Origin of the sequence: Aurantibrevibacter litoralis, assembly GCF_034651555.1 — a bacterium.
GTDB lineage: Bacteria > Bacteroidota > Bacteroidia > Flavobacteriales > Flavobacteriaceae > Aurantibrevibacter > Aurantibrevibacter litoralis.
Genome location: NZ_JAYEEQ010000009.1, coordinates 57,672 through 115,342 on the forward strand (window position 1 = coordinate 57,672; position 57,671 = coordinate 115,342).

Sequence of the window (57,671 nt, forward strand, 5' to 3'; positions counted from 1 at the left end):
CCCTTTGGCGGGTGCAAATATAATAACCCTTTTCATTCTTTAAAAGGTTTTAGACATTATTTATCTTCTGCCTGTCATTTATTTCCTTAATCCGCTATTTTTGTGCCATGGAAGCATGGTATTATTATGTGGCTTTGGCTGCTGTTGGTTTTTTAGTAGGTTTTCTAAATACCCTTGCCGGCGGTGGATCCTTGTTGAGTTTACCCATTTTAATTTTTCTTGGCTTACCTCCAAGTGTAGCTAATGGCACCAACCGAATCGCAGTTTTGGTACAGGGAATCGCCAATGTAGCCGGTTACAAAAGCAAAGGTATAGAGGTAAGTTCTAAATTTATTTGGTTTTTATCCCTTGCCGCTGCAGTCGGAACCGTCATAGGATCTAAACTGGCCTTAGAAATAGACGATAAACTTTTCAACCGAATATTGGCCGTGGTAATGTTGCTAATGGTACTTTTAATGATTTTTCAACCCAAAACACCCGTAGCGACATTTACGGAAAGGCTTACAGGAAAGTTTAATGTTTGGGGATTTGTAGCTTTCTTTTTTATAGGTATCTATGGGGGCTTCATACAGGCGGGCACAGGCATCTTCATGCTACTGGCACTCTCTTCTATAAACAGAATTAGTTTAATGAAATCAAACGTCATTAAGGCAGTTGTTATGCTCGCCTATACGGTGGTAGCTGTTATTTTTTTTGGTCTCAGTGGAAAACTAAATTGGGAAATAGGGTTAACTTTGGCCTCGGGTCAGGCTTTAGGCGGATGGATTACAAGTCGGTGGTCTGTAAATAAGGGAGATGGTATTGTCAAAATTTTAATGATTGTGGTCATTGCGGCCATGTCTGTAAAACTTTGGTTCTTCAATTAAAACGAAAACATGAGTAAAAGTATAAAAAATTTGGAATGGCGCTATGCCGTTAAAAAATTTGATGCGTTTAAGACGGTGTCTCCTAAAAAAATAGAAATTTTAAAACAAGCTTTTAATCTAACGGCTACTTCTTATGGTTTGCAACCAATTACGTTGGTAATTGTACAAAACAAAGAGTTTCAACAACGGCTACTTCCGTTTACGTATAATCAAGATCAAGTAGTGCAGGCCTCACATGTGTTGGTATTTTGCATTCAAAAAAACATAAGTACCGCCTACATCAATGCGTATTTTGATCGCGTTGCAAAAATTAGGAGTACCGAAGAACGTATTTTAGAGCCTTACCGAACGGCTTTAATTGCTGATTTTGCTAAGAAAACAAAAGACGATATAGCCCAATGGGCTACACAACAGGCCTATTTGGCTATGGGTAATTTGTTAACCATTTGTGCCCAAGAGAGAATAGATGCCTGCCCTATGGAAGGTTTTATACCGGAAAAATATGCCACAGTGCTGCATTTAGATACCAAAGAGCTACACCCCGTATTGGTGATGCCTATAGGGTATAGGGCAGAAGATGATCTCTTTTCAGATTTAAAAAAAGTACGGAAAAAAGTAACAGAAAGTGTTATTGAAATGTATTGATTCTATTTTTTAGTTTGATGTTGTATTGTTATTTTTTAAAAACTATACGTTTAAAATTGAGTTATGCCGGGATTTGAACTTTTTGGAGATAGGGAAAAAAACGAAGTACAAGAGGTATTAAATACCGGCGTACTTATGCGCTACGGGTTTGATGCCGCACGGAACGGACAATGGAAAGCCAAGCAGCTAGAGACTGAAATAGCACAACGTATGCAGGCAACCCATGCATTGGTGCTTAGCAGTGGTACAGCGGCCCTCACCGTAGCCTTAACAGTGGCAAACGTTGGAGCCGGAGACGAGGTTATCTTGCCTACTTTTACTTTTGTTGCCAGTTTTGAAGCTGTCTTGGCAGTTGGTGCTGTCCCTGTTTTGGTAGATGTAGATGATACCCTTACCCTAGACCCTGTGGCGGTAGAAAGGGCTATCACCCCAAAAACAAAAGTAATCATGCCGGTACACATGTGTGGTTCTATGGCAGATCTTAGACCTTTAAATCGTTTGTGTAAAAAGCATGGTATTTTTTTAGTGGAGGATGCCTGTCAGGCCATCGGTGGAAGTTATGAAAGCAAGCCTTTGGGTAGTTATGGCGATTTGGGGTGCTTTTCTTTCGATTATGTAAAAACAATTACCTGTGGTGAAGGCGGTGCACTCATCACCCATAATACCGAATTTTACAAAAATGCGGATCAATTTTCAGATCATGGTCATGATCATGTTGGAACTAATAGGGGAGCAGAAGAGCACCCTTTTTTGGGTTTCAATTTCCGACTATCCGAATTACATGCCGCTGTAGGATTGGCTCAAATTCGTAGATTAGATTCATTTTTAGAAATACAAAAACAAAACTATACCATCCTTAAAAATGCCTTACAAACCGTTTCTGGAATTACATTTAGAAGGGTGCCTCATGGCGGTGTAGAAAACTATTCCTTCCTTAGTTTTTATCTACCAACACGAGAATTGGCAAAAAAAGCGGAAATGCATCTTCAGAAAGGGGGAATCGATTCCTGTTTCTATTGGTATGACAATAATTGGCATTACCACAAACAATGGCAGCATTTAAAGGAACTGAAATCGATCGCCCCAGTATCCCAACAGATACAGCAAGGATTACCGAACTATGTCTTATCAGATTTTTCGCAGTCCGATTATTGGGTGGGTCGAAACCTCTCCTGTTTAATTAAGCTAGGGTGGTCCAAAGAGGAATTACAGGGGCGTGCCGATAAAATGGTAACCATTTTAAACAATTTATAGGCACTTTAAAAGGTAAGCTGAGCATCGCATAAATAGATATACAACCCTTATTTTAAGACATCATGGTTACTCTAAAGATCAAAATTATAAAAATAGGTATTCTCAGTTTTGTTATAGGTCTATGTTCTTTTTCCTGTGACCAAAGAAGTGAACTTAGTTCTGTGAATGCTGTAAATTGGAAACAACGAGCCAAAGCCCTTCCGCATTCCGATTCTTTAAGCCTAGGCACAACTTATTTGTCCGTGTATTCGCAAATTTATAGTGCTACAGAACATCGTACCCAAGATCTAACGGCAACCATTAGCATGCGCAATACAAGTTTAAAAGATTCGTTGTACGTGGTCAATGCCCGATATTACAATACCCAAGGCTTACTAATACGCATTTATTTTGATGAACCAATTTTTTTGGAACCTATGGAAACAGTGGCTATTGTAATTGATGAGTTAGATAAGCAAGGGGGTACAGGAGCTAATTTTGTTTTTGATTGGGGAATAAAAACAAATGCCCCCGAACCCCTATTTGAAGCCGTAATGATTTCCACATCGGGTCAACAAGGCTTGTCATTTACCACTCAGGGTCAGAGAATACAGTAAACGATGTCTAAGAACAGCCGCAAGGCAAAGGAGAAGTGGTTGCTAAAATCCCTAGGATTGCTCTGGGGAATTCTTTAGTTGATAAGAATCCTTTACATTACATTTCAACCCGAGTCTGTACTACCTCCCATACCGATGCTACCAACTAGAATGGTACGCATGTACGCGTAGTGGGATATTTAAATCAAGAAAATGGAATAACAAAGAGACCTCCGCTTAGGTAGATTGCTTTGCCATCAATACGTTACGTAATCTACAATTTCTAGACCATAGCCTACAAGACCCACTCTTTTTGCCTGTGAGGAATTGGTTAGTAATCGAATCTTAGAAATATTTATATCGTGCAATATTTGGGCTCCCACCCCAAAATCCTTGGCATCCATATCTATTTTAGGTGCTTTTAAAATTCCTTGTTGCTGCAGATTTTTTAACTCCTCTAAGCGTCTCAACAAATTTATAGATTCTGTTTGTTGATTGATAAAAACAAAAGCGCCTTTCCCTTCCTTGTTAATGGCACGAAACATATCCTCTAATTTCTTGTCCGGATTATTGGTTAGGGTGCCTAAAATATCGTTATTTACTAAGGTAGAATTTATCCGTGTCAAAACTGGTTCATCCAATATCCAGCTGCCTTTGGTCAAGGAAATATGCACCTGATTATTAGTGGTTTGCTTGTAGGCACGCAATCGAAATTTCCCAAATCGGGTTTCTATATCAAAATCTTCTTTCTTTTCTATAAGACTTTCATGATGCATACGGTACGCAACTAAATCTTCAATAGAAACGATTTTAAGATTAAATTTTCGGCTAACCTCAATGAGTTCCGGGAGTCGTGCCATTGTACCGTCTTCATTAAGGATTTCAACCAATATTCCGGCGGGTTCTAATCCTGCTAAGCGGGCAAAATCTATAGCAGCCTCCGTATGTCCGGTACGTCTTAGCACCCCACCCGTTTTTGCCTTTAGGGGGAATATATGCCCCGGTCTCCCTAAGTCATGCGGTTTGGTATCGTCAGAAACCAAAGCCTTAATCGTTTTGGCTCTGTCCTGCACTGAAATTCCGGTGGTACATCCGTGACCTATGAGATCTACAGAAACCGTGAATTGGGTCTGATGCAAAACCGTATTGTTTTGAACCATCATGGTAAGTCCAAGTGCCTCGCATCGTTCTTCGGTTAAAGGGGCACAAATTAAACCACGACCGTGTTGTGCCATAAAATTGATCATTTCCGGACTCACCTTTTCTGCGGCAGCAATAAAATCGCCTTCGTTCTCCCGGTTTTCGTCATCAACCACAATAATTACTTTTCCATTGCGAATATCTTCAATAGCCTCTTCAATGGTATGTAAGGCTATATTATTTTCGTTACTTTTAGTCACTACGTTAGTTTTTTATTTATAAATAGTGCGTTCCACATTCCAATAGATGCTTTCTGGAAAGCAGCCCAACGCATAGGGGTAGGGGCTTTTATCTTTTTTTAAGGTTTATATACTTGGCCACAAATTCCTTTATAAAGTCTATTGCACTGCCAATGTTCATAAGACCTTTGTCTGCTGTGGCGCGTTGGGTTAATATAATGCCTAAAGGAAGCATAATCATGGTTGCGAGCCAAGCGCCAAAGATAGGGTGTATATTACCTTCTTTTGCGTAATTACCAGCGAAAACTCCAATAAAATAATAGATTAAAAATAGGATAATAGCAATAACCATTGGGAGTCCTAAGCCTCCTTTTCGAATGATAGCCCCCAATGGGGCGCCCACAAAAAATAAAATTATACAAGAAAAGGCGAGTGCAAATTTTTTGTGAAGCGATAAAATGTGCATGTTGTATACTTTGAATCTTTTTTGAAATTCTAATTTTTTTCCTTCAATAGTGGTTACAATACTGGCCGATGCATTTTTTGCATTATTGTAAATCTGTATTTTTTGATATTCTGGATACAGTTCGGGAATGTCCTTTATATCAAGAATAGCAAGCTCATTTTCGAATCCTTCTAGAGCCGTTAATGTATCTTTCTTGCGTGTTTTAGCTGATGTAGCCAAACTTGTATCTCTTTGTTTTTGTGGCAAAAAGGCACCCATGCGGTTCGAAATATTTTTGGAAAAGGCTGTTACCGCATCAATATTATCGTTTTTTAAGGAATCGATGTCTTTTCGTAGCCGGGACACGTTTTTCATTTTATCGGTATTCACTTCCCTTTCTGCTTCCAAATCTACATTGTTCAATTCTGAAAAATCCATATTCATCACATAGGTTTCAAAATCGGATTTTGCAAAAGGGTTTTTAGGATCATCTTTAGTATCTTTAGGTTTTAGATCTTCATAATAATGTCCGTCTCTTAAAACCAAGGAAAGAATATCTGAATCTTCACTACTGACCAACTCACCTGTTTTGGCTTTAATTACCGTATTATTGATATAGGTTTTTGTTTTTTTATGAATAATGACATTTTGTAAAAATCGGTCGTTATCACCGTATTTTTTATCTACTTTAATGTTCATTCCGGTGCCTTCAAAATCGCTAAAAACTCCTTCTGCTATGGCCACGGCGGGTTTCACTTGAGCTATGTTTCGTCGTAGATTATAAATTTTTTGCTCTGCAGCAGGGATAACATTATCGGCAAAATAAAACGTAACACCGCCCAAAAATGTAACAAAAACAATGAGGCTAAGCATAGCGCGTTGCAAGGATATTCCGGAGGCTTTCATAGCCGCAAACTCATAGTTTTCTGCAAAGGTGCCAAAAGTGAGGATTGAAGACAAGAGTACTGTAAGAGGAAGTACTTTTTCAGTAAGATTAGGCATGATGTAAAAGAGAAACTTACCAATAATCATCACATCCAGACCTTTACCGGCCAAATCATCGATAAACAACCAAATCGTTTGAAATATGAAGATGAGCATCAAAATCACAAACGAACTAAAAAAATTAAATAAAAATCGAGATAAAATGTAGCGGTCTAATATTTTCAATGCCTTAGTTTCTTACGATGTAGTACCCTTCTTTTTTATATTTGTTTTCATCAAAAGTAAATAAGGTTTTTGACAGGGGTTGGTTTGTTTTAAAAGAATTAACAGTGATGGTGGTATTGGTGCCATTTTTTCCTGTTTCAATAAGTTTATGTATATGCTTGGTCTCATTATCTATACCCAATAATATGGATTTGATTTCGGACTTACTGTCTATGGGAGTCAATTTTACATACTGTATTTTACGTCCTTGCACATTTTGAAGAATATCCCACTCATAGGTATGCCCTTGGCGATAGAAGGTAAGCATTTTTGATGGGGTTATGGTCTGCGCGTCATCGGACTTGTTTTCTATAGTAACCTCCTCATTTTCGGGAACTATGGTATATACTTTTTTACCGTCAAAAATTTGTTGAGCTCCTAAATAATTAAATAGATACTTGTCGCCCTCCAACGTAACATCGCCACGAGTTTCCTGATTTATGTTGGCCTCGGTGTTTTGTAAGGAATATTTAAAATCAACATAGACATTGTTATAACTTTTTACTTTCTGGTAAACTTCATCCAATAAGGCTTTTGCTTTGTCGGCGTTTTGCGCACCAACCATATTGGCCACTAAAAAGAGTACAATTAAAGCTATTTTTTTCATGGTTATGTTATGTTATTTTGTTTCGTTGTTTAAAAAAGAATGCAATTCACTTATGTCAGAAAACAAAACCTGTCGGGCTTTACTTCCCTCAAAAGGACCTACGATACCGGCAGCTTCCAACTGATCAATAATTCGCCCCGCCCTGTTGTAGCCTAATTTTAATTTTCGCTGAATTAAAGAGGCCGAACCTTGTTGGGCTATAACAATCACTTCTGCGGCTTCCCGGAACATGGCATCTCTATCTGCTATATCATAATCAATACTTGTGCCAGAATCTTCCCCTACATATTCCGGCAGCATATGGGCTTCTGGATAGGCCCGCTGCGCCCCAATATATTCTGTAATCCGTGCTATTTCCGGTGTATCTACAAAGGCGCACTGCAGGCGCGTTACGTCATTTCCTTGTGTAAATAACATATCACCCCTACCAATAAGCTGATCTGCACCTTGCGTATCCAAAATGGTTCTGGAATCTATTTTAGAAGTAACTCTAAAGGCTATCCGCGCCGGGAAATTAGCCTTAATAATACCCGTTATAACATTTACCGAAGGGCGTTGTGTAGCGATAACCAAGTGAATGCCAATAGCTCGTGCCAACTGCGCCAAACGGGCAATAGGCGTTTCTACTTCTTTACCGGCGGTCATTATTAAGTCGGCAAACTCATCTATAACTACCACGATATAAGGTAAAAAAAGATGTCCGTCGTTCGGGTTTAGCTTCCGTGCTTTAAATTTTTCGTTGTATTCTTTAATGTTGCGCACCATAGCAAGTTTTAACAACTCATAGCGGTTGTCCATTTCAATACAAAGTGAATTGAGGGTGTGGATTACTTTGGTGTTGTCCGTAATAATGGCTTCATCGGTATCGGGTAATTTTGCTAAAAAATGTCTTTCTATTTTATTGAAAAGGGTTAGTTCCACTTTTTTAGGATCTATCAAAACAAACTTCACCTCTGCAGGATGCTTTTTGTACAATAAAGAAGTTAGCACCGCATTTAGTCCTACAGATTTTCCCTGTCCGGTAGCACCGGCCATTAATAAATGGGGCATTTTGGCTAAATCGACCACAAAGGTTTCATTGCTAATGGTTTTCCCGAAGGCTATGGGGAGTTGCATTTCGGCCTTCTGAAACTTACTGGAAGCAATAACGCTCCGCATAGCCACAATAGTAGGGTTCTTATTCGGCACTTCGATGCCTATGGTACCTTTTCCCGGAATAGGTGCAATTATACGAATGCCAAGAGCGGCCAAAGACAGGGCTATGTCGTCTTCCAGGTTTTTTATTTTTGAAATTCGAATTCCCGCATCGGGCACTATTTCGTACAAGGTTACTGTTGGCCCTATGGTCGCTTTAATTTGAGCGATGCCAATTTTGTAGTTTTTTAACGTATCTACAATACGGTTTTTATTTTCCTCTAATTCTTCCTGATTTATGGTGATGCCTCCACCGGAACCATGTGCATCGAGCAACTCAATAACGGGAAATTTATAGCTTGCCAGCTCCAAGGTAGGATCGAACTCGCCAAAATCTTCAACCAATTTTGCCGATAAATTGTCCTTTTCTTCGGTTTCTGTGGCAATCTCTTTCACTTCCATCGAAATACTCTCCTCTTCTTCAATGGTATTGGTGATTTGAAAATCTTCTGTTGATTTATCTCTCAGCGGGGGAATGTCCTTTTTATGCGTATACGTGTCTACTACGATTGGTGTTTCGTCTTCTTTAGATAAAACCTCCGATACGGAATCAGTATTCTGTTCTTGCCCCGGATTTTTAAATTCAGAAACCAACGACTTTCGTTTTTGTCCCAAAAAAGACACTATTTGTTCCGGGTTTACCTTAAAAAAACGGACTAAAATAATAATTAACACAAAAAGTAAGATCAGAAATACACCAATCTTTCCTGTGTAATCCTGTAAAAAATCATTCATCTCATAGCCTACCAATCCACCCAATAAAGGTCTATCAGCAGCAAAAAAACCAAGCGCTATAGAGATCCAAACTACAAATAAAAGCCCCCAAATCCATTTTTTAACAAGTCCCTTTTTTTCTAAACTCATAAAAAGAGATAATCCCGTACTAAAAAGTAGAAAGCTGAAAATAAAGGAAGCCAAACCAAATCCCCTGTACATAAAAAAGTGACTTACTCCGGCTCCAAATTTATTCAGTAAATTTTGCGCTTCCTGATTGCGATCACTGAAGGCAGAGAGCAGACTTTGATCCTCTTTCCAGGTGAAATAAAAAGAAATAAAAGAGAAAAAAAGTGCTACGCTTAACAGCATAAGCAGACTTCCCAAAATAATTTTATTTTGTTTGGATAACCGTAAAGAAAAACGCTTTTTTGTCGTGGTCGACTTTGATTTTTTATCTTTCTTTATCATTAAGGCCTTATTGATGGGGCAAAATTACAAATTTACGAAGGATGATAGGAAAAGAATAAGATCAAAAAAGTTTTGGCAGGTAAATGATCAGTCCAACAATTACCGCGGCTATAGAAACCAGCATCACAGCACCGGCCGAAACATCTTTTATAAATCCAATTTTAGGATCGTGTTCGGGTTGAATGTAATCCGCCATTTTTTCAATAGCCGTGTTTACGCCTTCCGTACCAAGAACTAAGGCAATTGCCAGAATTTGCAATATCCATTCCGTCTCCGAAATTTCAAAATAAAATCCAATACCGGTCATTACAAGGGTTATAAAAACTTGTGTTTTTATACTCGCCTCAGTACGGAGTAACAACAAAGCACCTTTCAGCGCAAAACCCACGCTCCTAATTCTATTCAAAAAAAAATGTTCCTTAGGCATTCATTAGCGCCTCTAAGGCAGCTTTGTAATTGGGTTCATCTACTATTTCAGGAACTTGTTCGGAATAGACAACCGTTCCGTTAGCATCCAATACCACCACAGCTCTAGAATGAAGTCCCTCTAATGGGCCATCGGTAAATGCCACCTGATAGGCTGTTCCAAAATTACCATCCCTGAAATCGGATAATAATTCTACTTGGTCAATGCCTTCGGCACCACAAAAACGGCCTTGTGCAAAAGGTAAATCCTTAGAAATACATAGTACTTTGGTGTTTTCGAGTTCCGCTGCTTCTTCATTAAATTGCCGAACCGACTGTGCACAGGTTCCTGTATCTATGCTTGGGAAAATATTTAAAACCACCTTATGACCACGGTAGTCGGCCAAAGTTGCTAATGATAAATCTCCTTTAACAAGGTTAAAATCGGGTGCCTTTGATCCGGTTTTTGGAAGGTCGCCTACGGTATGAATGGTGTTGCCTTTGAGTGTAACTGTTGCCATGATTTATGTGTTTAAATTTTGTGTGAAATTAAAAAATATACGGAGGAAATGGAACTATTTTGATTAAATAAACGTTAAACCTCAGATTTATGACGGATTCTATGATGCAATGATCCTAATTTAGGCGGAAGCAGTTTTAGGGACTAATGCTTTAAGTTTTATCTTAAAAAAGGCAAAAGTTAAGGTCATAAACGGACTTAACCAATTAAAAATAGCGAACAAAAAATACTCCCCCGTTCCTACGCCCAACACCCCAGACTGATAGGCCCCGCATGTGTTCCAAGGAATAAGTACAGAAGTCACAGTTCCCGAATCTTCTAGAGTTCGACTCAAATTTTGAGGGGCAAGACCCCGGTCTGCATAGGCCTTTTTAAACATTTTACCGGGAATGACAATGGCGAGGTACTGATCACTGGCAATGGCATTTAGCCCCAGACAGCTAAGTACCGTACTGGCAAACAAACCAAATATGGTTGTAGCAAAAGATAACAGCACAGCCGTTATTTTAGAAAGGGCACCAATGGCGTCCATAATGCCTCCAAAGACCATTGCGCAACATATAAGCGCAATAGTCCATAACATGCCTTGCATTCCTCCGGCACTAAACAATTCATTTAATTTATCGTTGTCCGTTACAATGGAGGTTTCAACAAAAATAGCTCTTAACACGGCTGTTACAGGCGAATCTTTATTTAAAATTTCGAGCGTACACCCTTGGAAAATCATCGCAAAAATTCCGGCTAAACCTACGCCAACACCTAAAGCAATAAGGGGTTTTGTTTTTAGGACGATTAACAGAATAACTACTAAGGGAACGATAAACAAGTATGGGGTAATCGTAAAATAATTGGTAATGGTTTCCATAAGACCACTAATATCTGCATTCCCCGTAGTTTGCGTAGTGAAACTCAGGATGGAGAAGATCGCTAGGGTAATGAGAATGGTAGGTACCGTTGTAAAGGTCATATATCTAATATGCGTAAATAAGTCCGTACCGGCCATAGCGGGTGCTAAATTTGTAGTGTCACTTAAGGGAGACATCTTGTCACCAAAATAAGCTCCTGAAATAACAGCACCCGCTACCATGCCTCCCGATATGCCCAATGCCGTACCGATGCCCACCAAGGCAATACCTACAGTGGCCGAGGTAGTCCATGAACTTCCGGTAGCCAACGAAATTAGGGCAGCTATTATCACGGATGCGGGTAAAAAAATAGATGGATTAAGCACCTGTAGCCCGTAATATACCATGGCTGGTATAATACCGCTAACCAACCAAGTCCCCGCCAAAGCCCCCACAAGAAACAATATCATGATGGGTACAAATACACTTTTAAGGTTTTCCCAAGTTTCCGCAATCATGGATTTCAAGGTGACCTTATTAAAAAAGCCAACGACAGCAGCAAAACCACCGCCAATGAGCAAAATGAACTGGTTAGAATATTCCCCAAAAACTTCACCATCTTTAAAAAAAATATTGTACGCCAATAGCAGCATCAGCAGTACAACAGGGATAAGGGCTTCCCAAATATTTAATTTTTTATTCTCTACAATATGCGGCAGTTGGGGTTCAGAAGATTGGTTAGGATGGCTTGGCATGTATCTCTAAATAAGTTATTCGTAATATTACGATTTTCGTTTTTGTTCTGCAACCCTTTCCGCTAGGGTAATTCAAAAACACAAGGTTCTAGGGTGTAATCCCTAATTTATCCATACATTCTCTCATGAGGAGGTAGGTTCTTTGTATGTCATTATCCAAGCCTATAGAAAATCGAATAAGACCTTCGGAGAGTCCCATTTTAGCACGTTCATCTAGCGGGATTTCGGATGACGTTGAGGCACTAGGTGCCGAAAATAAAGTTTTGTAAAATCCAAGGCTTACTGCCAAATAGCCTAGTTTTTTTTGTTGCATTAGTTCCATTAGTTCATTTGCCTTTGTGGCCGATCCTACATCTACGGTCAAAAGGCCACCATAGCCATACTCCACATTCATAAGGGTATTTAATGTGTGGTGCCCCGGGTGAGAAGAGAGGCCGGGATAGACTACTCTAAATCCGTCATTTTCCAATTTACGAGCCAAAAAAAGGGTATTTTCACTATGTTTTTTTACTCGGATATGTAGCGTCCTTAAATTCTTCAGAATAGAAGCAGCGCGCGCACTATCTAAAGTGCTACCAAGTAACATCCCCGCGCCGTGTTGCACATCTTTTAAACCGAGACAAAAGTTAGATGTACCACAAACTACACCCGCTACACAATCTCCGGTGCCATTAATAAACTTCGTTAAACTGTGTATCACAATAGCGGCACCCCATTTGGCGGGAGTCATAGTTAATGGAGAAAATGTATTGTCTACCACTAACGGTATATTATGGCTTTTACCTACCGCCGAAAGCTTCTGAATATCCGCAACTTCCAAAAGAGGGTTGCTAAGCGATTCACAATAAATCACTTTGGTTTTCGGTTTTATCGCTTGCGCCACTAAGGCTGTATCTGTAAAATCTACAAAAGTGGTAGTAATATTAAATTTCGGTAAAAAATGTTTCAGAAAAGCGTACGTACCACCGTAAATGGTTCGACTGCACACAATATGGTCTCCGGCACTGCATAATTGCAGTATCACCGCAGTAATGGCCCCCATACCACTAGCCGTTACGTTAGCACTCTCAGTGCCTTCTAAGGTTGCCAAAGTCTGACCAAGGTACAGATTAGAAGGGGAGGAGTGCCTGCTGTATAAATAGCAACCTTCGGTATTGCCCTCAAAGGTATCGAACATGGTTTTGGCGGAAAGAAATGTATAGGTCGATGAGTCTGAAATTGAGGGATTTACCCCGCCAAACTCCCCAAAATACTGTAAGTCCTGTATCTGATCAATTGCGTTATGTGTCATTCTAAAATAATTTTTAATTGATTAAATTAATGTATCCTAGATAAATAATCAATACTATTATTATTAATTAGTTTTAAAAACTATACATTAGTATATATTTAGATTTTAAACTTGATATGCGTCCAAATTTATCTTAAAATCAGAATGAGTTACAAAAGCGGTGAGGTACAATTTAGAACATGGAAAATACCAGTGGATTCTTAATTTTTGTGTTAATGAATGCGTCATAAAGTAATTTTGAAAGGCGAGAAAAATGCCTTAACAAGCTTAATTTTTGCTGTTAATCTAAAGATTCCCCGACCCAAGGGTCGGAGTTTGCCATTTATCGCTCCTTTGGAGAGGTCGGAACTGCCTTTTTGCAGTTCCGGGTGAGGTAAAATACAAAATTTCGGTTTTTGGCTCAAAGGCCAAAATGAAACTGGCGAAACCCGTACTGAGCGCAGCAGAACTATACCTCTATGGCTTGACTCGGGAATAGTCAGTTTCAAGAAATTTTTTATTGGGCTGTTATCGCTCCTAATGAAACGATTTAATTTAAAAAATTGAAATGAAAAAATTGGATGAAGTAGATGCACAATTGCTTCAATTACTACAGGAAGACAGTAAGAAAACGAACAAAGAATATGCCCATCGGTTGCATTTGTCAACCACGGCTGTTTACGAACGCATTAAGCGTCTGGAGCGTACAGGCGTTATTGAAAAATATGTGGCTCTGGTGAACCGAAAAAAAGTTGATAAACAATTATTGGTTTTTTGCCATGTAAAATTGGTGCAGCACAACAGGGCATTTGTATTACAGTTTGAGCGCGAGATTTTGCAACTTAAAGAGGTCGTATCCTGCTACCATGTAAGTGGCGATTATGATTATATTTTAAAAGTGTATGTGCGCGATATGGAAGCTTATCGGGAATTTATGGTAACTAAGCTAACCGCATTGCAACATATCGGAAGCACACACAGCACTTTTGGCATTAGTGAGATTAAAAATACCACCGCCATAATGCTAACTTCATAAATAGTTTTGGAGGTTTTAATCATCAAAAAACAGGGCATTCCCCTTAAAATGGGTGTTGTTGAAACCTAAAACATTTGTACTTTTGTAAGGCTTAATTATAAATTTTTCACAAAGAGATTATGAAGGAATACGATGTAGCCATTATAGGATCCGGCCCGGGCGGATATGTTGCCGCCATACGTTGCGCACAATTGGGAATGAAAACTGCCCTGATAGAAAAATATGCTACTTTAGGTGGCACCTGTCTTAATGTGGGTTGTATTCCCTCTAAAGCGCTACTCGATTCATCGCACCATTACGAAGACGCATTAACTCATTTTGAAGAACACGGTATTACCATTTCCGGGGAAATAAAAATAAATTTAGAACAAATGATTGCGCGCAAGCAAGCGGTCGTGGATCAAACCTGTGCGGGTGTCAAATTTTTAATGGATAAAAATAAAGTCGACGTCTACGAAGGTTTAGGCAGTTTTAAAGATGCTACCCATATCGAAATCAAAAAAAATGATGGGTCGCAAGAAACTATTCAGGCAAAAAATAGTATTATAGCTACAGGTTCTAAACCGTCTAGTTTACCTTTTATAACAATAGACAAGGAACGCGTAATCACTTCTACAGAAGCTTTAAAATTAAAGGAAATTCCTAAACATTTACTAATTATAGGTGGCGGTGTTATTGGATTAGAATTAGGGCAAGTGTACAAGCGTTTAGGCAGCGATGTAACTGTAATAGAATATATGGATCGCATACTTCCCACTATGGATGCTTCCTTGTCTAAAGAGTTAACCAAAGTACTTAAAAAACAAAAAGTACAGTTTGCATTGTCGCACAAAGTAAGCTCTGTAGAACGCAAAGGAACAACGGTTACCGTAAAAGCAACGGATAAAAAAGGTGAAGAAATTACGTTTAATGGCGATTATTGCTTGGTGGCGGTAGGCAGAAGTGCCTACACCGAAGGGTTAAATTTAGATGCTGCCGGTGTACACATGGAAGAGCGAGGCCGCATTGCCGTGAATGACCAACTACAGACCAATATCGCTACTATTTATGCTATTGGTGATGTCATTAAAGGTGCCATGTTGGCGCATAAGGCAGAGGAAGAGGGTACCATGGTGGCCGAAATTTTAGCAGGTCAGAAACCCCATATAAATTACAACCTTATCCCGGGTGTTGTCTATACGTGGCCTGAAGTAGCTGCCGTGGGTAAAACCGAAGAAGAACTTAAAGAGGCCGGCATCTCATATAAAGTAGGGCAATTTCCGATGCGCGCTTTAGGTCGTGCCAGAGCCAGTATGGATTTGGACGGTTTTGTAAAAATTCTTGCCGATAAAAACACCGATGAAGTGTTGGGGGTGCATATGATCGGTGCACGATGTGCCGATTTAATTGCTGAGGCCGTAACCGCTATGGAATTCAGGGCATCAGCCGAAGACATCTCTAGAATGAGCCATGCGCATCCTACTTTTGCTGAAGCAATAAAAGAAGCGGCATTGGCAGCTACCGATAATAGAGCATTGCATATCTAGCAGTCTTGTTCCAAGTTTAACCCTGTGTTATTAACAACAAAAGCCATATCATCGTACGAATACATTGATATGGCTTTCTTGAAAAGGCAGCAAATTTTGATTTCCTACATTACTGTAAGAAGGCAACCATTGATTGCATTTGCCACACTATTTCAACGTTTGAAACATATAGATGGCTTAAAAACAATCTAGGGATGTTTCTATTTGTTGTCTTATGCGTGCTTATTTTAAAACAAATTTGCATTTATTTTACTTGTAAGGCTCATAATTTTGTTTTCGAAAGTTTTCAATTTTCACAAACAAAAGATATCTTATTTAGACCGTAACCAGAGGGTTTGGTTTTTTATAATCTACCCACAACAAAACAAAGAACGTAAACTTTGTAAGGATAGAGAGTCACTTGCGGGGCAAGTTTTTCGTTTTCCTTTGTTTAAATATACGACAAATAGTTATAAATTCCCAAACTTTTTCAGAAAAACAAATCAACACCTTATGCACTATAGTTATTAACAATAGTTCATAAAAAAAAGCAACCTGTACAGGTTGCTTTTTTAAATAAAAATTTTTAACGTTTATTAGCCACGAATTTCCTTAATTCGTGCCTTCTTACCAGTGAGACCCCTGAAGTAATAAATACGAGAGCGTCGTACTTTACCGCGTTTGTTCACTTCTATTTTTTGTAGTGCCGGCATATTCACAGGAAAAATTCTTTCTACTCCTACCGTACCCGACATTTTTCTTATGGTAAATGTTTCTGTAGCACCTGTTCCTTTTCGCTGTATTACAACACCTTTAAAAAACTGGGTACGCGTTTTTTCACCTTCCTTAATTTCATAATATACCGTTATGGTATCACCTGCTGAAAATTGAGGAAAATCCTTTTTAGTTACAAATTCGTTCTCAACAAATTTTATTAATTCTTCCATTGTTTCGATTTACAATTACACATCAAAGCAACATTCACGGATATCGTCAGAGGTTGGTTTTAGCGAGTGCAAAAATAGCGCATATATCTTAAATAACAAGGGAATATAACTCAAATTTTACAGAAAGTATCCTATTAGTCCATTATTCTAGAAGATCTGGTCTAAGTTTGGCGGTTCGTCGTAATGCTTCTTCTTCTCTCCAAGCTTCAATTTTAGAAAAATTGCCACTAAGTAATACCTCCGGAACCTTTATGCCTTTATACTCCGATGGCCGTGTATACACCGGAGGTGCCAACAAATTGTCTTGAAACGTATCGGTTAATGCCGAGGTTTCATTGCTAAGCACGCCAGGGATTAACCTAATGACCGCATCACACAATACGGCAGCCGCAAGTTCACCTCCCGAAAGCACATAATCACCAATAGATATTTCTTTAGTAATAAACATATCCCGAACACGCTGATCAACTCCTTTGTAATGGCCACAAAGAATGATGATGTTTTGGAGTAGCGACATCGAATTTGCTGTTTTCTGATTTAATGTAGCTCCATCGGGCGTCATATAAACCACTTCATCATACGCTCGTTCCGATTGTAAAGCACTAATGCATTTATCTATGGGTTCAATGGTCATGACCATTCCGGCACCACCACCAAATTGATAATCATCTACCTGTTTGTAATTGTTGGTGGTATAATCTCTAAGGTTGTGCAAATGAATTTCAACCAATCCTTTGTCTATAGCCCTTTTTAAAATAGAAGCTTCAAACGGACTTTTCAATAGTTCGGGAAGCACAGTTATAATATCAATGCGCATGCTGATAGTTTAATGGAAATTGATATGGATAGGGTTATAAACTTTTCGGGGTGCAGCCTATTATCTGCCTTTACAATAACGAAAACAATACAATTGCCTTGTTTACTTCATTACAAAAATGTTAGCATTACGATTACCAACAAAACAGTTCCTATATGCTATTTCGTTTTTTTGTGCTTATTGATCTCGTCCTGCAATTGCCGGCTTATTTTTTGTTCCCGTTCCAACGCCCTTCGTCGGTGATCTTCATATTCAATTTCAATTTCAGATAAGGCTGTTTTGGCTTCTTGGGTTAATACATTACTGTTCCTGAATTTATATACGAACAAGGCAAGCAACACTAAAAGTCCAATAATGATCGTCCACATGATGGCATTATACGAGCCTTTAGCAATAGGTATGCCTAGAAATGACATACTATCTTTTTCTTCGGACACTTGAGATAAACTTTGAGTCGTTTCTTCTAGTTTTTTATTTAATGCTTGTATGGTAATTTCATTTTCGGCAATAACACTTTGTAATTCTATGGAATTTTTAGAGGCTACTTTAAGCGAATCTAGAATATTTTGCCGCAACTTGTAAAGATTGGCTTCCCGGACAACCTCGTACCGCACCCCATCTGCACGATAATTTCCTGATTTCTGAAAGATAAATTCAAATTGATCACTAATTGGACCTCCATCGAGCGACAGTTTTGCGTCATCTTCATCTGTGTTTTGCGCAAATTGTAGCTGACAAAAAAGTAGGGCGACTACAAAATAAACAATTCTTACGGTTTTCATGTTGTACATTATTGTTAATGATTTAGAGCACACTAATGTAATTCAATAATCCTAATAATTAAAAAAAATGGCTAACAGAAATACAATTTCTATGTTGAAAGTCTTATTTTTAAAAGTATAGATATTTGACTATAACCTATTTAAAAACAAAAAGAGCACTGAAATCAGTGCTCTTTTTTAAATCGTTGTATCGCTTATTGAAATATGATTTTCTCCTTTTCGCCTTTTTCATTAAGCATGGTTATGATGGTTCTTCCGTAACGCGAAATTTTACCGAACAACACTTTCGCTTCCTGAATATCGTCTATTTCTTCATCGCCTATGGCAAGCAACACGTTTCCTTCTAAACCATAACCTCTGTAGGTCTCAGGAACACCGACTACTTTTACACCTTTTTTGGTTTTAAATTGCTTTTTATCTTTATCGGTAAGATTTTTTACTGTTAAACCCATAGTAGGTACATTTAAAGTTTGTCTTTCTTTTAATGTTACAGGCACCGTAAATTGTTCTCCGTTTCTATCGATAGTTACTTCTATCTGATCCTTTGGTCTTTTGGTAGCAATATATCCTGTAAGATCGGCAAATTTTCGAACAGCAACATTGTCTACCTTTTTAATGATATCACCACTTTTTAGATCGGCATCATACGCACCCGAATCTTCTTCGACCTCTCCAATAAAAACACCTTCAATTTCATTAAGTCCATTTTCTATGGCATAAGGCGAATTCATAGGTGGACTAAGAATACCCAGCATTCCCGTCTGCACATTACCATATTCCATAATATCTTCCACTACTTTTTTGGCAATATTACTGGGTACTGCAAAAGAATAACCCACATAAGATCCGGTTTGGGAAGTTATCGCGGTATTGATACCTATTAAGTCGCCATTGGTATTTACCAAGGCGCCCCCACTATTGCCCGGATTTACAGCAGCATCTGTTTGAATAAACGATTGATTTCCACCTAAATCCCTCGCTTTTGCACTTATTATACCTGCAGTAACTGTTGAAGTTAAATCAAAAGGATTGCCCACAGCCAACACCCATTGGCCAATTTTTGTATTATCAGAATCACCAAAAGCTAAATACGGTAATTTATCCTCTGCATTTATTTTTAGTAAGGCAATATCGGAATTAGGATCGGTACCAATTAATTCGGCATCATAATTTTTATTGTTGTTTAAGGTAACTTGGAGTTTATTGCTATTGGCAATAACATGATTATTGGTTACTATATAGCCATCAGAAGAAATAATTACACCAGAACCTTTACCTACCTGTGGCTGTTGGCTGCCCCCGGAACCGTAAAAGAATTCCATTAAACTTTGCGGTGCTTGATTAAGGGTTACATTCTTCACGTGAACTACAGCATTAACGGTGTTTTGCGCTGCTATAGTAAAATCAACTTCATTTATTCCGGAGCCCTTGGCCGAGGTTGGCGTATAGCTTGTTGTTATAAAAGAAGCCGGACTATCGTTTGCTACCACCTGAATATTGGTTTTCTCAAAAAACACCTTATAGGCGCCTAGTGTAACTACTCCGGCAAAAATGGAAACCATTAACAAACTTCCGATTTTTTTCATAAAATAAAATGTTTTAAAGATTAGCTACACGAAATTACTTGTTTTTAGAACCAGTGTCAATAGGTTTAACTCGGTTTTAACTGTAAAATTTACCCTAAATAAATTCTATCTTTGCATCTACTGAATAGTGCATATGGAACTCACATTTTACAAATATCAAGGTACAGGAAACGATTTTGTGATGATAGATAATCGAAATGAAATTTTTCCAAAACAATCTACCGAGCAAATTGCGCAACTATGCCATCGAAAATTTGGTATTGGTGCCGATGGGCTTATTTTGTTAGAGAACGAAAAGGGGGTAGATTTTAAAATGGTTTATTACAATGCAGACGGTAAGGAAAGTACCATGTGTGGTAATGGAGGCCGTTGTCTGGTAGCATTCGCCAAAGAACTGGGTATTATAGAAAACAAGGCTCAATTTATGGCCGTAGATGGCCTGCATCATGCCACGCTTACTAAGGATCAGATTTGTCTTCAGATGCAAGATGTAGCTACAATACACGAAAAGCCGAATGCCCTATTTCTTAGTACGGGATCGCCACATCACGTGCAATGTGTAGCACACCTTAATCGGTTTAATGTCGTTAAGGAGGGTGCCAAATTGCGCTATGGTATTTATGGTGCAACGGGAAGCAATATTAATTTTGTGCAACAAATATCTAATTCTCATTTTGAAGCTCGTACCTATGAAAGAGGGGTAGAAGACGAAACTCTATCATGCGGTACGGGGGTTACTGCTGTGGCGATAGCCATGCACTATTGGGGAAAAACGGAGGCGCAAAACGTGTTGATTAGTACTCCGGGTGGAGATTTGGAAGTTTCGTTTACAAGTGAAAATAAAAAATACAAACACATAGTGTTAAAAGGGCCGGCAAAGCTGGTTTTTAAAGGTCAACTACGATGTTCATAAAAGGAGACTTTATTTACTTGAGAGCTCTGGAAATGGGAGATTTAGACTTTCTATATGAATTAGAAAACAACCCTGCCGTATGGGAAATTAGTGGCACCACCGCACCGTACTCCAAGCACGTACTTCGGATGTATTTGGACAATGCGCATCGCGATATTTATGACGTTAAGCAATTACGCTTGTGCATTTGTAAGCATAATGATGCAGCCATTGGTCTTTTGGATTTATTCGATTTTGACCCAAAAAATCGTAGGGCTGGTGTGGGTATTATCATTTCTCAGGCTACAAATAGAAATCAAGGTGCCGGACAAGAAGCACTGCAATTGCTTTCTGATTATGCCTTTTCCGTATTAAACCTAAAGCAGCTCTATGCCAATGTGCTAGAAGACAACGATGCAAGTATTCATTTATTTAAAAAATTGGGTTTTGCGGAAGTTGGGTTAAAAAAGGACTGGATTTTGTCTCAGAACGGATTTAAAAATGAGATCCTATTACAAAAAATAAACAACCTATGTACCTAAAAAAAATAGTGTGGCTCATTCTGCTGATCGGACTCTTGTGTTGTGGGGCGTTTGCCTATATGGTGTACCAAGCCATTTTTAGTTCCAACACCACGTTTTCAGAAAATGAGGTGGTTCTTTATATACCAACCGGAACAACATTCGACGAGATGCGACCCATTTTAGACCCTTACATTGAAGACCTGAGTACTTTTGAAAAAATTGCTCAAAAAAAAGGCTATACCGCGAACATAAAAGGAGGTAAATATGTGCTGCGTAAAGGCATGAGCAATAACGACATGATTAATACATTGCGCAACAATAACATACCGGTTAAGGTGTCTTTTAATAACCAAGAAACGGTTTCTGATTTGGCAGGACGGATTGCTTCGCAAATTGAGGCCGACAGTGTTTCTTTACTAACTGCTTTTAATGAACTTAGCTATTTAGATACTATCGGATTTAATGCGCACCACAAGCTTTCTTTGTATATTCCGAATAGTTATGAATTTTTTTGGAACACTTCGGCAACACAATTCCGCGAACGCATGCGCAAGGAATACGATCGCTTTTGGAACGAAGAACGATTACAAAAGGCTAGCAAATTAGGATTGACTCCTTTAGAAATAAGCACCTTAGCGTCTATTGTACACAAAGAAACCGCAAAGGTAGATGAACGACCGCGGGTGGCCGGTGTTTATTTGAATAGGTTGCGCAAAGGGATGTTGCTTCAGGCAGACCCCACTGTTATATATGCACTTAAATTGCATTCAGGAGATTTTAATACGGTGTATAAGCGAGTGCTTTATAAAGATTTAACCTTAGATTCGCCTTACAATACCTATAAATATGCAGGATTGCCACCGGGTCCAATAGCCATGCCCGACATTACAGCCATTGATGCCGTTCTTAATCCGGAAGCGCATGACTACCTTTATTTTGTGGCCAACGTAACCGATTTTGGCTATCATAAGTTTGCAAAAACCTTGACTCAACATAATAAAAACAAAGAGGAATATGTCCGATGGATTAATTCTCAGCAGATTAAAAGGTAAGTTTCTTATCCCATTTTTAAGACATTTTAACTAAAAACAGCCGTTTTTAGTTAAAACTTTAGGCATAGCACGTCCAAAAGAAAGAATTCAGACGTATATTTGCCGAGTGAAATTTAAGCGTGCCATTTACGTTCGGCAGTGAGTCTTAAGAAAACAATTCTATGAGAAAGTGGATGAATTTTATTTGTCCTCTTATCGTGATCTTTATTTTATTGAGTTTCGGATTTAGAAGCCCATCAGCCAAGGTGGTGGTTCCTGAAAATCTTAAAGTAAAGCAACCTACTAAAGTTTTGTTCCCCAAAAACAAAACTTATTTTGCGCAAGCTATGGCTGTACCTCCTTTTCTAGGGAGTTCGTACGTAGGGTTCAAGGAGGCGTTGGCTTTCAAAGAATCTAAGGGCAACTACTTTACCATTAACACCTTAGGATATTTAGGCAAGTATCAGTTTGGTATTGGTACATTAGAATTAATGGGGGTTTACAATGCGACCCGATTTTTAAACGATCCTGTGCTTCAAGAAAAGGCTTTTCAAACGAATGTGGCCAGAAACAAATGGATTCTGCGCAAAGACATACCTCGTTTTGTAGGCAAAAAAATGAAAGGAATAGAGATTACGGAGTCGGGCATTCTGGCAGCGGCACATTTGGCCGGTCCGGGTAATGTAAAAAAATTCCTCCGATCTGGTGGCGAATTGGATGCTAGTGATGACTTTGGAAGTAGTGTGGCATACTACATGAAAAAATTCTCAGGATACGACATTTCTCATGTGATTCCTGAGCAAAATCCAAGGATTCCAAAAACGTAATGCGTAGTGTCTAAAACGCCCATGTAAAAATAGCGAGCTTAAGGAATATGATTATTCTATGGCATTGCACGAGGTCGCTTAAAAGCAATAAAATAAACACTTGAAAATGGGAAAGCCGCATCGGTAAAACGATGCGGTTTTTTTATGCCTGTATTAAAAATATAGTCGGTTTTTTGTGAAGATCTAAAGTGATATTTCTCCAATCCATTATCTTTTTAGTTGCAATGAATTCACCGGAGAGGGTTAATTCACAACCAATGCAAAGCAGGGTAGAGGGTGCTAGCACTTTAAGCAATTCTGTATAGAGCTTATCATTACGATAAGGCGTTTCAATGAAAATTTGCGTCTGTCCGGTTTCTTTAGACCATTTCTCCAATTTTTTTAGGACACTTTTTCGCTCAGAGGCATCAATAGGCAAGTAACCATTAAATGCAAAATTCTGACCGTTTAATCCGCTTGCCATTAAAGCAAGGACAATGGATGATGGGCCAACCAAAGGCACAACGCGTATCCCTTTTTCGTGGGCAAGTGCCACCACATCAGCACCCGGATCTGCAATGCCGGGGCATCCTGCCTCTGAAATAACCCCCACGTGTTGCCCCGCCAAACAAGGTTCTAAAAAAATGGGGAGCGCTTCCTTTTCCGTAAATTTATTCAGAATCTGGATGTGCAACCCCGGCTGAGACTTATTAGAACTAATTTTTTTTATGAAATGCCGTGCGCTTTTCTCATTTTCTACAATAAAATGATCAATCCCTTCAATGGTTCTCTTTATTGATAAAGGAAGTACCTCTAAAGGCTCATTATCACCCAAAGTGGTTGGTATTAAAAATAAGGTGCCCTTTGGTACTGTATTCATTTCCCTTGAATTAGTTTTGTGGCGATGGCATTACAGGCAACATCAATCAACTGAAAAACAGACTCAAATGCAGCGTCATTTTCATAATAAGGATCCGGAACATCAGCAGATGCCAAAGAAACCTCTTCTAACAGCAATTTAATTTTTGATGATTGCCTTGTTGTATCTGCTAAAGCTAATAGATCTTTATAATTGGCACGATCCATTGCGTAAATTATATCAAAATTGGAAAAGTCTTCTTTGGTAAATTTTCTACAGCGTTGCTGCGAAATATCTATCCCATTTTTTTTTGCTACGGCAATGCTACGGCGATCCGGTGGTTTTCCTATATGAAACCCTGCAGTACCCGCAGAATCAACGAAAACCTTAAGGGCATCTACTTTGTTTTTTAAAATACCTTCGGCCAAAGGTGACCTACAAATATTACCAAGACACACCATTAAAATATTGATTTTCATTTAGTTATGAAAATTTCTTACTAATGTCGTCTATGTATTTTCTAAATTGCTTATCGGTTTCTGCAAGGTTATCTACTGTTTTGCAGGCATGGAGTACAGTAGCATGATCTCTTTTGCCTATTTGAGAACCTATACTTGCTAAGGAAGCCTTCGTATATTTTTTAGCAAAAAACATAGCCAATTGTCTGGCTTGTACAATGTGCCGTTTACGTGTCTTAGACTGTAAGGTACTTACATCCATTTCAAAGTAATCGGATACTACTTTTTGGATGTAGTCAATGGAAACCTCACGCTTGGTATTCTTCACAAATTTCTCTACCACTTGCTGAGCCAACTCCAAAGTTACTTCCTTCTTATTAAACGAAGACTGAGCAATTAGCGATATAATGGCACCTTCTAATTCTCGAATATTACTTTTGATATGTTTTGCCACATAATCTATAATATCATCGGGCATTTCTACACCATCACGATACAATTTATTGTTCAGTATGGCCACACGTGTTTCGTAATCCGGGGTTTGTAATTCTGCGGATAACCCCCATTTAAAACGCGATAAAAGACGTTGCTCTATATCCTGCATATCTACGGGAGCTTTGTCGGAAGTTAATATAACCTGTTTCCCATTTTGATGCAAATGGTTAAAAATGTGGAAAAACACGTCTTGGGTGCCCGATTTACCAGAGAGAAATTGCACATCATCAATGATCAACACATCAATTAACTGATAAAAATGGATAAAATCGTTTCGGGTATTCTTTTTTACCGATTCTATATATTGCTGGGTAAATTTTTCCGCCGATATATAAAGTACCGTACGTTCGGGGTATTTATCTTTTATTTCTACCCCTATGGCATGAGCCAAATGCGTTTTACCTAAGCCAACGCCACCAAAGATTAAAAGGGGATTAAAGGAGGTTCCTCCCGGCTTGTTAGCAACTGCCATCCCGGCTGATCTTGCCAATCTGTTAGAATCACCTTCCAAAAAATTATCAAAATTATAATTGGCATTTAATTGAGATTCTATTTTAATGTTGCGGATGCCCGGGATTACAAAGGGGTTTTTTAATTCAGGATTTTTAGATTTTATGGGCACATCTAATTCTTGAGGGCTCATGTTGGCTCTGTTAGAACTAGGAATTCGTTCCGTAAAAGGCTCACGATTTCCGTAGGTGTTCTCCATCTTAATGATGTACACCAGTTTTGCGGTTTCCCCTAATTCTTTGGTAAGTGCTACTTTTAATAATTTCACATAATGCTCCTCGAGCCATTCATAAAAAAATTTACTAGGAACCTGTATGCTAAGTGCATTATCGGAAAGTTTTACGGGTTTGATGGGTTCAAACCATGTTTTGAATGCCTGTGGTTGGATATTATCCTTAATAAAATCCAAACAATTCTTCCATACGGAAATTTCAGTAACACTCATTTTTAATATTTTCCTTACTGGGGGTTGGTTAGTAACTTATATAAAATAGCTTGCCTAACATCACCATTTTTTGGTAATCAGGAGCATGGCAAATATGTGAACAATTATTCTAAAAAAAAAATCATTTAGGGTTGAATTTACCCTTTTTTTTCCTCATGTTGTGCCTCTCAAAATGAATTCCCTAAATATATAATTTTTAATGCTATAAACATGAATAATAATACGATTTCTTTTCGCGTTCGCTATGGCGAAACCGACCAAATGGGCGTTGTCTATCACGGTAATTACCCGCAATATCTGGAGATGGGGCGTGTAGAGTGGCTACGCAATCTTGGTTTTTCTTATAAAAAAATGGAAGAAAACGGTATTATGTTGCCCGTATTTTCTCTACTGATAAAGTACAAAAAATCGGCCTATTATGACGATGTGCTTTACTTAGAAACCCGCTTGGTTAAAAGACCAGCTGTGAAGATCGAATTTGAGTACAGCATACGCAACGAAGCACAGGAAATTTTAGTAGAAGCCAATACTGTATTAGCATTTATAGACATGAAAACAAAACGCCCTATACCCTGTCCGGATTACCTGATGGAGAAGATCAATTTAGCCAGCAGCTAGTCTGCAGCAGCTAAAAGCACCACTTGGATTCCGGGCACACTTTCTAAATTTTCCACGAAAGGGGTCACTTCGGTTTCCCTAACAGCTACATCCAAAATACAGTTCATTGAAAAGTGTTGCGCATTTACAGTTGCATTTTGCTGTTTTATGATGCGCATTACTTTGTCCATTTCGGGGTAACCAAAATGAATTCGAATTTGTTTTTGAAGGGTCATCACAATGATGTGCGAAGTATTTAAAGTCTGCTGTGCCGTTGTTTTATAGGCCTGTATTAACCCGCCTACGCCTAATTTTGTGCCACCAAAAATTCGTGCTACTGCCACTAAGATATTGGTAAGATCATGACTTTGTATTTGGCCGTAAATAGGCATTCCTGCCGAGTTATAGGGTTCCCCATCATCCGAAACCCGATGTTGAATGTCATGTACTCCCAATTGCCATGCAAAACATACATGATTTGCAGTAGGATGATTTTTTCGTATGGTTTCCAGATGTTCTTTCACCTGATAGTCATGTTGTAATGGGAAAGCATACCCATAAAACTTACTTTTTCTATCCTTATAAAGCACTCCTATGGTCGCTTTATCCAATGTTCTGTAAAGATCTATGTCTTCATTTTTCTTCAAAATAAAAGCACTAATAAAATACTAACAACAGCTAATAATACGCCCGTCCAATTTCTAAAATTTAGCCTTTCCTTGAAAAGCACAATGCCCAATAGCGTCGATAAAAGTACGATAGCCACGTTGTTCACCGTAAATACTGATGCGCTGTTCAAGGTTTCACTCTTCAGAGCACGTAACAAAAAGTGAATGCTAAAATAATTGGGGACACCCAATATAATACCACCCAACAAATTTTTAATATTGATCTTTAAAGGTCTTTTATGTGAATTTACCAACATAAAAAGGCTACCAGTGCCCGCCGCACCAAAAAAAACTACAGTAGAAAATAAAGGATAATCTGTGGGTTCCATTTGCTGTTCTTGCAAAAACTTAATTCCTGCATCAATAAAACCGGAACCTAAAAAGACAAGCAACGGCAGCAGCAGTGTTCTAGTTTCTAAAGTCAATTTTTGATCTTTTAGTGTGCAGAGGTACACCGCGACTACTGCAAGACAAATTCCCATTGCATTCAATAGCGTAACCTTTTCCTGATACCACCATACGCCAAACACCACAGGGATAACAAAAGACATTTTCGTCGCAACAGATGCCACCGACACTCCTAAATTTTGTGCCGTTTTTGCCATAACATTAAACACCAAAATGAACAAAATTCCTAGTGCCAAGGTGCCCCAAAACCACGACTTTTGACTAAGATTGTAGGTGCTTACCTCTTTGGTGTAGAAAAAGGTACTCACTAATCCGGCCACAAAATAATTCGCTACAATTGCATAAAACGTTTCAATTTTGAGTACTGAAAATAACTTGAATACTACAAATAGGACACTCGAAAACAAAATACTCATGGCTAAATCCCACATCTTACCAGTCCAATTTAAGTTCGGTGACTTCTTCTTTACCTACCAAAAGATGCCATGTTTTTATACCTAAAGTAGCAGCGGCATCCGTGTTTTCTTTGGTGTCGTCTATAAAAAGGGTTTCTTCTGCCTTTAGCCCATTGCGCTGAAGTACAAAGGTGAAGATTTCTGTATCTGGCTTTCGCATTTGAATTTCATGCGACAAGTAAAACTGCTCAAAAGCTTGTTTAAATCGATTAAATTTTTCCTTCCCCATACGCTTTGCTACATGCGGAATGTGCAAGGCATTGGTATTGCTTAATAAAAATAATCGGTGCGATTTGACCTTAGCTAAGGTCTCTATAAATTCCAAACGATGATCCGGAAAGTCTAGTAACATCCCGTTCCAAACTTTTATAATTTCCGATGGTTTAGCCTCCGGGATAATGTGGTTGAGTGCGCCAATAAATGCATCGGACGAGAGTGCGCCGACCTCATATTGTTCATTGAGTTTCACAATTTCGGGAAGTGCATCAAAGCTGCCGCCCCATTTTACAAATTCGCGAATTACTATTTCCTTGTCTAAATTGATGAAAACATCGCCAAAATCGAAAATGATATTTTTAATCATGAGTTACTATAGTTAATTGATCTGAACCTATTTTTTCTATGGATTTTGTTGCACCCCGTAGTTCCGGCGCCCTTGTGCCGCTTCCAAATACGGTAGCTCCGGTAAATATCCGAGCTTCATCCCATAAATGGCTATCAATAAAGGCTTGTAGCGTAATAGCACCTCCTTCAATAATGAGACTTAGAATTTGGTGTTGGTACAACAACGCACAAATTTGTGTTGTTATTTCCTTAGAAAAATCAATGACTTCATACCTAATACCTTCTTTGTACCGAGATGAATTGGCAATTTGGGTAATAATGATGGTTGGTACCGTATTATCTAGCACATAAAAATCGCCTTCAATTTTCAAATCTTTATCTATAATAATGCGTATCGGTGGTTTGCCGTTCCAAAGACGGAGGTCAAGGCGGGGATTATCTTGTAAAACAGTACTTGTGCCTACTAAAATTCCTTGTTCTTGGCTGCGCCATTGGTGCACCCTTTGTCTAGAATGGGCATTAGAAATCCAATAAGGCTCTCGTTGAACACTTCGTTCGCGCTTATCGGGCGCAATAAAACCATCTATGGTCTGTGCCCATTTTAAAATAATATAAGGTCGTTTTTGAGTATGGAAGGTTAAAAATCTACGGTGATGTTCCTTACAAGCAGCCGCCAAGATCCCTACCGTAACGTGGCACCCTGCATCCTTAAGTTTCTGTACTCCTTGTCCTGCCACTTTTTCATGCGGATCTAATATACCTACCACCACCTTGCGAATGCCATGGGCCACGATATAATCGGCACAAGGGGGCGTCTTTCCAAAATGAGAACAGGGTTCTAAACTTACATAGAGTGTAGCATCTGCAAGTAATGACACATCCGCAACCGAATTTATAGCATTTACCTCGGCATGCGGACCGCCAAAGGGACTCGTAAATCCTTCTCCAATGATGCGTTTGTTATGCACAATAACACATCCGACCATAGGGTTCGGAAAGGTCGTTCCCCATCCATTTTTAGCCAATTGAATACATCGGGAAATATATTTTTCATGTATCTTCACACGGTAAAAATAACACAATAAAAGGTACGGTTTTATAAAAATGGACAAAGCCATTATTAGAGCAATTACGCCCAACGATAATCCTCATGTGGCCACCGTGATCCGCTGCGTATTGGAAGATTTAGGTGTTCCCAAAGTGGGTACAGCATATGCAGATAAAGCCTTGGATGGCATGTATGAACATTATAATAGGCTTAAAGCCAGCTATTTTGTTGTTGAAGAAGAAGGAAAAATTCTGGGATGTGCGGGAATTGCACCCTTAGATAATTTTGAAGGCAATGTGTGCGAGTTGCAAAAAATGTACTTTTTAGAAGTTGCCAGAGGTCGGGGACTAGGACGTAAAATGATTCAGATTTGCTTGGAAAAAGCACGAGAATTTGGGTTTGAAAAGTGTTATTTAGAAACCATGCCCTATATGAAAGATGCCCAAAAGTTGTATCTAAAAACCGGCTTCAGCTATATCGATGCACCCATGGGCAACACCGGACACTATTCTTGTCCGGTTTGGATGTTGTTAGACTTATAATGGATTATGCAGCTAAAGGAAATCAGAACTATTTTTCACAAAGAGTTAGATTCGCTTTTTCCCAATGAAGAGGTAGATCAGTTTTTTTTTATGTTGATAGACCATTATTTAAACCTACATCGGTTAGATCTAGCGTTGCAACCCAATCTCATCATTTCTAAAGAAGAAGAAACGCCACTCTTTGAAGGTCTTAGCAAACTAAAAATGGAATGTCCCATACAATACATATTGGGAACATCCCATTTTTTTGGAATGGATTTACATGTCAATAAACATGTCCTAATCCCCCGTCCGGAGACGGAAGAATTGGTAGCATGGATACTCGCAGATTTAAAAAATAAAGAAACCCAAACTACGATTTTGGATATTGGCACGGGAAGTGGATGTATGGCCATCACCATGGCAAAGCATTGTCCAACTGCAAAAGTGTATGCCTTGGACGTTTCTGAAGAGGCACTTAAAATCGCTATGCAAAATGCCCTAAATCAGGATGTCGCTATTGAATTTATCCATGCCGATATTCTTCAAATTAAAAATCTGGGAATTGCGTTCGATCTTATTGTTTCCAATCCGCCTTATGTCAGAACTATGGAAAAAAAGGAGATGAAAGGGAACGTGCTTCAACATGAGCCGGAACAGGCACTTTTTGTGCCGGATTCTGATCCGCTTCTTTTTTACCGAAACATCACCAAATTTGCTAAAAACAATCTCAGGGAAAATGGGGCACTCTATTTTGAAATCAACCAATATTTAGGAAAAGAAACGGAGCAACTTTTAAAAGACCAACATTTTTCAGAAATTGAAATGCGAAAAGATCTTTTTGACAATGATCGCATGTTAAAAGGTATTTGGACAAAAAGATCGCAAACCTGAAAGCGTTAACGAAAAAGCGAGGCATAGATTAGATGAAAAAGAATCATAGTAACCACCTAACTAAATCAACATAGCATACTTCTATATGGATATAAAATTGCACATAGCAGCACTCCGGAAGGAACTGAATACCCATAATTACAATTATTATGTATTAGATGAACCAACCATAACGGATTATGAGTTTGATATCAAATTAAAAGAACTACAGGAGCTCGAAGCAAAACATCCGGAATATCAGGATGCCAATTCACCTACAATGCGCGTTGGCGGAACGGTAACCAAACAATTCAATACCGTGGTTCATGAGCATCGTATGTATTCGCTAGATAATTCGTATTCACTTGAAGATTTGGAGGAATGGGAGAAGCGCATACAACGTATTTTGGGTGACGCTGAAGTAGCATTTACCTGCGAATTGAAATATGACGGGGCGTCCATCAACCTTACTTATGAAGATGGTAAATTAGTTCGTGCCGTAACAAGAGGCGATGGTTTCCAAGGTGACGATGTTACTGCCAATGTAAAAACCATACGTTCCGTACCGCTTCAATTACAAGGCGATTTTCCTCCAAAATTTGATATTCGTGGCGAAATTATTCTTCCTTTTAAAGGATTCGAGAAAATGAATCAGGAACGTATTGAAATGGGCGAAGAACCGTATATGAATCCCAGAAACACGGCATCCGGTAGTTTAAAACTTCAGGACAGTACTGCTGTGGCACAGCGTCCTTTGGACTGTTTGTTGTATGGTATTAGTGGTTTTAATTTAAACATAAGCTCTCAGTTTGAAATGCTTGAAAAAGCACGCCAATGGGGGTTTAAAGTACCTTCTGTAGCCAAATTATGCAAGAGTAGGGAAGAGGTAATTGAGTTTGTCGCCTATTGGGATATACATCGTCATGAATTACCGTATGAAACCGATGGTGTAGTTATAAAGGTAAATAGACTAGATCAACAGGAAGAGCTCGGTTTCACGGCAAAATCCCCGCGATGGGCTATGGCCTACAAATTTAAATCGCAACAAGCAGCAACCATTCTAGAAACAATTACCTACCAGGTGGGCCGTACCGGAGCCATAACTCCTGTGGCCAATCTTAAACCGGTGCTGCTTGCCGGAACAACTGTTAAACGAGCCTCTTTGCACAATGCCGATCAAATTGAAAAGTTAGACATACGCGAAGGGGATACTGTTTTTGTAGAAAAAGGCGGAGAAATCATCCCAAAAATAATAGGAGTTGATTTTACCAAACGAACTTCCGCATCCAAACCCACATCGTATATTTCCCATTGTCCGGAATGCAAAACGCCATTGGTTCGTAGCGAAGGGGAGGCACAGCACTATTGCACCAACTACTACGGCTGTCCACCACAAATTACCGGGCGTATCCAGCATTTTATTTCCCGTAAAGCAATGGATATTGAAGGTATGGGAGCAGAAACCGTTGAACTTCTTTTTAAGGAAGGTTTGATACGTCATTATGCCGATCTTTACGAGCTTACCAAAGAACAACTTATCCCTTTGGAGCGGATGGCCGATAAATCGGCCGAAAATTTACTACTTGGCGTTGCCGCATCGGTACACATCCCCTTTGAGAGAGTACTTTTTGCGTTGGGAATCCGTTTCGTGGGTGAAACGGTAGCCAAAAAACTGGCAAAAGCGTATAAAAATATAGATGCCTTACAGGCCGCTACCTTGGAAGAACTGACTGCCGTAGATGAAATTGGGCCTCGCATTGCGCAAAGTGTGGTCGAATTTTTTCAGAATGAAATAAACCGAGAAATCATAAGTCGATTAAAAACCTATGGCTTGCAATTTGAAATTTCGGCAGATCAACTGATCAATCAAACAGAAATACTAAAAGGAAAGACCTTTGTTATTTCAGGAGTTTTTGAAAAAGTTAGCCGGGAAGATCTTAAAAAAATCATCGAGGACAATGGGGGCAAAGTAGGTTCTTCCATATCTTCTAAAACAGATTTTTTGGTGGCAGGTGACAATATGGGTCCAAGTAAAAAAACAAAAGCCGAAGCACTTGGAGTACAAATCATTTCTGAAGACACCTTTTTGACAATGGTCTAAATTTAAGAATATCACCTGCTACTTTTTTTTGATTCGTACACGTTTTGACATTAGTTTTTCGCTATTGTTTGTATATTTAAAGCCTATTGTTTAATTCTATACCCATACCATGAAAATCTACAAAACCACACAAGGCATCCTTATTGAAGTGAAAAACCAGTTTTACATAATTGAAAAGGATTGGGACGAATTTATAACCAATGATGCTGTTTATGATGATACATTGGCCTTAATTGGAACTCTTGCACCTATTTCTAATGCCTCTGAAATAGTGTCAAAGCACCTCCTACCGCCTGTCGGAAAACAGGAAATTTGGGCCTCAGGGGTAACCTATTACAGTAGTCGGGAGGCACGGATGGAAGAATCTAAAGATGCGGGCGGTGGCGATTTCTATGATCGTGTATACGTTGCAGAACGTCCCGAATTGTTCTTTAAAAGCGCACCGTACCGTGCCGTAGGGCATCTACAGCCCGTACGGATACGTAAAGATTCCCAATGGAATGTTCCAGAGCCCGAATTAACTTTGGTTATTACGCCCACTGAAAAAATTATAGGATATACGATTGGGAATGATATGAGTTCCCGAGACATAGAGGGAGAAAATCCGCTTTACTTGCCTCAAGCCAAAAGTTATGATGGCGCTACAGCCATTGGACCTTGTATCTGGATTTCAAAAGAACCCATTGCTCCAAGCTCGAAGGTTCAAATAAAAATTGAGCGAAATGAGGAGGTCGTATTTCAAGGCCAAACCACACTCGATCAAATGAAGCGCAAACTACCCGAACTAGCATCGTATTTATACCGGGAAATGTCCTTCCCTCATGGAAGTCTTTTAATGACCGGAACCGGGGTGGTGCCTCCGGATGCCTTTACGTTGAATCATGGAGATCAAATTCATATATCCATAGATCACATTGGTACATTGACCAATGTGGTTGCTTAAGAACATCTGCTGTTTACACTTTATCTGATATGGAAGGCCCCAAGGATTACAGTGCTTTTAACGACACTTTGCATGGAAATGCCCCGCCTGCAAAATGGCCAACGCCTTTGCAGGCAATGTGGTACGATGCTAAAGAAGATTGGCATAACGCCCACGAAATAGCGCAGGATATTCCGAACCCGGAGGGAGATTGGATTCATGCCTATTTGCACAGAAAGGAAGGTGATGTCTACAATGCGCGGTATTGGTATAGAAAAGCCAATAAACCATTTCCTAGCCTTAGTTTGGAAGTGGAGCAGCGGGAGATTGTAAATGCGCTTTTAAAGTTATAACCCGAAATAAAAAAAAATTTGAAACTGACTATCCCCATGGCAAGCCATAGGGTATTTCGCCAGTTTCATTTTGGCCTTTGGGCCAAAATCCGAAATTTTGTATTTTACCTCACCCGGAACTGCAAAAAGATAGTTCCGACCTCTCCAAAGGAGAGGTAAATAGGAAACCCCGACCCAAGGGTCGGGGAATCTTTAGATTGAACTGTGCATAGAAAACATGTTCATCGCCATCCCTCGCTTTCAAATCGGCATCGAGTAACAAAACAAGCGCTAAAAAATCAGGATGCGCGGCATTCGCTCTTTTTAAAGTGATCATCTTAGTTTTAAATATCCCCTAATGTATCGTACCTTCTCAGTTGTTTTTAAAAAAATAAGTAATGCTATAATCACACTTTTTGATGTTTGCATTCCCTTTTGCAGAGGCCCACTTGGGCAGCACCTCTCACACCCTTAAAAATATTTTTTGTTGATACAGCACATATAAAAAACACCACTGTATTCCTATAAAACAGAGGCCAAGAACTACCACATCGTAGGGCGATCCTACCATTTGTCCTAACCAAGTAAATAAGGCATCGGTGGTATAGGTCCAATTTATAAAAACACCTGACATGTAAATTAATATGGAATTCATACCAATCACTTTAAAGAAAAAGGCCCACTTCCGATAGCCCAATATATCGATTAGATAATAAAAAAGCGCCATCAATAAAAGGCTAATACCGCCGCATTGCAACACAAAAGAACTAGTCCACAAGTTCTTATTGATCGGAAAAACCAGATTCCAAATTTGGGCTAATACAATGAGGATAAATCCCACTATCACTAATTTCAGTGCTGTTTTAGTACGGTTTTCGAGATCTGTTTTACGCAATAACGTTCCCGTAAAAATGCCCAAAAGAGCGGTACTAATGGCAGGAAGCGTAGAAATAAGCCCTTCCGGATCGTGTATCCCTTTGTATAATTTTCCGGGCATTAGGGTACGATCTAAATAGGAAACAAAATTTCCTTCCATACTCAAATCGCCCATCGCATAGCCGGGGGCGGCATTGAAAGCCAATAGTGCCCAATATCCAAAAAGCAGAACTGTACACCAAATGGCTTGCCCCCTAGTTGTAAAATATAAATAGATGATATTGGCAAACATATAGGCAAGACCAATACGCCCAAGCACGCTGCCAAAACGAATTTCCGCAATGGGTTTTAGTTCTAACCCATTGTTATATACAATGCCTAATAAAACCAAAATAAGACCTCTTCTAAGAATTTTTTTTAAAAGTGCCGTCTTACTCTTACCGCTTTCCAATTGTTTTCCTAGAGCATACGGCGATGAGACCCCTGCTAAGAATAAAAATAGTGGAAATATGACATCATAGGCTGCAAAACCATGCCAGCTTGGATGCGTAAATTGTACGGATAATGATTCCCACAAGGGAGATTTGGTAATTTCGGCAAGTTTGTGAAATACCTCTTCTGCACCAATAATCCAGAACATATCAAAACCGCGAAGGGCATCTAAGGAATAAAGCCTTTGTGTATTAAGTGTAATTTTCATAAAAACGGTGGTTAGGGTTTGGTGGTATAGGTTTAATAATCGGAATACTCGGTGGGGTACAGCATCCTCGCATCATTCTTAGACATATTATTTTGATAATAGGGATCTACTTTTAATTGAGACCACACAGCCGATTCTCCAAAGGCCTTCCAATGGGCATCTCGACTTTCTTGATTTTCAAAAGTAGTCATATACACTAAATTAGGCATGTGTGCTCCGGAAAGTACTTCACCGTAGAAAACGGCATTAAATCCCAATTGCTCAAAAAGAGCCACCTCGCCACCCTCGTTAAACATGTGTACCTTGTTTCGATAGAGCGCCTCTGTAGGCGATTCATAGCTGCGAAGTTCATAAATTCTATCCGTACGAGGTCCCGTTAAAGGGGAAGGGCGTAGGCCGGGCATTTGTTCAAAAGCGTATAGCAATACCGATTCTATACGCACATAAGGGGGTTGATTATAAGCAGCGTTTAGATAGGCTGCGCCCGCAGCGTTATGTAGTTCATCTTTTAAAATAATTTCGGCAGTAGTTTGAAATTCTTCCAAAGACGCATACGGCGTTAAAACATATATTTTCTTTATAGAATCTGTGGCAATGGTTTTGGGTTTAAACACACCAATATTGGAAATCCCTGTCCTTTTTAATGCCGGTAAATAAGCATCTTTCAAATACGCATCTGTGATACTAATTTGTGTGTCAGAGGATAGTGTATATATCTTAAGTTGAAAATAGGAGCGTTGCTGCGCCTGCACATTTAGGAATATACTTATCAAAATAAAAAAGGGGTATTGCATAATATACTTCATGGTGGTAGATAAGGTTTAAAAATGAGCATGGAAAGTACTTCTTTTTTTTGGGATTTAGAACTACTATTTCAAGGAATCCATTTTTGAACACATGATTTAAAAGTCGCTATGCTTTCTAATTTTAATAACTACTGATTTGGAGGTGGGGGTATTGCTGTAGTCTGCCGTGCTATCTATAGGTACCAGCACATTGGCCTCCGGAAAATAGGTCGCCACACATTGCTCCGGAATCTGATAGGGAACAATGATAAATTTCGATGCGATACGTTCGCTATTGTTGTGGCTATTATACAGATCCACTACATCCCCTGAAACAAAACCGCATTTTTCTATGTCCCGCGGATTGATCAAAACAATCCTCCTTTCATTCTTAATTCCCCTATACCGATCATTTAGGCCGTAAATGGTAGTGTTAAATTGATCGTGACTCCGTATGGTCATCATCAGGAATTCGTCTTCTTGTAATTTAGTTGCGACCACGTTTGAAATACTAAAATTAGCCTTTCCGGTATGGGTATAATATTGGTTGCTTCGTGCCGCATTTGGCAAATAGAATCCGCCCGGTTTCCTTACTCTTTCGTTATAGTTGTGAAATCCGGGAATGCATTTTTCTATACAATACCTAATGGTGTCATAATTCATATAAAACGACTTCCAATCGATGGTATTGTGGGGAAGCGTCGCCAAAGCCAATCGGCAAACTATTTCGGGTTCACTCAACAGTTTTTCGGAAATCGGTGCTAAATTTCCTTTACTTTGATGCACCACGCCCATGGAGTTCTCTACAGTTACAAATTGTGGTTCGCCATTGATGCTATCTAGGTCTGTTCGGGCCAGACAAGGAAGAATTAGTGCTTCTTTTCCGTGAATAAGGTGACTTCGGTTTAATTTGGTGGCTACATGAACCGTTAAATCACACTTTTGTAACGCTTTTGCCGTATAATAGGTATCCGGCGTAGCCGATAAAAAATTGCCGCCCATAGCAAAAAATACTTTGGCAGCACCCGAATGCATAGCTTTTATGCTGGCAACGGTATCATAACCGTTTTCTCTTGGTGGGCTGAATTGAAACTCCTTTTCCAGATTGTCCAACAAGGATTTAGGAGGTTTTTCATAAATTCCCATCGTACGATCACCCTGCACATTACTATGTCCGCGTACGGGACAGGTGCCCGCTCCGGGTTTACCGATACTCCCTTTTAGCAGCAAAATATTTACCACTTCTTTAATGGTGTTTACTGCATTTTTGTGCTGGGTAAGTCCCATAGCCCAACAGGCAATAATCTTATTCTTTTGAGATAGTATTTGAGCTACTTTTTTCAGCTCATCTAAGGGAATCCCACATGTAGCAACCAATGCTGCACTATCTAATTGATTTAAATGTGTCTTGTAGGCCTCAAAACCAGCTGTTTTATCTTGGATAAAGCCTTGATCCAAAACCTTCCCCGGGCGTTGTGCTTCTTCTTCCAGCAGTAATTTTGCAAGAACCTGCAGCAATGCCATATCTCCATTAATTTTCACTTGCAAATACAGATCAGCCAGTTTTGTAGTACCACCCATTAATCCGGTTAGTTGCTGCGGATTAGCAAAGCGAACCATCCCTGCTTCTATAATTGGGTTTATTACGATTATCATTGCGCCACGCTGTTTGGCCTTTTGAAGTGCCGTTAACATGCGTGGGTGATTGGTACCCGGATTCTGACCCAAAATAAGAATCACTTCGGATTCATTAAAGTCGTCAAGGGTAACACTACCTTTCCCTATACCCAAAGTTTCTGATAGTGCCACACCACTACTTTCATGACACATATTACTACAGTCCGGAAGGTTGTTTGTGCCATATGCGCGTACAAAAAGTTGATACAAAAATGCGGCCTCGTTGCTGGTTCTTCCGGAAGTATAAAAAATAGCCTCATTGGGGCTTTTTAACCCATTGAGGTGTTTTGCTATTTTTTGAAACGCATTTTCCCAGGAAATTTCTTCATAGTAATCGCTTCCAGGCGCTACATACATGGGTTGGGCGATACGCCCTTTTTTTCCTATTTCAAAATCGGAAAGCGCAGCTAAATAGGATATACTATGTTGCTCAAAGAATAGGGCATCTACCTTTTTGCTTGTAGCTTCTTCTGCGATGGCCTTAGCTCCATTTTCACAATATTCACCCAACCTACTTCGTTCATCATCGGGATCGGGCCAAGCGCAACCGGGGCAATCGAATCCATTATATTGATTCAGTTTATGTAATGCTCTAACGCCCCGACCAATTCCCATCGACCCAAAAACGTGCCGAATTGATGATAAAATTGCCGGAACACCTGCGGCAACCTTTTTGGCATTTGAACGCTGTAAACCCGTTAATTGAGTAGACGACTCAGGGTTTGGGACAGTATTTTTTTCAACCTTACCCATTTAACTTATTTGCCGCAGGATTGGGGTAGTTGTCTGATTGATCTTCAACGGATTCATCCATACACACAAAATCTTTTTCAATCAACAGGTGTAACGTTTCACCACTTTCGAGTGCCACTGTATGTGCATAGCCCACTTGCTCGGAGGTCCACCATTCGTTCGCCATTGCAGCAGGCATGAATACAGTAATCGTTTCTTCTAAAAACTGCGCATCGAGATGTGTAAGGTCTTTTTTTGTTTTTATGCCATAGGCAAATCGACTTGAACTAAACTTGGTTTCCTCTGCCAAATATCCTTTAGTTGCTACGGTCGCTACCTCGGAGCGTGTGAGCCGCAAACGAATCGTATTTCCTTTAATTCTAATTTTCACTCGAATAAAATTAAGTTAAACATTTCATTTTAAATCTTTTACATCATATAACAGCGTGTTGCTATTCTTCATCCCTTTTTGATGTATTCGCTACGCGTTAACTGTACGAAATTGCGCCCTCAGCGGGTCATAGCTCCAAAATGTGGAAAGCCCTTATACGTTGATTCCTTTAGGCATTATTGACCGATAAAAGATCAATTCACTTGATTTCCCCATCTACAAAAGGAGAAAAGTGCTTCTAGAATGAAACTACACCTCCAAAAATACAGGATTTAGAACAAAAATTCCTGTTAAATCATCAAACCGACCTATTTTAGAGACAATCAGTTCCGTTTCATATAGAATTTCGAGAAACTGACTAGCCCCGAAGCTTGGCTCGGTGAATTCTTTAGATTATAATGACTTCGTTTTTTAGTATTTATAACCGTTGTTCATTTTGACTTGATTTCGTCGATTTTTGACCTGATCTAAAGGGTAAAGAAATCTTCATTACTTCCTTCAGGATCGAAGCAATTAATGAAGATTTCAGTATCAAATAAACACCAAATAATCAAAATGAACAACGTATTATTTTAAAGGTTCCCTAATGGGTTTATATCAAGTCCTATTTTTGATGTGTACTACTTTACGACATGCGCAAGCGCTTTTCACCGTAATATACATTGAAACCTTTTTCCTTAAGAAAACCCACTAATGTAATGTCGCATGCCACTGCGGTTTCTACAGCCAAACTAGACGGTGCCCCAACCGCTACTACCATAGAAATTCCTGCCATTGCAGCCTTTTGTATCAATTCAAAACTGGCACGACCACTTAGAAATAAAATGTGCTCTTGTAAGGGCAATTGATCTAATTGAAAATAGGCGCCAATTAATTTATCTACAGCGTTATGCCTACCTACATCTTCTCTTAGCCCGATTAAATTTCCTGGCAAATTAAATAGCCCAGCAGCGTGGAGACCCCCTGTAGACTCAAAAGTGCTTTGTTGAGCCCGCACAAGCGCCGGAAATCGCTTAATATCTTCCGAATCTATTTGCCAATTGACCTTTTTTTGAGGTACCGTTCTTTTAATGTCTAAGAATTTCAAATTCGATTTCCCACAGACCCCACAACTGCTGTTCGTAAAGGAATTTCTATATAATACATCGAGATCAATGGGCTTTTTCATGTTGAGATAAACCGTAATCCCATTTTCAGTTTCTTCGGTGCCAATCACTTGGTTCGCGTTAGAAATAATTCCCTCGGTAAACAAAAAACCATACACTAAATCTACAGTATCTCCCGGGGTACACATGGTTATAGAGATGCTTTTATTGCGGATAGGAGGATGAGCACCTGCTACCGTTAACCGAATTTCCAAAGGTGATTCCACAGCCAGACTATCTTCAATTTGAGTTACCTTAGTGGTTGCGATTTTAAGTATTTGCGTCTTCTGAATGCCTTTTAAAATTGTGTTGTTCATGTTGAATAATTAACCATTTATACCGTTATAGCCCGGTTGTCGACCGTCTTTCCTTTATCCGTATCAAAATAAAAATCGAGGCGACCAAGCGTTACACCAAAACATCCGGCCTGATTTACAATCACATTTTGCCCTAATTTATTGGGAACTACAGTAGGTGCCTCTAAAAAAGTATGCGTATGTCCTCCAATAATGACATCAACATAGGCGGTGGCTGCGGCTAGTTTTAAGTCATCTATGCGTTGCGAATCTTCATAGGAATATCCCAAATGCGACAAACAAACGACCAAGTCACAACCTTCAACTTCCTTTAGGGTACACCCTATATCTTGAGCCAATTCAATGGGATCTAGATATTTTGTTTCCTGAAACAGATTTTTGGTAACCAACCCGTCGAGCTTTATGCCCAATCCGAAAACCCCTATTTTAAGTTTATTTTTCTCAAAAATTTTATAGGGTTTGGTAGTTCCTTCTAAAATGGTATTTCGAAAATCATAATTAGCGATTAAAAAGTCGAATTTAGCATGATGCAACTGCGCTAAAAACCCTTCTAAACCATTATCAAAGTCATGATTTCCCATAGTAGCAGCATCATAGTGCAGCATACTCATCAACTTAAATTCCAGTTCGCCTCCATAAAAATTGAAATAAGGGGTACCTTGAAAGATATCGCCCGCGTCTAACAATAAGATGTTTGGATTTTCGATTCTTATTTTTTCAATCAGGGAAGCCCGGCGTGCCACACCGCCTTGATTGGGATACAAGGAATGTTGGTTAGGGAAGGGATCTATATGACTGTGCACGTCATTGGTATGTACTATTGTAAGATGTTTGGTCTTAGTTGGCATACATGATGGCAATGCCAAGGAGCCTAATCCCACATAAGCGGCTGTGGCCGTACTTCGGGAAATAAATGTTCTTCGTTTCATGTAAATGCCTTTAGCCAGGCTACTTTTTGGGTGAATCTATTTGTTATGTTTTACAAATCGGTCGTCAATTTTCGACTTTAGAGTATCTACTTTGCCAAAATAATCAATCATAGCATTTCGGATATAGTAATTCAATTCCCATTGATTAATGCCTTTCGAAAAAAAAGTCATATTGTCCCCGCCGGCTGCCAAATAATTCGATGTGGCAACAAAGTAGGTCTCCGCTTCGTTTAGTAAGTTTCCTTTAATTTTTACGGTTTCCGGCTCATTGCGATCATTCAGCTGTATTTGAATTCCGGCAATAGGGTGAGGCACATCGGCCTTAATTAGAAAGGAAACTATATCCCGTACCGCAGTTGCGTTTAATTGAACTATCACAATATCATTTTCAAAAGGCATCACTTCGTAGGCAGTTCTGGCAGAGACATTACCTTTTGAAATTGTGGAACGAATACCACCATAATTAAGCAACACAAAATCAATGTCATACCCTGTTCTGGCCTTAAAAACAGGTTGGGCCATTTGCAGTACCAAATCGGCCAAAAGATTGCCTTCGGTAGAATTGTACCGGCCGTCCTCCTTAGATAAGACCTCTGGGGCATAGGCCAAGGCGCTATCCAAAATAGTGGTAACACGCTGCCGATATGGCAGTATAAAAGCTTCAATAGCCACTTGATGTTGTATGCTGTCTGTGATTGTTTGCGAATTGACTACCACTTTATGCAAACCCACACGCTCATAAGTACAAGAAATTAAAGTAAATATTGTTGTAATTATAACAAAATGTTTGATTTTTAAAATCATTATCCTTCTTATCTTAGCCGCAGATTTGCAGCTATATTATTTACATTTGTAGAAATGTAAAAATACATGTTTTTCAAAGGACTCAAGGATAAATTTAAGCGGAAAGCAGGATATAAGGTTTTGGTAAAGCAACTTAACCATCCCTTGGTATCTCAAAAACAGAAGAGCGGCGTGCAATCTATTGGTTGTATTGTGGATTTGGATGCATTTTCTGATGCAAATCATTTTTATGAACTGGTAGAAGAATTTGCGTTACGACCCAATGCGATTAAGATTATGGGATATAAGCGGTATTATGATAAAAACTCGCCCTATGCAACACCTGTATTTTCAGATAAGGATTTGGGGTGGGGCGGACAAATCGAAAATAGCTATGCGCTAGAATTTTTGAGTAGGGAATACGACCTATTGATTAATTATTACAATACGGATAATTTGTTATTACAGCTCTTAAGCGTGAAAACTAGCGCAAGAATTAAAATTGGATTTCCTGACGTAGACAAAAATCTTAATGATTTAATCTTGGCTACGCCGTTATCAGATTTTAAATTATTTAAAAAGGAGCTAAAAAAGTATTTGGTGGTTCTAAAGGAAATTTAATGATGGAAAGGTTATATGGCACTGGTGTGGCCTTAGTTACACCCTTTAAAAAAGATTTATCGATTGATGAAGCAGCCTTAAGGCGTTTGGTTGCTTTTAATATTGAAGGTGGCGTAGATTATTTGGTAGTATTAGGCACTACCGGTGAGCCGGTTACATTAACTAAAGCCGAAAAAGAATTAGTGATACATACTGTGGTAGACGAAAACCAAGGTCGAATCCCACTCGTATTAGGCCTGGCAAGCAATGCTACCCAAGGCTTGTTAGAAGAAGTTAGCACTACTGATTTAAGTCCTTTTGATGCCATTCTCTCTGTTTCTCCCTACTACAATAAACCGACCCAAGAAGGCATTTATGAGCATTTTAAGGCATTGGCATTGGCCAGCCCAAAACCTATCATTCTTTACAATGTTCCGGGTAGAACCGCAAGCAATATGCTGCCCGATACCGTCTTGCGTTTGGCAAACGATTTTGAATCAATAATTGGGATTAAAGAGGCGTCGGGTAATTTAATTCAAATCATGGAAATTTTAAAGCGCAAACCATCTCGGTTTATGGTAATTTCTGGTGATGATGTTACCGCATTACCTACGGTTCTGGCCGGAGGAACCGGCCTCATTTCTGTGTTAGGGCAAGCCTTTCCTGCCGAAATGAGGGAACTAGTGCAATTGGGCTTGGACGGAAATGCGAAAGCAGCGTATGCTATTCATTATGCACTTCAAGACGGCATGTCGCTCATTTTCGAGGAAGGAAATCCGGCCGGAATCAAGGCCGTGCTAATGATGTTAGAGCTCTGCGAACCACAAGTACGACTTCCATTAATGCCCGCCAGTACAATTCTTAGGTCAAAATTAGCCGCATTTCTAAAACCATTCGTAAAATTATCTGTGTAGAAATAGCGTTAAATCCTAGCCAAATAAGTTGTCCCACCAAAACAAGATATCTATTTTAGCGTTATAAAAATGTTTTTTAAATCCGTTGGGAATCCTTAATTTTGCAAAATATTTAATTTTATGAGGACGCTTCTGCCTTTATTATTGTTATTGTTTATTTTATCCTCGTGTAGTGAGTATCAAAAGGTACTTAAAAACGAAGATATTAAAGCGAAATACGATTTGGCAGAAAAACTATATACCCAAGGAGACTACAAGCGCAGCAATAGATTATTTGAACAAATAGCGCCACAATATATTGGAAAGCCACAAGGCGAACGGGTTACCTTCTTTTTTGCAGATTCGTACTACAAAATTGGGAGTTATAATTTGGCAGGATATCAATTTGAGCGATTTATAAAATCGTACCCGAAAAGTGATAAAATTCAAGATGCCAGCTTTCTAGGTGCTAAAAGTTATTATATGCTTTCGCCTCGGTATTCCCTAGATCAAACCGATACTGATAAGGCCTTGCAGAAAATGCAATTGTTTATTAATATGTATCCGGATTCGGAATTTATGACGGAAGCCAACCGAATTGCCAAGGAATTGACGCAAAAAAAGGAGAAAAAAGCGTTTGAAATTGCAAAACAATTCAACACTTTAGGAGAATTTGATTATTCGCTTTTAATTTCGGCCATTGCGGCTTTGGATAATTTTATTTCAGACTTTCCGGGATCTATTTATCGCGAGGAAGCCTTGTATTATCGGTTTGAGGCTTATGCGCGCCGGGGTCTCAACAGTTTCGATAACAAAAAAGAAGAACGCTTTATTGAAGCTAGGGCGGCGTACAGCAATTTGATAAAATATTTTCCGGAGACAAAATTTGCGAAAAAATCGGTAAACTTACTGGATAGAATAGAAAAGGAATCTAAATTGTTGTCGGAAGCAGCAAAAGAGGCCAATATCACATTAAAATAAAACAAACACAAATATGAACGATCTAAAGAGTTCCAAAGCTCCAGTTTCAACAGTTACCATTAATAAAAATGAATTCGATGCCAAAACAGATAATATTTATGAGGCTATTTCCATAACGGCACGTCGTGCAATTCAGATCAATTCTGAAATCAAAAAAGAATTATTGGAAAAATTGGAAGAATTCGCCACTTATAGTGATAGTTTGGAAGAAGTTTTTGAAAATAAAGAGCAAATTGAGGTTTCTAAATTCTATGAAAAACTCCCGAAACCACACGCTATGGCTGTAACAGAATGGCTGCAAGATAAAATATACTACAGAAACACAGAGAAAGACGCTTAATTCATGTTAAACGGGAAAAATATCCTTTTGGGCGTTACCGGAGGGATTGCTGCTTACAAGACCACATTTCTCGTTCGTTTACTTATAAAAGCTGGTGCGCACGTTAAAGTTGTTTTAACGGAAAGTGCCAGCTCTTTTGTTACACCTCTAACCTTAGCAACTCTCTCTAAAAACCCGGTTCTTTTAGATTTTGTGAATACTGAAGATGGCCATATTTCTTGGAACAATCATGTAGAATTAGGTCTGTGGGCCGATGTAATGATCATTGCACCTGCAACCGCCAATACGCTCTCTAAAATGGCGAACGGCACATGCGACAATCTTTTAATGGCCACCTATTTGTCAGCTAAATGTCCCGTTTTTTGTGCCCCGGCCATGGACTTAGATATGTACAAGCATCCATCGACCAAGGTGTCGCTAGAAAAACTAGAATCGTACGGGCATGGCATTATTCCGGCCACTGAAGGGGAATTGGCAAGCGGTCTGTCCGGTGAAGGACGAATGGCAGAACCAGAAGACATTATACATTTCATTACCTCTTTTCTCTCTAAAGGACTTCCATTGCACGGAAAAAACGTTCTCATTACCGCAGGACCAACGTACGAGGCTATAGATCCGGTGCGTTTTATTGGAAATCATTCTTCCGGATTAATGGGTTTTGAATTAGCAAAAAGCGCAGCACATTTAGGGGCTAATGTCATTTTAATATCCGGTCCTACGCATCTTAACATACACCATAATGCCATAACGGTTATTCATGTGGTGAGCGCCGACGACATGTACGACGCGGTCCATGCACATTATAAAACGGCTGATATTGCTATCTGTGCCGCAGCTGTGGCCGACTACAAACCTATACAAGTCGCTCCTCAAAAAATAAAAAAGAAGGAAGACACGTTTACCATAGCATTGGTAAAAACCAAAGATATCTTACTTTCGCTAGGTGAGCAGAAAAAAACGCAATTTCTAGTAGGTTTTGCCTTAGAAACAGAAAATGAAATAGAAAATGCCAAAAGTAAATTACGACGGAAAAATTTGGACGCTATTGTATTAAACACCTTAAAAGACAAAGGTGCCGGTTTTGGCAAGGCTACCAATAAAATATCCTATATAGATAAGAATTTAAATATAAAATCGTTTGAATTAAAGTCGAAGACCGAAGTAGCCGCCGATATTTTTAATGAAATTATGATTCACCTCTATGCGTAAGGTTTTATTTTTTTGTTGCTTTCTTGCCTGCGGCTTCATGCTTTCCGCTCAGGAAATGAATTGTAGAGTTACTGTAAATTCAGATCAGGTAGGACAAACAAACCAACAGATTTTTAAAACGTTAGAAAGATCATTGAATGATTTTGTTAACAAAACCAAATGGACCAATAGAGTGTTCAAAGAAAATGAACGCATTTCCGGATCCATGTTTATAACGGTAACCGAATACGAATCGGATCGCTTTAAGGCTACCCTACAAATTCAATCATCGCGACCCGTTTACAACACCTCTTACGAAAGTCCTATATTTAATTACAAAGACAATGTGTTCGATTTTGTATATCAGGAATATCAACCCTTATTTTACAATCAAAATGCATTCGAATCTAATTTGGTAAGTGTTATTTCGTTTTATGTGTATATTATCTTAGGATTGGATGCCGACACGTTTGCCTTAGAAGGAGGAACAGAGCATTATAAAATGGCACAGCAAATCGTTACCCAAGCGCAAGGTAGTGGTGCCGGAGGATGGAATCAGGCTGCCAGCGAACGCACCCGTTTTGAGTTGGTAGACAATTTACTTTCAAACACCTATCGGGAATATCGAGTGGCCTTATACAATTACCACAGAAAAGGACTCGATATTTTAGGAGACAATAATAGCACAGGGAAACAGGTAATTTCGGGTACCATGCGTCTTTTTGAAACAATGATTAACCGAAGACCCAATGCCTTTTTAATGCAAACTTTCTTTGATGCCAAAGCCGAAGAAATACAAAATGTATTCTCTGATGGCCCTAAGGTAGATATAGTTCAGTTAAAACAAACCCTCAACAAAATTGCTCCGCTCTATTCCAGCACATGGAATCAAATAAAATATTGATGTCCATTTTTTTTCAGTAGAATAAAAATTATCTTTACATCAATCTTTAAAAAATACCTTGCTTAGTTCCCTTTCCATAACTAATTACACCTTAATAGACCACTTAAACGTTACGTTTAAAAATGGCCTTACCACAATTACCGGCGAAACCGGTGCGGGAAAATCTATTCTGTTAGGTGGTCTGTCCTTGGTACTCGGTAAACGTGCGGACCTCCAATCGTTGAAAGATAATACTGCAAAATGTATTGTAGAAGCAGAGTTCGAAATTTCCGAATATCCGCTACGCCCTTTTTTTGATGAAAATGAACTGGATTACGAAGCCACAACCCTGCTGCGAAGAGAAATTTTACCCAGCGGAAAATCTAGGGCATTTATCAATGATACTCCTGTTACACTGGATGTGCTTTCTTTTTTGGGAGACCGACTTATAGATGTGCACTCCCAGCATCAAACGCTGCAATTGGCCGATGCTGATTTTCAAATGAAAGTAATTGATGCCTTGGCAGCAAATACCCATATCCTTGCCGAATATAACATTCTTCTGACATCGTATCAGAAAACCTTAAAGGAATTAACGACCCTTTCAGATTTTCAGGAAAAAGCAAAAAAAGATCAGGAATACCATCTTTTTATGTTAGAAGAACTGCAACAAGCCAATCTAAAACCGGGCATGCAGGAAGCTATGGAAGAGGAGTTAGCACAATTGAGTAATGTGGAAACGCTCATGGAGCTTTGTGCAAAAGGACAACAATTGTTATATGATGAGCATCTTGGTATCATTTACACCTTAACCGAGTTAAAGCAAGTCGCTCAAAAATTAGCCTCCTTTGGAAATCGCTACAGCGCAATGAACGAGCGGCTTCATTCTACGCTAATAGAACTTAAAGATATTGCTGTAGAATTTAGTAGTTTCAATGACAATCTAGAAGTCAATCCGCTTGTATTGCAAGAAATTGACGGTAAATTACAAGCCCTCTATGGCTTACAAAAAAAACATAATGCACAGGATGTGGTGCAGCTCATTGCAATAAGAGACGAATTAGCCTCTAAGGTAAATGCAGTAGAGCATGTTGGATCTCAACTAAAATCGTTGCAAGCTTCCCTTAATGCCAAAAAAAAGGAATTAGAACAAAAGGCAACCCTAATTCGCTCCCGAAGACAACACGTAATCCCGGTCTTAAAAAAACAACTACAAGATACCTTGTTTACATTGGGTATGCCCGGAACATCCTTTAAAATTGAACTGATTCCAGCCAAAGAATTTAAAGAAAACGGCATGGACGATATCCTCTTTTTACTCTCGGCCAATAAGGGAATGGCTCATGGTGAGCTAAAAAAAGTAGCGTCTGGTGGCGAACTTTCTCGTATAATGCTTACCATAAAATCGATCTTAGCGACCTACGAAAAGTTACCCACAATGATGTTTGATGAGATTGATTCCGGTGTGTCCGGTGAAATTTCGAATAAAATGGCCGACATCATGAAAGAAATGAGTAAAACCATGCAAGTTTTTGCCATAACCCACTTGCCTCAAGTGGCAGCGAAAGGCGATTATCATTTTAAAGTGTATAAACAAGAAGACGGAAAAGGCATCGCCACCAAAATGAAACAACTAAGTTTGGAAGATCGCGTTTTAGAACTTGCCGAAATGTTAGGTGGAAAAAGCATAGCAGACTCTGCAATTGCCCATGCAAAGCAACTGCTTAATTAAGTTATTTTGGATATCTTTGACGCATCATATAAAAGAGAAAAACATGGCGTATAATTTATTAAAGGGAAAAAGAGGAATCATTTTTGGCGCTTTGGACGAAAACTCCATTGCATGGAAAACGGCAGAACGTGTCTTTGAAGAAGGAGGTTCCTTTGTGTTGACCAATGCCCCTATCGCCATGCGTATGGGTCAGATAAACGAGTTGGCAAAAAAAACAGGCTCCGAAATTATTCCAGCCGATGCCACCGTTGAAGAAGATCTAGATCATTTAGTATCGAAAGCTGTGGAACTTTTAGGCGGAAAATTAGATTTTGTGCTGCATTCCATAGGGATGTCGGTAAACGTTAGAAAAGGGCGGTCTTATACCGACCAAAAATATGACTTTACCTCAAAGGGATGGGATGTCTCTGCACTTTCCTTCCACAAGGTAATGCAAAGCCTCTACAAGGCCGATGCTATGAATCCTTGGGGAAGTATAGTAGCCCTTACCTATATGGCCGCACAGCGAACCTTTCCTGATTATAATGATATGGCCGATAATAAGGCCTATTTAGAATCGGTAGCGCGAAGCTTTGGGTACTTTTATGGAAAAGAAAAAAAGGTTCGCGTAAATACCATTTCTCAATCGCCGACACCAACAACAGCCGGGCAGGGAGTTAAAGGCTTCGATGGCTTTATTAGCTATGCCGAAAAAATGTCGCCCCTAGGTAATGCTACCGCTTTAGAATGTGCCGATTATACCGTTACCTTATTTTCAGATCTCACGCGAAAAGTAACCATGCAAAATTTATTTCACGACGGTGGATTTTCGAGTACAGGGGTAAGTCAAGAGGTAATAGAACAGTTTAGTAAATAATAATGAATCCTTATTTTTACAAGCCATCCCAATGTTAGCGGATGGCTTTTGTGTTTTTGTAAGCGCCTATGGAACTCAATTTTTCCTTTATAATTCCTGTTTACAATAGGCCTGAAGAAGTACGCGAGCTCCTCCAAAGTCTATCACAACAAACCTATTCAAAACCTTTTGAAATTGTACTCGTAGAAGACGGTTCTACCGATACGGCACAAGAAGTGGTGTCTTGTTTTGCTGAAACCTTACACATTACCTATCTTATAAAGTCTAACACCGGTCCGGGCGATTCTCGCAACTACGGTATGCGTCGCGCTAAAGGCAATTATTATATCATTCTTGATTCTGATTGTATCCTGCCACCCGATTATTTGCACATAGTGGCCCACTACTTGGAGCACAATTGGGTGCCTTGTTATGGCGGGCCGGATAAGGCGCATGCGTCATTCTCTAAAATACAAAAGGCTATTAATTATGCGATGACATCCCTTTTAACCACCGGAGGTATACGAGGAAATGCTGCCGCTCTGAACAAATTTCAGCCCAGAAGTTTTAATATGGGCATGTCTAAAACGGTTTTTGAAGCCACTCAGGGATTCGGTAATATACATCCGGGAGAAGATCCGGATCTCAGTTTTCGCATTTGGAAACATGGATTTAAAACTGCATTAGTGCCTCGGGCGTTTGTGTACCACAAAAGACGTATCACATGGAGCTCCTTTTACAAACAGGTTAAGAAATTTGGATTAGTGCGCCCTATATTAAATAAATGGCATCCCGGAACGGCAAAATTAACCTATTGGTTTCCTGCTATTTTTAGCCTCTTTAGTATCTTTTCCCTAGTAGGTTTATTTTTAGGTTTTGTGTATCCCATTATGGTAGTAGGTGTTTATTTTTTACTTATTTTTTTTCATTCTTGGTTTACAAATCGAGATTTTATTGTAGCCTTATTTTCCGTCTTTGCGGTTATCCTTCAATTTACAGGATACGGATTTGGTTACCTTAGGGCTGTGAGTATGCTTTATTTTAGTAAAAGGACTCCGGAAGAACTTTTTCCGACCTTGTTTTTTAAATCAAATCAAGAATCGTGAAAGGCGTTAATCAAAAAGGCATCAATAAAAGAAAACTAAAAATTTTTCTATTTTTACTCCTATGTGCTTCCCTCATTTGGTTCCTTAGTAAACTCTCGGACACCTATAATCACAAGGTCGTGTTCCATTTAAAATTTGAAAATCTACCGGACAGCTTACTATTGCTAAATACGTCTAGAAATGTAGCAAATCTCACCCTACGAGGTAGCGGATTTTCCTTATTAAAATACGATTTTATTCAAAAAGATATGGTACTTGATCTGGCTCATATTCAGCTAGATGCATCAACCAAAAATCACTATTTACCGACCGAAATATACAAGAAACAAATTGAAAGTCAGTTGTTTGAAAACACTTTTTTGGTCGATTTTGATTATGATCCATTACAAATTTCAGTCGACAAAATAGCCTTCAAAAAGGTTCCCGTTATCCCTCAAATTGAGATACAGACGATGGCCAATTATTATGTGGAAGCACCAATCGCTATAATTCCCGATTCTATTATTATAAGAGGCCCTTCCCATGAAATAGACACCATATGGACGATAAAAACCGAAAAAAAAGTGTTTTCCGAGCAGTGGTCGCACAGCACGTACCCCTTATTTTTAGAAAAGCCCTCCGGTCTTGTGCATACCGAATATTCAGAAAATTCTGTTTCTATTTCTGCCAAAATATGGAAATTTTCAGAAGAGCTGATAACTGTGCCAATTACATTGATTGATCTGCCTGAGGATATAGAAATAAGACTATTTCCAGCGGAAGTACAGGTGCTTTGTAAAGCAAAATTAGAGGATCTTAAGCGTCTTACACCAGAGCATTTTCAGGTTATTGCAGATTACAATCAAATTGCGACAGGCACTGCAGACGCCCTAGCGCTACACCTAAGCAAACAGCCAGAGCATCTACTTTCGGCTCAATTGCAGGAAACTCAAGTTACGTATATTTTAAAAAGAAACCCATGATAGTAGGTTTAACAGGCGGTATCGGGAGCGGAAAATCCACCGTAGCACAAATGTTTTCGGAGCTTGGCATTGCGGTTTATTATGCGGATAAGGAAGCTAAAAATCTTATGCATAGCTCCTTAGAACTTCGAAAGTCGATTATTTCGCTTTTGGGTAGTGAGGCTTATCAAGATGAAGAATTGAATAGTCCGTGGGTTGCCCAAAAAATATTCCATAACAAAACCTTGCTGCAGCAAATGAATGCCCTAGTACACCCAATGGTGAAAGCCCATTTCTTGGAATGGGTCAAGAATCAAAACACACCCTATGTCATTCAGGAAAACGCACTAATTTTTGAACAAAATGCGCAAGCAAATTTTGATAAAATTATTTTGGTGGTAGCACCTGTAGAGGAACGCATTCGCAGGGTACAAAAAAGGGATAATACCACAAAAGATTCCGTTATGGCACGTATCGCTAATCAACTGGAAGACACCGAAAAACAAGAGCTAACCCACTATGTTATTCAAAACCGAACTCTTAAAAACACCAAAGCACAGGTTTTAAAAATACATAAAGAACTTCTGGAATTAAGATTGCAAAAAGATTAAGGTATCTATTTTGTTAAGGTTTGGTTAAACCTTCAATCCACTAAATGTTAAATTTCTAATTTTAACAGAAATATGAACAAAAGGTTATTTGCGCTCTTAGTGATTTTAATGAGCCTTTCGCTATTAGGAATCATTTTTGTACAGGGCTATTGGATAAAGAAATCGGTAGAAGATAAAGAAGAGCAATTTTCCAATACTATTTCCGATATTTTAAGCAAAGTTGCAGAAAAGATCGAGAATCGGGAAATGAAAGACTATGCCGACGGATTTTTAAAACTAAAAGATAGCATTGGCGAACCAAAAAGTTCTCATTTTAGAAATTTTTTCTTTGTAGATAAGGATATAAATTCCAACGAGATTTTGCTGTATTCTCACGGCATTTTAGAAGAGGATTACAATATGGCCTCTACGTTCTTTGATAATGGCATTAATGGAGATTCTAGTTTGATAAAAGGATTTACCAGTAAACGTACCAAAACAATTTTTAAGGAAGATTATGGCTTAGACGGAAAGCAATTTCGACTTAATCCCGTGCAAAAATTAGAGAAGATTGGGGGGCTATCGTCTATTGACAAAGCCGTTTTTGACGATGTTTTTCGGGAAAATGCAAAGACAATTCCCATTCATCAACGGGTAACGCGGCAAGAGATTGAACTGCTGCTTGGCAATGAGTTAAAAAATAGAGGTATTACCATAGATTTTGAATACGGTATTTACAGTAGGGGACTACCCACCAAAGTAAAATCGCCCAAATTCAAATTTTCTAATTTAACCCTGTATAAGGCACCTATTTTTTCGGATAGCGAAGGAAACACCAATTTTTCATTGCTTATTTCCTTTCCAGAAAAAAAGCGATTTTTATTACAATCAATAATTGGGATGGCCCTACTGTCGTTGATTTTTACACTGATCATTATGGTAGCGTATGGCAGTGCCATTTACCAACTCATCCGTCAAAAACAGATTTCGGAAATTAAATCTGATTTTATCAATAACATGACCCATGAGTTTAAGACCCCCATTGCGACTATAAACTTAGCGGTAGAAGCTATTAGAAACCCGAAAATTATAGTAGATCAGGAAAAGGTTTTTCGCTATTTGCAAATGATTAAAGATGAGAATAAGCGTATGCACGCACAGGTAGAGAATGTGTTGCGAATATCTAAGCTTGAAAAAAATCAATTGGACATTAGTAAGGATAGGGTTAATGTGCACGACATAGTGCAGGATGCCATAGCCCATGTAGAATTAATCGTTGCAGACCGATCCGGTTATATAAAAACACATTTGGATTCTGAACGATCTGATGTATTGGCAAGCGAAATGCATTTTACGAATGTAATCGTAAATATTTTAGATAATGCCATAAAATATTCGCCCGAAGAACCCAAGATTGATATCTATACCGAATTGGTAAAAAATCATATTGTCATAAAAATTAAAGATCAAGGTGCAGGAATGAGTAAAGCTGTGCTAAAGCGGGTTTTTGAACAGTTTTATAGAGAACACACCGGGGATGTGCACAACGTAAAAGGTCATGGTTTAGGTTTGGCCTACGTAAAAAAAATAATTGAAGATCATCAAGGCGAAGTTTACGCAGAAAGTGAAAAAGGTAAAGGAAGTACTTTCTACATTAAACTCCCTTTAATTTAAAAATTATGGAAACGATAAACAAAAAGATTTTGCTAGTAGAAGACGATCCCAATTTTGGTACCGTACTCAAAGATTATTTAGCGATGAATGACTTTGATGTAACCTTGGCTAAAAATGGGATGGAAGGTTTTGAAAAATTTAAAAAAGATAATTACGACGTGTGCATTTTGGATGTCATGATGCCCTATAAAGATGGGTTTACGCTGGCCAAAGAAATACGAGAGAAAAACGAAAATGTACCCATTGTTTTTCTAACGGCAAAAACCATGAAAGAAGATGTTTTAAAAGGGTATAAAGCAGGTGCCGATGATTATCTTAACAAACCTTTTGATTCTGAAGTTTTGCTAATGAAACTTAAAGCGATAATACAGCGAAAAGCATCGAACACCTTGGCGGAAAGCAAACAGTTCGAGTTTGTTATCGGAGGGTTTCACCTTAATTCTAAATTACGGTTTTTAAAATACAAAGACGAACCCGCTATTAAACTTTCGCCCAAAGAAAATGAATTACTGCGCTTGTTAGCTCTGTACGAAAACGACCTTATGCCTCGCGAACTGGCATTAACTAAAATTTGGCGTGATGATAATTATTTCACTTCCAGAAGTATGGACGTGTATATTGCCAAACTAAGAAAATACTTGAAAAAAGATGACACCGTTGAGATTTTAAATATTCACGGTGAAGGCTTTCGATTGGTAATCAAGAAAGATTAACCAAATCGCAAACAATATGTATAAGGCCATTCAAAAATTAAATTTGAATGGCTTTTATTTTTGCGTAGTCTTAATCGTAGCAATAATTTCATCGACCATAGCTTGTGGCGTTTGATTTATGGAAATGGTTACACTTACCGCAGGTTCTTCTAAAGCTTCAAATTGCGATTTCAATAGGGTAGGAGGCATAAAATGTCCGCTTCTCTGCTGCATCCGTTGTTGAATTTCTTCAAAACTACCTTTTAAAAAAACCCAGACCACCCGGTCTTCAATCCCCTTTGCAAGGAGCTCTCTGTACCTCTCTTTTAGCGCCGAGCAGACGATAACAGCACCATGTTGAAGCTGTGTTTTGGCTAAGGCATTGAGCGCTTCAAGCCATCCCAATCTATCGGTATCGGTGAGTGGCGTTCCGGCAGCCATTTTTTCGACATTTTGTTCGCTGTGGTAATCGTCTCCATCAAAAAACGGAATCTGTAGTGCTTGGGCTAAACCCTTTCCAATTGTAGTTTTGCCGCTACCGGATACACCCATCACATAAAAAATGGAAGTTGCTACAGGCTGTTGCGCTATCATGTGCTTTGAATTTTAGTATTTATTTCGCTAAGTATTTTTGTGCTACTGTCATTGTACGCAAACCAATGTGTTTGCGGAGTTTTTTTAAACCATGTAATTTGTCTTTTGGCAAAACGGCGTGTATTTTTTTTTATTTCTTCAACCGCCACCTCAAGGGGGTACTTTCCTTCAAAATACCCAAACAATTCTTTATAGCCAACAGTTTGCAGCGCATTAAATTTTTTGTAGGGCAAAAGCTTTTCGGCTTCTAAAAGAAGCCCACACCGCATCATTTCATCTACTCTTTGGTTAATTCTAGTATAGATAATATCCCGATCGGCCTGTAGACCAATGCTATGGGAAACAAAATTTCTACGGATTTTGGGTTGCGACAAAAAAGAAGAGTAGGACCGCCCTGTGCCCACACAAATTTCTAAGGCTCGTATAAGTCGATGCGGATTTGCAACATCTACGCGCAGGTAATATTCAGGATCAAGACGTTTTAGCATGTGCTGAAGTACGGGTAAACCTTCGTTTCTAAAACGTTCATTGAGCTGATTTCGAATATCGGCCGGCACAGTCGGAAAGCTATCTAACCCGTTGAGTACCGCATCAACATACAGCCCGCTGCCGCCTACCATAACAACGATGTCCTGATGTTTAAAAAGGGAATCTAACTTGGCTATGGCATCTCTTTCAAAATCGCCTACCGAGTACGAATCTTTAATGCTCTTATGTTGAATAAAATGATGCTTCACTTTTAACAACTCATCTGAAGATGGTACCGCTGTACCTATTGCCATTTCTTTAAAAAACTGCCGAGAATCTGCCGAAATGATCTCGGTATTATAATGTGTGGCCACATCAATAGCCAAGGTTGTCTTGCCAATTGCTGTAGGGCCTATAATAACGATAAGATATTTTTCTTTCATTGCGCTTCACTCAAGGCATGTCCACATTGTTCACAATATTTGGCGTGTTTTGAAGCTATGGCGTTACCACATTGAGCGCATGTACTTTTATCCGTTTTTTTGCTTTTGTTTTTAAAACTAGCATATTCTGCCGACACAATGCCTGTGGGTACTGCAATAACACCATATCCCATGATCATGATAAGCGTAGCAATAAAGCGTCCCAGTCCGGTTTGCGGCGAGATATCCCCGTAGCCCACGGTGGTAAGGGTAACAATAGTCCAATAGGCACTATCCGGGATGCTGTTGTAACCATTTTCCGGTCCTTCTACCAAATACATTAAGGTTCCTAATAGAACGGAAATTATAATCATGAAAAACATGAAAATAAATATTTTAGCCCTACTAACCTTTAATGCGTTTACTAAATTATTTGATTCTCCTACGAAATGCATCAACTTTAATATTCTAAAAACCCGTAATAGGCGCAATGCCCTTACCGCCGTAACATATTGGGAACCAACAATAAAAAAAGAAATGTATTTGGGTACGGTCGAGATATAGTCAATAATACCTAACGCACTAAAAATATACTTTGTGGGCTTTTTAATACAGACGATCCGTAAAATATATTCTATGGTAAAAAGAACAGTAACGATCCATTCCGAAATATTAAAAAAGCCTTGGTATTTTATGCCATAGGATGGAATACTTTCCAACATTACGACAAGAATACTATATAGAATTACAACAAGCAAAATAAGATCGAACATGCGACCGGCTCTGGTATGAGTGCCATAAATTACTTCATGAATCTTTTCCTTCCAAGTTTGTGGAGCTTCAAATTCCTTCAATACTTACGATTTAAGTTCTACTGTTTTAAAATCCTTCTGTTTTCTATAATAATGTTCAATGATGTGTTGCGCATTTATATTCCATTTTACTGGTACTATAATAGCATCCAAAACTTGGGGGTTATAGATTTGATGATTGAGTTCATAAAAACCAAGGCCTTTAAAGATACCATTTTTGATTAAAACAGCACTTCTTTCACCGATATT

At 39.0% G+C, this 57,671-nt stretch carries 60 protein-coding genes (1 of these 60 only partly in view); 29 read left to right on the forward strand and 31 right to left on the reverse strand.

Features of this window, described 5'->3' with window-relative positions:
* Positions 1-107 precede the first annotated feature (107 nt).
* The 4 genes from U1E44_RS09340 to U1E44_RS09355 all read left to right on the forward strand — a co-directional run bounded on the left by U1E44_RS09340 (position 108) and on the right by U1E44_RS09355 (position 3,361).
* Positions 108-866 carry a sulfite exporter TauE/SafE family protein gene (locus U1E44_RS09340; protein WP_322930808.1) on the forward strand — a complete coding sequence of 253 codons (759 nt, stop codon included), beginning with the start codon at positions 108-110 and terminating at the stop codon, positions 864-866.
* A gap of 9 nt (positions 867-875) precedes the next feature.
* Entirely contained in the window at positions 876-1,511 is a 636-nt protein-coding gene (locus U1E44_RS09345; protein WP_322930809.1) for an NAD(P)H-dependent oxidoreductase, read from the forward strand.
* 63 nt (positions 1,512-1,574) lie between these two features.
* Positions 1,575-2,765, forward strand: a complete 1,191-nt coding sequence (locus U1E44_RS09350) for a DegT/DnrJ/EryC1/StrS family aminotransferase (protein ID WP_322930810.1) — start codon at positions 1,575-1,577, stop codon at positions 2,763-2,765.
* Between the two features lie 62 nt (positions 2,766-2,827).
* Positions 2,828-3,361: a DUF3124 domain-containing protein gene (locus U1E44_RS09355; RefSeq protein ID WP_322930811.1), complete on the forward strand. Its 534-nt coding sequence runs from the start codon at positions 2,828-2,830 to the stop codon at positions 3,359-3,361.
* Positions 3,362-3,597: 236 nt separating this feature from the next.
* Here U1E44_RS09355 and ribB read toward each other — a convergent pair whose 3' ends face one another.
* From ribB to U1E44_RS09395, 8 genes are all read right to left on the reverse strand, one after another.
* Entirely contained in the window at positions 3,598-4,740 is a 1,143-nt protein-coding gene (gene ribB, locus U1E44_RS09360) for a 3,4-dihydroxy-2-butanone-4-phosphate synthase (protein ID WP_322930812.1), read from the reverse strand.
* Between the two features lie 88 nt (positions 4,741-4,828).
* A complete protein-coding gene (locus U1E44_RS09365; protein ID WP_416242053.1) occupies positions 4,829-6,265 on the reverse strand; it encodes an LptF/LptG family permease in 1,437 nt (478 codons plus the stop codon).
* A gap of 73 nt (positions 6,266-6,338) precedes the next feature.
* Positions 6,339-6,980, reverse strand: coding sequence for an outer membrane lipoprotein periplasmic chaperone LolA1 (gene lolA1 / locus U1E44_RS09370; RefSeq protein WP_322930814.1), 642 nt, complete (start codon positions 6,978-6,980; stop codon positions 6,339-6,341).
* A 12-nt stretch (positions 6,981-6,992) separates the two neighbouring features.
* Complete coding sequence (locus U1E44_RS09375; protein ID WP_322930815.1) at positions 6,993-9,359, reverse strand: FtsK/SpoIIIE family DNA translocase; 2,367 nt, start codon at positions 9,357-9,359, stop codon at positions 6,993-6,995.
* A 61-nt stretch (positions 9,360-9,420) separates the two neighbouring features.
* Positions 9,421-9,786: a diacylglycerol kinase gene (locus U1E44_RS09380; protein ID WP_323673872.1), complete on the reverse strand. Its 366-nt coding sequence runs from the start codon at positions 9,784-9,786 to the stop codon at positions 9,421-9,423.
* Positions 9,779-10,285 (reverse strand): thiol peroxidase, encoded by a 507-nt coding sequence (tpx, locus tag U1E44_RS09385; RefSeq protein WP_322930817.1) that lies wholly within the window; start codon positions 10,283-10,285, stop codon positions 9,779-9,781. The genes U1E44_RS09380 and tpx overlap by 8 nt, the downstream gene beginning before the upstream one ends.
* Positions 10,286-10,405: 120 nt before the next feature.
* Positions 10,406-11,884, reverse strand: a complete 1,479-nt coding sequence (locus U1E44_RS09390) for a Na+/H+ antiporter NhaC family protein (protein ID WP_322930818.1) — start codon at positions 11,882-11,884, stop codon at positions 10,406-10,408.
* Positions 11,885-11,972: 88 nt separating this feature from the next.
* On the reverse strand, positions 11,973-13,175 hold the full coding sequence (locus tag U1E44_RS09395; protein ID WP_322930819.1) for an aminotransferase class I/II-fold pyridoxal phosphate-dependent enzyme: 1,203 nt from the start codon (positions 13,173-13,175) through the stop codon (positions 11,973-11,975).
* Positions 13,176-13,722: 547 nt separating this feature from the next.
* On the opposite strand from U1E44_RS09395, the gene U1E44_RS09400 reads away from it, so the two are divergent.
* Both U1E44_RS09400 and lpdA read left to right on the forward strand, forming a co-directional pair.
* Positions 13,723-14,190: an Lrp/AsnC family transcriptional regulator gene (locus tag U1E44_RS09400; protein WP_322930820.1), complete on the forward strand. Its 468-nt coding sequence runs from the start codon at positions 13,723-13,725 to the stop codon at positions 14,188-14,190.
* A gap of 119 nt (positions 14,191-14,309) precedes the next feature.
* Entirely contained in the window at positions 14,310-15,716 is a 1,407-nt protein-coding gene (gene lpdA / locus U1E44_RS09405; RefSeq protein WP_322930821.1) for a dihydrolipoyl dehydrogenase, read from the forward strand.
* Positions 15,717-16,291: 575 nt separating this feature from the next.
* Here the strand turns inward: lpdA and rplS are convergent.
* From rplS to U1E44_RS09425, 4 genes are all read right to left on the reverse strand, one after another.
* Positions 16,292-16,642, reverse strand: coding sequence for a 50S ribosomal protein L19 (rplS, locus tag U1E44_RS09410; protein WP_322930822.1), 351 nt, complete (start codon positions 16,640-16,642; stop codon positions 16,292-16,294).
* A 142-nt stretch (positions 16,643-16,784) separates the two neighbouring features.
* Positions 16,785-17,459: a tRNA (guanosine(37)-N1)-methyltransferase TrmD gene (trmD, locus tag U1E44_RS09415; protein WP_322930823.1), complete on the reverse strand. Its 675-nt coding sequence runs from the start codon at positions 17,457-17,459 to the stop codon at positions 16,785-16,787.
* A 158-nt stretch (positions 17,460-17,617) separates the two neighbouring features.
* Entirely contained in the window at positions 17,618-18,241 is a 624-nt protein-coding gene (locus tag U1E44_RS09420) for a hypothetical protein (protein ID WP_322930824.1), read from the reverse strand.
* Between the two features lie 194 nt (positions 18,242-18,435).
* On the reverse strand, positions 18,436-19,827 hold the full coding sequence (locus tag U1E44_RS09425; RefSeq protein WP_322930825.1) for a S1C family serine protease: 1,392 nt from the start codon (positions 19,825-19,827) through the stop codon (positions 18,436-18,438).
* A gap of 133 nt (positions 19,828-19,960) precedes the next feature.
* Between U1E44_RS09425 and dapF the strand changes: the two genes are divergently transcribed.
* From dapF to U1E44_RS09445, 4 genes are all read left to right on the forward strand, one after another.
* The gene (gene dapF, locus U1E44_RS09430) at positions 19,961-20,740 is read left to right on the forward strand and encodes a diaminopimelate epimerase (protein ID WP_322930826.1); all 780 of its coding nucleotides are present in this window, start codon (positions 19,961-19,963) and stop codon (positions 20,738-20,740) included.
* Entirely contained in the window at positions 20,731-21,261 is a 531-nt protein-coding gene (locus U1E44_RS09435) for a GNAT family N-acetyltransferase (protein ID WP_322930827.1), read from the forward strand. The genes dapF and U1E44_RS09435 overlap by 10 nt, the downstream gene beginning before the upstream one ends.
* Positions 21,252-22,295 carry an endolytic transglycosylase MltG gene (mltG, locus tag U1E44_RS09440; RefSeq protein ID WP_322930828.1) on the forward strand — a complete coding sequence of 348 codons (1,044 nt, stop codon included), beginning with the start codon at positions 21,252-21,254 and terminating at the stop codon, positions 22,293-22,295. Before U1E44_RS09435 ends, mltG begins: the two co-directional genes overlap by 10 nt.
* A 161-nt stretch (positions 22,296-22,456) precedes the next feature.
* Positions 22,457-23,101 carry a hypothetical protein gene (locus tag U1E44_RS09445; RefSeq protein WP_322930829.1) on the forward strand — a complete coding sequence of 215 codons (645 nt, stop codon included), beginning with the start codon at positions 22,457-22,459 and terminating at the stop codon, positions 23,099-23,101.
* A 142-nt stretch (positions 23,102-23,243) separates the two neighbouring features.
* Here the strand turns inward: U1E44_RS09445 and U1E44_RS09450 are convergent, their stop codons facing one another.
* Genes U1E44_RS09450 through dnaA form a run of 3 tightly spaced genes read right to left on the reverse strand, consistent with a single transcriptional unit; the run spans position 23,244 to position 25,847 of the window.
* Positions 23,244-23,960: an SAM-dependent methyltransferase gene (locus U1E44_RS09450; protein ID WP_322930830.1), complete on the reverse strand. Its 717-nt coding sequence runs from the start codon at positions 23,958-23,960 to the stop codon at positions 23,244-23,246.
* Positions 23,957-24,418 carry a low molecular weight protein-tyrosine-phosphatase gene (locus tag U1E44_RS09455; RefSeq protein WP_322930831.1) on the reverse strand — a complete coding sequence of 154 codons (462 nt, stop codon included), beginning with the start codon at positions 24,416-24,418 and terminating at the stop codon, positions 23,957-23,959. The genes U1E44_RS09450 and U1E44_RS09455 overlap by 4 nt, the downstream gene beginning before the upstream one ends.
* Positions 24,419-24,422: 4 nt before the next feature.
* Positions 24,423-25,847, reverse strand: coding sequence for a chromosomal replication initiator protein DnaA (dnaA, locus tag U1E44_RS09460; RefSeq protein ID WP_322930832.1), 1,425 nt, complete (start codon positions 25,845-25,847; stop codon positions 24,423-24,425).
* A 210-nt stretch (positions 25,848-26,057) separates the two neighbouring features.
* On the opposite strand from dnaA, the gene U1E44_RS09465 reads away from it, so the two are divergent.
* Positions 26,058-26,465, forward strand: coding sequence for an acyl-CoA thioesterase (locus U1E44_RS09465; RefSeq protein WP_322930833.1), 408 nt, complete (start codon positions 26,058-26,060; stop codon positions 26,463-26,465).
* Here the strand turns inward: U1E44_RS09465 and U1E44_RS09470 are convergent.
* Genes U1E44_RS09470 through ribD form a run of 4 tightly spaced genes read right to left on the reverse strand, consistent with a single transcriptional unit; the run spans position 26,462 to position 29,603 of the window.
* Positions 26,462-27,091: an IMPACT family protein gene (locus tag U1E44_RS09470; RefSeq protein WP_322930834.1), complete on the reverse strand. Its 630-nt coding sequence runs from the start codon at positions 27,089-27,091 to the stop codon at positions 26,462-26,464. The two genes, U1E44_RS09465 and U1E44_RS09470, sit on opposite strands and share 4 nt — an antisense overlap.
* Positions 27,088-27,951 carry an EamA family transporter gene (locus U1E44_RS09475; protein WP_322930835.1) on the reverse strand — a complete coding sequence of 288 codons (864 nt, stop codon included), beginning with the start codon at positions 27,949-27,951 and terminating at the stop codon, positions 27,088-27,090. Before U1E44_RS09475 ends, U1E44_RS09470 begins: the two co-directional genes overlap by 4 nt.
* 1 nt (position 27,952) lies before the next feature.
* The gene (locus U1E44_RS09480) at positions 27,953-28,558 is read right to left on the reverse strand and encodes an HAD family hydrolase (RefSeq protein ID WP_322930836.1); all 606 of its coding nucleotides are present in this window, start codon (positions 28,556-28,558) and stop codon (positions 27,953-27,955) included.
* Positions 28,551-29,603, reverse strand: a complete 1,053-nt coding sequence (gene ribD / locus U1E44_RS09485; protein WP_322930837.1) for a bifunctional diaminohydroxyphosphoribosylaminopyrimidine deaminase/5-amino-6-(5-phosphoribosylamino)uracil reductase RibD — start codon at positions 29,601-29,603, stop codon at positions 28,551-28,553. The genes U1E44_RS09480 and ribD overlap by 8 nt, the downstream gene beginning before the upstream one ends.
* Positions 29,604-29,643: 40 nt before the next feature.
* Between ribD and U1E44_RS09490 the strand changes: the two genes are divergently transcribed.
* From U1E44_RS09490 to U1E44_RS09510, 5 genes are all read left to right on the forward strand, one after another.
* Positions 29,644-30,129 carry a GNAT family N-acetyltransferase gene (locus U1E44_RS09490; RefSeq protein ID WP_322930838.1) on the forward strand — a complete coding sequence of 162 codons (486 nt, stop codon included), beginning with the start codon at positions 29,644-29,646 and terminating at the stop codon, positions 30,127-30,129.
* A 6-nt stretch (positions 30,130-30,135) separates the two neighbouring features.
* Entirely contained in the window at positions 30,136-31,002 is an 867-nt protein-coding gene (gene prmC / locus U1E44_RS09495; protein WP_322930839.1) for a peptide chain release factor N(5)-glutamine methyltransferase, read from the forward strand.
* Positions 31,003-31,087: 85 nt separating this feature from the next.
* Complete coding sequence (ligA, locus tag U1E44_RS09500; protein ID WP_322930840.1) at positions 31,088-33,082, forward strand: NAD-dependent DNA ligase LigA; 1,995 nt, start codon at positions 31,088-31,090, stop codon at positions 33,080-33,082.
* A 109-nt stretch (positions 33,083-33,191) separates the two neighbouring features.
* The gene (locus U1E44_RS09505) at positions 33,192-34,025 is read left to right on the forward strand and encodes a fumarylacetoacetate hydrolase family protein (RefSeq protein ID WP_322930841.1); all 834 of its coding nucleotides are present in this window, start codon (positions 33,192-33,194) and stop codon (positions 34,023-34,025) included.
* 29 nt (positions 34,026-34,054) lie between these two features.
* Positions 34,055-34,357, forward strand: coding sequence for a hypothetical protein (locus U1E44_RS09510; protein ID WP_322930842.1), 303 nt, complete (start codon positions 34,055-34,057; stop codon positions 34,355-34,357).
* A gap of 109 nt (positions 34,358-34,466) precedes the next feature.
* Here U1E44_RS09510 and U1E44_RS09515 read toward each other — a convergent pair whose 3' ends face one another.
* The 8 genes from U1E44_RS09515 to U1E44_RS09550 form a co-directional block, all read right to left on the reverse strand.
* Complete coding sequence (locus U1E44_RS09515; RefSeq protein WP_322930843.1) at positions 34,467-34,673, reverse strand: hypothetical protein; 207 nt, start codon at positions 34,671-34,673, stop codon at positions 34,467-34,469.
* A gap of 126 nt (positions 34,674-34,799) precedes the next feature.
* On the reverse strand, positions 34,800-35,912 hold the full coding sequence (locus tag U1E44_RS09520) for an acyltransferase family protein (protein ID WP_322930844.1): 1,113 nt from the start codon (positions 35,910-35,912) through the stop codon (positions 34,800-34,802).
* A gap of 32 nt (positions 35,913-35,944) precedes the next feature.
* Entirely contained in the window at positions 35,945-36,718 is a 774-nt protein-coding gene (locus tag U1E44_RS09525; RefSeq protein WP_322930845.1) for an NIPSNAP family protein, read from the reverse strand.
* Between the two features lie 96 nt (positions 36,719-36,814).
* Positions 36,815-39,127, reverse strand: coding sequence for an FdhF/YdeP family oxidoreductase (locus tag U1E44_RS09530; protein ID WP_322930846.1), 2,313 nt, complete (start codon positions 39,125-39,127; stop codon positions 36,815-36,817).
* A complete protein-coding gene (locus tag U1E44_RS09535) occupies positions 39,120-39,497 on the reverse strand; it encodes a DUF7009 family protein (protein WP_322930847.1) in 378 nt (125 codons plus the stop codon). Before U1E44_RS09535 ends, U1E44_RS09530 begins: the two co-directional genes overlap by 8 nt.
* A 625-nt stretch (positions 39,498-40,122) precedes the next feature.
* Positions 40,123-40,959 carry a formate dehydrogenase accessory sulfurtransferase FdhD gene (fdhD, locus tag U1E44_RS09540; protein WP_322930848.1) on the reverse strand — a complete coding sequence of 279 codons (837 nt, stop codon included), beginning with the start codon at positions 40,957-40,959 and terminating at the stop codon, positions 40,123-40,125.
* Between the two features lie 17 nt (positions 40,960-40,976).
* Positions 40,977-41,888 carry a bifunctional metallophosphatase/5'-nucleotidase gene (locus tag U1E44_RS09545; protein WP_322930849.1) on the reverse strand — a complete coding sequence of 304 codons (912 nt, stop codon included), beginning with the start codon at positions 41,886-41,888 and terminating at the stop codon, positions 40,977-40,979.
* Positions 41,889-41,924: 36 nt separating this feature from the next.
* The gene (locus tag U1E44_RS09550; protein ID WP_322930850.1) at positions 41,925-42,692 is read right to left on the reverse strand and encodes a 5'-nucleotidase; all 768 of its coding nucleotides are present in this window, start codon (positions 42,690-42,692) and stop codon (positions 41,925-41,927) included.
* Between the two features lie 66 nt (positions 42,693-42,758).
* On the opposite strand from U1E44_RS09550, the gene U1E44_RS09555 reads away from it, so the two are divergent.
* The 13 genes from U1E44_RS09555 to U1E44_RS09615 all read left to right on the forward strand — a co-directional run bounded on the left by U1E44_RS09555 (position 42,759) and on the right by U1E44_RS09615 (position 55,147).
* Positions 42,759-43,292, forward strand: a complete 534-nt coding sequence (locus tag U1E44_RS09555) for a DUF6913 domain-containing protein (protein WP_322930851.1) — start codon at positions 42,759-42,761, stop codon at positions 43,290-43,292.
* 2 nt (positions 43,293-43,294) lie between these two features.
* Entirely contained in the window at positions 43,295-44,185 is an 891-nt protein-coding gene (gene dapA, locus U1E44_RS09560) for a 4-hydroxy-tetrahydrodipicolinate synthase (protein WP_323673874.1), read from the forward strand.
* A gap of 120 nt (positions 44,186-44,305) precedes the next feature.
* Positions 44,306-45,145 carry an outer membrane protein assembly factor BamD gene (locus tag U1E44_RS09565; RefSeq protein WP_322930853.1) on the forward strand — a complete coding sequence of 280 codons (840 nt, stop codon included), beginning with the start codon at positions 44,306-44,308 and terminating at the stop codon, positions 45,143-45,145.
* Positions 45,146-45,158: 13 nt separating this feature from the next.
* Entirely contained in the window at positions 45,159-45,485 is a 327-nt protein-coding gene (locus U1E44_RS09570; RefSeq protein ID WP_322930854.1) for a DNA-directed RNA polymerase subunit omega, read from the forward strand.
* Between the two features lie 3 nt (positions 45,486-45,488).
* Positions 45,489-46,694, forward strand: a complete 1,206-nt coding sequence (gene coaBC / locus U1E44_RS09575; protein ID WP_322930855.1) for a bifunctional phosphopantothenoylcysteine decarboxylase/phosphopantothenate--cysteine ligase CoaBC — start codon at positions 45,489-45,491, stop codon at positions 46,692-46,694.
* A complete protein-coding gene (porD, locus tag U1E44_RS09580; RefSeq protein WP_323673873.1) occupies positions 46,687-47,577 on the forward strand; it encodes a type IX secretion system protein PorD in 891 nt (296 codons plus the stop codon). The genes coaBC and porD overlap by 8 nt, the downstream gene beginning before the upstream one ends.
* A gap of 58 nt (positions 47,578-47,635) precedes the next feature.
* Positions 47,636-49,288, forward strand: a complete 1,653-nt coding sequence (recN, locus tag U1E44_RS09585; RefSeq protein WP_322930857.1) for a DNA repair protein RecN — start codon at positions 47,636-47,638, stop codon at positions 49,286-49,288.
* Positions 49,289-49,331: 43 nt separating this feature from the next.
* Complete coding sequence (locus tag U1E44_RS09590) at positions 49,332-50,144, forward strand: enoyl-ACP reductase FabI (protein WP_322930858.1); 813 nt, start codon at positions 49,332-49,334, stop codon at positions 50,142-50,144.
* 68 nt (positions 50,145-50,212) lie between these two features.
* Positions 50,213-51,229 (forward strand): glycosyltransferase family 2 protein, encoded by a 1,017-nt coding sequence (locus U1E44_RS09595; RefSeq protein WP_322930859.1) that lies wholly within the window; start codon positions 50,213-50,215, stop codon positions 51,227-51,229.
* A complete protein-coding gene (locus tag U1E44_RS09600; protein ID WP_322930860.1) occupies positions 51,226-52,191 on the forward strand; it encodes a YbbR-like domain-containing protein in 966 nt (321 codons plus the stop codon). Before U1E44_RS09595 ends, U1E44_RS09600 begins: the two co-directional genes overlap by 4 nt.
* Complete coding sequence (gene coaE, locus U1E44_RS09605) at positions 52,188-52,781, forward strand: dephospho-CoA kinase (protein WP_322930861.1); 594 nt, start codon at positions 52,188-52,190, stop codon at positions 52,779-52,781. Before U1E44_RS09600 ends, coaE begins: the two co-directional genes overlap by 4 nt.
* A 72-nt stretch (positions 52,782-52,853) precedes the next feature.
* Positions 52,854-54,434 (forward strand): sensor histidine kinase, encoded by a 1,581-nt coding sequence (locus U1E44_RS09610; RefSeq protein WP_322930862.1) that lies wholly within the window; start codon positions 52,854-52,856, stop codon positions 54,432-54,434.
* Between the two features lie 5 nt (positions 54,435-54,439).
* Positions 54,440-55,147, forward strand: a complete 708-nt coding sequence (locus tag U1E44_RS09615; RefSeq protein ID WP_322930863.1) for a response regulator transcription factor — start codon at positions 54,440-54,442, stop codon at positions 55,145-55,147.
* A 54-nt stretch (positions 55,148-55,201) separates the two neighbouring features.
* On the opposite strand, the gene U1E44_RS09620 is transcribed toward U1E44_RS09615, so the two are convergent.
* The 4 genes from U1E44_RS09620 to U1E44_RS09635 form a co-directional block, all read right to left on the reverse strand.
* The gene (locus tag U1E44_RS09620; protein ID WP_322930864.1) at positions 55,202-55,720 is read right to left on the reverse strand and encodes a gluconokinase; all 519 of its coding nucleotides are present in this window, start codon (positions 55,718-55,720) and stop codon (positions 55,202-55,204) included.
* Positions 55,717-56,631, reverse strand: a complete 915-nt coding sequence (gene miaA / locus U1E44_RS09625; protein ID WP_322930865.1) for a tRNA (adenosine(37)-N6)-dimethylallyltransferase MiaA — start codon at positions 56,629-56,631, stop codon at positions 55,717-55,719. The genes U1E44_RS09620 and miaA overlap by 4 nt, the downstream gene beginning before the upstream one ends.
* Complete coding sequence (locus tag U1E44_RS09630) at positions 56,628-57,383, reverse strand: ion transporter (RefSeq protein WP_323673875.1); 756 nt, start codon at positions 57,381-57,383, stop codon at positions 56,628-56,630. Before U1E44_RS09630 ends, miaA begins: the two co-directional genes overlap by 4 nt.
* 84 nt (positions 57,384-57,467) lie before the next feature.
* Positions 57,468-57,671: the final stretch of an exonuclease domain-containing protein gene (locus tag U1E44_RS09635; protein WP_322930867.1), read on the reverse strand. The gene runs 1,167 nt beyond the window's last position; 204 of the gene's 1,371 nt are visible here — the last part of the coding sequence; the start codon falls outside the window, past its right edge — the gene reads right to left on this strand; the stop codon is at positions 57,468-57,470.

What these genes read in the sequence shown, in the direction of transcription:
- U1E44_RS09455 (WP_322930831.1), bottom strand. Translation starts at nt 24,418, where the DNA reads ATGAAAATCAATATTTTAATGGTGTGTCTTGGTAATATTTGTAGGTCA.
- U1E44_RS09550 (WP_322930850.1), bottom strand. Translation starts at nt 42,692, where the DNA reads ATGATTTTAAAAATCAAACATTTTGTTATAATTACAACAATATTTACT.
- U1E44_RS09475 (WP_322930835.1), bottom strand. Translation starts at nt 27,951, where the DNA reads ATGTGGGATTTAGCCATGAGTATTTTGTTTTCGAGTGTCCTATTTGTA.
- U1E44_RS09340 (WP_322930808.1), top strand. Translation starts at nt 108, where the DNA reads ATGGAAGCATGGTATTATTATGTGGCTTTGGCTGCTGTTGGTTTTTTA.
- U1E44_RS09390 (WP_322930818.1), bottom strand. Translation starts at nt 11,884, where the DNA reads ATGCCAAGCCATCCTAACCAATCTTCTGAACCCCAACTGCCGCATATT.
- U1E44_RS09565 (WP_322930853.1), top strand. Translation starts at nt 44,306, where the DNA reads ATGAGGACGCTTCTGCCTTTATTATTGTTATTGTTTATTTTATCCTCG.
- U1E44_RS09420 (WP_322930824.1), bottom strand. Translation starts at nt 18,241, where the DNA reads ATGAAAACCGTAAGAATTGTTTATTTTGTAGTCGCCCTACTTTTTTGT.
- U1E44_RS09350 (WP_322930810.1), top strand. Translation starts at nt 1,575, where the DNA reads ATGCCGGGATTTGAACTTTTTGGAGATAGGGAAAAAAACGAAGTACAA.
- U1E44_RS09345 (WP_322930809.1), top strand. Translation starts at nt 876, where the DNA reads ATGAGTAAAAGTATAAAAAATTTGGAATGGCGCTATGCCGTTAAAAAA.
- U1E44_RS09435 (WP_322930827.1), top strand. Translation starts at nt 20,731, where the DNA reads ATGTTCATAAAAGGAGACTTTATTTACTTGAGAGCTCTGGAAATGGGA.
- U1E44_RS09610 (WP_322930862.1), top strand. Translation starts at nt 52,854, where the DNA reads ATGAACAAAAGGTTATTTGCGCTCTTAGTGATTTTAATGAGCCTTTCG.
- trmD (WP_322930823.1), bottom strand. Translation starts at nt 17,459, where the DNA reads ATGCGCATTGATATTATAACTGTGCTTCCCGAACTATTGAAAAGTCCG.
- dnaA (WP_322930832.1), bottom strand. Translation starts at nt 25,847, where the DNA reads ATGAGTGTTACTGAAATTTCCGTATGGAAGAATTGTTTGGATTTTATT.
- U1E44_RS09545 (WP_322930849.1), bottom strand. Translation starts at nt 41,888, where the DNA reads ATGAAACGAAGAACATTTATTTCCCGAAGTACGGCCACAGCCGCTTAT.
- U1E44_RS09520 (WP_322930844.1), bottom strand. Translation starts at nt 35,912, where the DNA reads ATGAAAATTACACTTAATACACAAAGGCTTTATTCCTTAGATGCCCTT.
- U1E44_RS09630 (WP_323673875.1), bottom strand. Translation starts at nt 57,383, where the DNA reads ATGTTCGATCTTATTTTGCTTGTTGTAATTCTATATAGTATTCTTGTC.
- U1E44_RS09515 (WP_322930843.1), bottom strand. Translation starts at nt 34,673, where the DNA reads ATGATCACTTTAAAAAGAGCGAATGCCGCGCATCCTGATTTTTTAGCG.
- U1E44_RS09355 (WP_322930811.1), top strand. Translation starts at nt 2,828, where the DNA reads ATGGTTACTCTAAAGATCAAAATTATAAAAATAGGTATTCTCAGTTTT.
- U1E44_RS09365 (WP_416242053.1), bottom strand. Translation starts at nt 6,265, where the DNA reads ATGCTCATCTTCATATTTCAAACGATTTGGTTGTTTATCGATGATTTG.
- U1E44_RS09570 (WP_322930854.1), top strand. Translation starts at nt 45,159, where the DNA reads ATGAACGATCTAAAGAGTTCCAAAGCTCCAGTTTCAACAGTTACCATT.
- U1E44_RS09465 (WP_322930833.1), top strand. Translation starts at nt 26,058, where the DNA reads ATGAATAATAATACGATTTCTTTTCGCGTTCGCTATGGCGAAACCGAC.
- tpx (WP_322930817.1), bottom strand. Translation starts at nt 10,285, where the DNA reads ATGGCAACAGTTACACTCAAAGGCAACACCATTCATACCGTAGGCGAC.
- lpdA (WP_322930821.1), top strand. Translation starts at nt 14,310, where the DNA reads ATGAAGGAATACGATGTAGCCATTATAGGATCCGGCCCGGGCGGATAT.
- U1E44_RS09510 (WP_322930842.1), top strand. Translation starts at nt 34,055, where the DNA reads ATGGAAGGCCCCAAGGATTACAGTGCTTTTAACGACACTTTGCATGGA.
- miaA (WP_322930865.1), bottom strand. Translation starts at nt 56,631, where the DNA reads ATGAAAGAAAAATATCTTATCGTTATTATAGGCCCTACAGCAATTGGC.
- U1E44_RS09480 (WP_322930836.1), bottom strand. Translation starts at nt 28,558, where the DNA reads ATGATTAAAAATATCATTTTCGATTTTGGCGATGTTTTCATCAATTTA.
- U1E44_RS09595 (WP_322930859.1), top strand. Translation starts at nt 50,213, where the DNA reads ATGGAACTCAATTTTTCCTTTATAATTCCTGTTTACAATAGGCCTGAA.
- U1E44_RS09505 (WP_322930841.1), top strand. Translation starts at nt 33,192, where the DNA reads ATGAAAATCTACAAAACCACACAAGGCATCCTTATTGAAGTGAAAAAC.
- coaE (WP_322930861.1), top strand. Translation starts at nt 52,188, where the DNA reads ATGATAGTAGGTTTAACAGGCGGTATCGGGAGCGGAAAATCCACCGTA.
- lolA1 (WP_322930814.1), bottom strand. Translation starts at nt 6,980, where the DNA reads ATGAAAAAAATAGCTTTAATTGTACTCTTTTTAGTGGCCAATATGGTT.
- U1E44_RS09395 (WP_322930819.1), bottom strand. Translation starts at nt 13,175, where the DNA reads ATGACACATAACGCAATTGATCAGATACAGGACTTACAGTATTTTGGG.
- coaBC (WP_322930855.1), top strand. Translation starts at nt 45,489, where the DNA reads ATGTTAAACGGGAAAAATATCCTTTTGGGCGTTACCGGAGGGATTGCT.
- mltG (WP_322930828.1), top strand. Translation starts at nt 21,252, where the DNA reads ATGTACCTAAAAAAAATAGTGTGGCTCATTCTGCTGATCGGACTCTTG.
- U1E44_RS09380 (WP_323673872.1), bottom strand. Translation starts at nt 9,786, where the DNA reads ATGCCTAAGGAACATTTTTTTTTGAATAGAATTAGGAGCGTGGGTTTT.
- ligA (WP_322930840.1), top strand. Translation starts at nt 31,088, where the DNA reads ATGGATATAAAATTGCACATAGCAGCACTCCGGAAGGAACTGAATACC.
- U1E44_RS09450 (WP_322930830.1), bottom strand. Translation starts at nt 23,960, where the DNA reads ATGAATACAGTACCAAAGGGCACCTTATTTTTAATACCAACCACTTTG.
- dapA (WP_323673874.1), top strand. Translation starts at nt 43,295, where the DNA reads ATGGAAAGGTTATATGGCACTGGTGTGGCCTTAGTTACACCCTTTAAA.
- fdhD (WP_322930848.1), bottom strand. Translation starts at nt 40,959, where the DNA reads ATGAACAACACAATTTTAAAAGGCATTCAGAAGACGCAAATACTTAAA.
- rplS (WP_322930822.1), bottom strand. Translation starts at nt 16,642, where the DNA reads ATGGAAGAATTAATAAAATTTGTTGAGAACGAATTTGTAACTAAAAAG.
- U1E44_RS09525 (WP_322930845.1), bottom strand. Translation starts at nt 36,718, where the DNA reads ATGAAGTATATTATGCAATACCCCTTTTTTATTTTGATAAGTATATTC.
- U1E44_RS09555 (WP_322930851.1), top strand. Translation starts at nt 42,759, where the DNA reads ATGTTTTTCAAAGGACTCAAGGATAAATTTAAGCGGAAAGCAGGATAT.
- U1E44_RS09620 (WP_322930864.1), bottom strand. Translation starts at nt 55,720, where the DNA reads ATGATAGCGCAACAGCCTGTAGCAACTTCCATTTTTTATGTGATGGGT.
- U1E44_RS09530 (WP_322930846.1), bottom strand. Translation starts at nt 39,127, where the DNA reads ATGGGTAAGGTTGAAAAAAATACTGTCCCAAACCCTGAGTCGTCTACT.
- prmC (WP_322930839.1), top strand. Translation starts at nt 30,136, where the DNA reads ATGCAGCTAAAGGAAATCAGAACTATTTTTCACAAAGAGTTAGATTCG.
- U1E44_RS09375 (WP_322930815.1), bottom strand. Translation starts at nt 9,359, where the DNA reads ATGATAAAGAAAGATAAAAAATCAAAGTCGACCACGACAAAAAAGCGT.
- U1E44_RS09425 (WP_322930825.1), bottom strand. Translation starts at nt 19,827, where the DNA reads ATGAAAAAAATCGGAAGTTTGTTAATGGTTTCCATTTTTGCCGGAGTA.
- U1E44_RS09615 (WP_322930863.1), top strand. Translation starts at nt 54,440, where the DNA reads ATGGAAACGATAAACAAAAAGATTTTGCTAGTAGAAGACGATCCCAAT.
- porD (WP_323673873.1), top strand. Translation starts at nt 46,687, where the DNA reads ATGCGTAAGGTTTTATTTTTTTGTTGCTTTCTTGCCTGCGGCTTCATG.
- U1E44_RS09590 (WP_322930858.1), top strand. Translation starts at nt 49,332, where the DNA reads ATGGCGTATAATTTATTAAAGGGAAAAAGAGGAATCATTTTTGGCGCT.
- U1E44_RS09445 (WP_322930829.1), top strand. Translation starts at nt 22,457, where the DNA reads ATGAGAAAGTGGATGAATTTTATTTGTCCTCTTATCGTGATCTTTATT.
- U1E44_RS09400 (WP_322930820.1), top strand. Translation starts at nt 13,723, where the DNA reads ATGAAAAAATTGGATGAAGTAGATGCACAATTGCTTCAATTACTACAG.
- U1E44_RS09490 (WP_322930838.1), top strand. Translation starts at nt 29,644, where the DNA reads ATGGACAAAGCCATTATTAGAGCAATTACGCCCAACGATAATCCTCAT.
- dapF (WP_322930826.1), top strand. Translation starts at nt 19,961, where the DNA reads ATGGAACTCACATTTTACAAATATCAAGGTACAGGAAACGATTTTGTG.